Consider the following 57,671-nt stretch of genomic DNA (forward strand, 5'->3'; position numbering starts at 1 on the left):
CGACTTTGTCGATGGTGTCGTTAATCGTAGTGGTTGCGCCATTGCCCGCAACTTCCAGTTTTTCGAAGTTGCCGCCAGAAGCGTCAGTGATCTTGACGGTTTGGGTGCTCTTATCGATAAACACGTCATCGGTAGGCGCAGGCACGGTTACAGTGCCAACAGTGTCCCCAGCCTTGATGGTGATCGACGAACCGTTATCCAGCTTCAGGGTGACGTCAGTACCGGCCTTGTTGCTCAAGGTCGCGGTGTAGGTGATCTGGCCACCTTCGTTCACTGCGTTTGGCGCAGTCAACGTGACAGTCGTAGTGTTATCGGTACCCGGTGTGTCAGTTACAGTTGTAGTGACTTTATCGGTCCCTGGAACCAAATTCTCGAAGTGCTCGCCGCCAGTCACTCCTTGGATGGCGGTAGTGACGGTCTGGTCGCCTTTGTACACATCATCCGGTGCAAGAACCGACACGCTAGCGCTGGATTCATTCACACCAATGGTGATGGTTTGGCCGTTATCCAGAGTGACGGTGAGCGGGTTGGTGATGTTAGTCACCGGGGCGCCGTTTTTATCCACAAGGCTGGCGGTGTAGACGATGTTGCCGCCTTCGCCAACGGTAGTAGTCGCCGTCAGGACCACATCAACCTTGTCGATGGTGTCGTTGATTGTGGTGGTTGCGCCGCTACCCGCGACTTCTAACTTCTCGAAGTTGCCGCCAGTGGTTTCGGTGATCTGCACGGTTTGCGTGCTCTTATCGATAAACACGTCATCGGTAGGGGCAGGTACTGTCACGGTGCCAATGGTTTCGCCGGCTTTGATGGTGATCGACGAGCCGTTATCCAATTTCAGCGTTACATCAGTGCCCGCTTTATTGGAAAGCGTAGCGGTGTACGTGATCTGCCCACCCTCATTCGCCTCGGTCGGAGCCGTCAGCGTTACGGTGGTGGTGTTGTCGGTGCCTGGGTTATCGGTGACAGTGGTGTTCACTGGCGTAGTGCCAGGGACCAGGTTCTCGAAATGTTCGCCGCCCGTCACGCCTTTGATGGCAGTGGTGACAGTTTGGTCGCCCTTGTACACATCATCCGGCGCCAAGACGGAAACAGTGCCGCTGGACTGGTTCACACCAATGGTGATGGTTTGGCCGTTATCCAGAGTGACGGTGAGCGGGTTGGTGATGTTAGTCACCGGGGCGCCGTTTTTATCCACAAGGCTGGCGGTGTAGACGATGTTGCCGCCTTCGCCAACGGTAGTAGTCGCCGTCAGGACCACATCAACCTTGTCGATGGTGTCGTTGATTGTGGTGGTTGCGCCGCTACCCGCGACTTCTAACTTCTCGAAGTTGCCGCCAGTGGTTTCGGTGATCTGCACGGTTTGCGTGCTCTTATCGATAAACACGTCATCGGTAGGGGCAGGTACTGTCACGGTGCCAATGGTTTCGCCGGCTTTGATGGTGATCGACGAGCCGTTATCCAATTTCAGCGTTACATCAGTGCCCGCTTTATTGGAAAGCGTAGCGGTGTACGTGATCTGCCCACCCTCATTCGCCTCGGTCGGAGCCGTCAGCGTTACGGTGGTGGTGTTGTCGGTGCCTGGGTTATCGGTGACAGTGGTGTTCACTGGCGTAGTGCCAGGGACCAGATTCTCGAAGTGCTCGCCACCAGTCACGCCTTTGATAGCGGTGGTAACGGTTTGATCGCCCTTGTACACGTCATCAGGAGCAATAACCGAAACGCTACCGCTCGACTGATTCACACCGATGGTGATGGTTTGGCCGTTATCCAGAGTCACGGTGAGCGGGTTAGTAATGTTGGTTACTGGCGCGCCGTTTTTATCCACAAGGCTGGCGGTGTAAACGATAGTGCCGCCTTCACCCACGGTAGTCGTGGCGGTCAGGACCACATCGACCTTATCGATGGTGTCGTTGATGGTGGTGGTCGCACCGTTGCCTGCAACTTCTAACTTCTCGAAGTCGCCGCCCGTGGTCTCGGTGATCTGAACGGTCTGGGTGCTCTTATCGATGAACACGTCATCGGTAGGCGCAGGGACGGTTACGGTGCCGACGGTGTCGCCAGCTTTGATCGTGATCGAAGAACCGTTATCCAACTTCAGGGTGACGTCAGTACCGGCCTTGTTGCTCAAGGTCGCGGTGTAGGTGATCTGGCCACCTTCGTTTGCTTCGGACGGAGCCGTTAGTGTAACGGTAGTAGTGTTATCGGTGCCCGGAGTGTCCGTCACAGTCGTGGTGACTTTATCGGTGCCAGGCACCAGGTTCTCAAAGTGCTCGCCACCGGTCACACCCTTGATAGCGGTGGTGACGGTCTGGTCGCCCTTGTAGACGTCATCCGGCGCTACCGTGGTAACGGTGCCACTCGACTGATTCACACCGATGGTGATGGTCTGACCGTTATCCAGCGTAACGGTGAGCGGGTTGGTGATGTTAGTCACCGGTGTACCGTTTTTATCCACAAGGCTGGCGGTGTAAACGATAGTGCCGCCTTCGCCGACGGTGGTGGTGGCAGTCAGAACTACATCGACCTTATCGATGGTGTCGTTGAACGTGGTAGTCGCACCGTTGCCCGCAACTTCCAGTTTTTCGAAGTTGCCACCTGTGGTTTCGGTGATCTGAACGGTCTGCGTGCTCTTGTCGATGAACACGTCATCAGTCGGTGCAGGCACGGTCACGGTGCCGACAGTATCGCCAGCCTTGATGGTGATGCTTGAGCCGTTATCCAACTTCAACGTGACGTCAGTACCGGCCTTATTGCTCAAGGTCGCGGTATAGGTGATCTGGCCACCTTCATTTGCTTCAGAGGGGGCGGTCAGTGTCACAGTGGTGGTGTTATCGGTGCCCGGAGTGTCCGTTACAGTTGTAGTGGCTTTATCGGTACCTGGAACCAGATTTTCAAAGTGCTCGCCACCGGTCACGCCGCTGATAGCAGTAGTGACGGTCTGGTCGCCTTTGTAGACATCATCCGGGGCGACGTTGGTAACGGTGCCACTCGACTGATTCACACCAATGGTGATGGTCTGACCGTTATCCAGCGTAACGGTGAGCGGGTTGGTGATGTTAGTCACCGGTGTACCGTTTTTATCCACAAGGCTGGCGGTGTAAACGATAGTGCCGCCTTCGCCGACGGTGGTGGTGGCAGTCAGAACCACATCGACCTTATCGATAGTGTCGTTGATGGTGGTGGTCGCACCGTTGCCTGCAATTTCCAGCTTCTCGAAGTTGCCGCCAGTGGTCTCGGTGATCTTGACTGTCTGGGTGCTCTTGTCGATAAACACGTCATCAGTCGGCGCAGGCACGGTCACGGTGCCAACAGTGTCGCCTGCCTTGATCGTGATCGAAGAACCGTTATCCAGCTTCAACGTAACGTCGGTCCCCGCCTTGTTGGAAAGCGTAGCGGTGTACGTAATTTGCCCGCCCTCATTCGCCTCGGTCGGCGCAGTCAACGTCACGGTGGTGGTGTCGATCGAATCGGTGATCGTGGTGACTGCCGGTGTGGTACTCGGCACCAGGCTTTCAAAATTGCCGCCAGTCGCGCTGGTAATGGTGGTGCTGACCGTGCTGCCGTTGACATAGACATCGTTGGGCGCCGTGTCTACGACCACGCTGCCGACGGACTCGCCGGCCTTGATAGTGATCACCGAGCCATTGCTCAAGGTGACGTTCACCGGGGTTTGTGCCGGGTTGGTCAGCGTGGCGGTGTAGGTGATCTGACCGCCTTCGGTCACGGTCGAACCTGCGGTCAGGGTGACCGTGGTGGCATCGATCGAATCAGTAATGGTGGTGACTGCCGGCGTGGTGCTCGGTACCAGGTTTTCAAAGTTGCCGCCGGTTGCGCCGGTGATAGTGGTGCTGACGGTCGAACCGTTGTTGTAAACGTCGTTGGCCGGAGTATCGACCACAACGGTGCCTGTCGACTCGCCCGCCTTGATGGTGATCACCGAGCCATTGCTCAAGGTGACGTTCACCGGGGTTTGTGCCGGATTGGTGAGGGTGGCGGTGTAGGTGATCTGGCCGCCTTCGGTCACGTTGCCGTTGGCTGTGAGGGTAACGGTGGTGGTGTCGACCGAATCGGTAATGGTGGTGATCGCAGGCGTGGTGCTCGGTACCAGGTTTTCAAAGTTGCCGCCGGTTGCACCAGTGATGGTGGTGCTGACGGTCGAACCGTTGTTGTAAACGTCGTTGGCCAGAGTATCGACCACAACGGTGCCGGTCGACTCACCCGCCTTGATGGTGATCACCGAGCCATTGCTCAAGGTGACATTCACCGGGGTCTGCGCCGGGTTGGTCAGGGTGGCGGTGTAAGTGATCTGACCGCCTTCGGTCACGCTGCCGTCGGCTGTCAGGGTAACGGTGGTGGTGTCGACCGAATCGGTAATGGTGGTGACTGCCGGCGTAGTGCTCGGTACCAGGTTTTCAAAGTTGCCGCCGGTTGCACCGGTAATGGTGGTGCTGACGGTCGAACCGTTGTTATAGACGTCGTTAGCCGGAGTATCGACCACAACGGTACCTGTCGACTCGCCAGCCTTGATGGTGATCACCGAGCCATTGCTCAAGGTGACGTTCACCGGGGTTTGTGCCGGGTTGGTCAGCGTGGCGGTGTAGGTGATCTGGCCACCTTCGGTTACGGTCGAGCCAGCGGTCAGAGTGACCGTGGTGGTGTCGATGGTATCGGTGATCTGCGTCACGGCCGGGTTAGGGTCGATGGTCAATACCAGGTTGCCGCCGCCGGTGGTACCGGTAACGCCGACGCTGATCTGGCCCGGGTCGATGTACGGGCTGTCATTAGGGGCCAGAGGTACATTCACGGTGCCGGTCAACTGGCCCGACGGGATGGTAATCACCGCGCCATTGGTCAAAGTGACGGTCAGATCGCTGGTGGAAGGCCGGGTCACGGTGGCGGTGTAGGTCAGCACGCCGCCCGCTTCGGTGATGGTTGGCGTCGCGCTCAGGGTCAAGGTCGAAGGCTGCAGCACTTGGTTGCCCGAGTCCGCCGAGCCTGGTGCTCCGCTCAGGGCGTTGAGTGCTGAAGTGCCTTGGCCGATAGGGGCGGTGGGGAAGCCGATGGTCGGGTCTACACGGCCGGCGGTCGCATCCAGCACCACGAAGCTATGGCCGCCCCCGGCGGCACCGTTACCGGCAGCGTTTGCGCCAGCTGCGGTGGCTTCCAGGTCGGTGGTCGGGTCAGCGCCGGCGGCGATGGCTTGTTGCAACTCGGCCACCGATGGCGCGGCTTGCTCGCTGGCCGCCGCCAGGTCGGTGGTGGAGTCCGGCATATCGGCGCTCCACTGGGTGTCACGGCCCAGGTCCAGGATGCGACCGTCGGCCAGCTCCAGGCTCACGGCGCCCGACATACCGGTGTCGATCTGGTCGCCCGCGAACAAGCGATCACCTTCAATGAGGACGCGGCGAGCACCTTCCGGAGAAATTACGAAAACTTGACCAACAATGCTTTTGACGGTGGCAACAACACTGCTCATTAAAATTTTCTCCGGCGATCCGTTTCGACAAATCCATTTCGCAGCGCGCTATTAGCGCTGCCAATCTGGGGGCGTAGTCTATAAATGCATTGACGTCAAATATTTGGCTGGATTTTTTAGCTATCTAGTTTGTGCCAAACTATTGACCTTATGGTCGCCATCCTAAACAATCGCCCTAGTAATGTCACATTGATATTTATGCGGCGAACCGTCCTACATGTGTGAAGCAGTTCCGCTTTTCGAACTTTCCGACGTACGGTCATTACGGTAGCCATTATCCGACGCAGCGGTGCCAATCGCTGTGATTTAAGACAAGAAGTCTTGGGGAAATTTTAAATGCGTCTGCACCTGTTCAAGGCAATACCGTTCGCTCTCGCCGCCAGTTTCGTACAAGCCCAGACACTGCCCCAAGCCATGCAACAGGCATTGGACGTACACCCGGAAATTCAGGCGGGTGTTAACAGCCGCATCGCCGCCGATTACCAATTGCGCGCCGCACAAGGTGGCTACCTGCCGCGTGTCGACTTGAACGCCGGTTACGGCCGCCAAGGAACCGACAATGCCACCAGCCGTGCCAATAACCCTGGCGGCAATCACTGGGAGACGCTCAACCGCGGCGAATCCAGCCTGCGCCTGCAGCAAATGATTTTTGACGGTTTTGCTACCTCCAGCGAAGTCGGGCGTCAACAAGCCAACGTTAATTCCCGCGCTTACTCCTTGCTGGGGACTTCCGAGCGCACTGCGCTGACCGTTGCCCAGGTTTACCTGGAAGTATTGACCCGTCGTGAGTTCGTGCGCCTGGCCGAAGACAACCTGCGCAACCACGAGCGCATCTACGATCAGATCAAGTTGCGCACCCAGCGTGGCGTCGGCAACGGTGCCGACCAGGACCAGGCCGAAGCGCGCCTGGCTCAGGCCCGCAACAACTTGATCACCGAGCAGACAAACCTGGCCGACGCGCAGGTCAACTACCTCAGCGCCGTCGGCCAGATGCCCGACGAACTCGAGCGTCCGGCCCCGTTCATGGCCATGCTGCCAGCCGACCTGAACGAAGCGCGCCGTCAGATGCTCGACAACAGCCCGGTGCTGCGTTCGGCCGAGTCGGATATCTCTGCCGCCGAGAAGCAGTACGACGCTGCCAAATCCACATTCTATCCGCGCTTTGACGCTGAACTGGGCACCAACGCCGACAACAACGTCTCAGGTGATCCCAACCACAGCAATGGCTGGGAAGCCATGGTGCGCATGCGCTTCAACCTGTTCGCCGGTGGCAGCAACAAGGCCGACCTGCAATCGAAGTCCTACCAGGCCAACCAGGCGCTCGACATCCGCAACAACGCCTTGCGCCAACTCAATGAAGAGCTAGGCTTGGCTTGGAACGCCCTGAACAACGCCAACGCGCAATTGCCGGTCGCCCAGCAGTACGTGGATCACAGCACCCGCGTACGCACGTCCTACCAGCAACAGTTCAGCCTTGGTCAACGTACTCTGTTGGATTTGCTCGACAGCGAGAATGAATTGTTCACTGCTTCCCGCCGCCTGGAAGAAATCAAGAACATTCAGTTATTTACTCAGTACCGAATCAAGGCGACCATGGGCGAATTGCTCAAGAGCCAGGGAGTGGTTGCACCAATGGCCTCCGTCGTGCAGAACGACGTGAAACCTAAAGTCCAACTGCCTGGGATGAATTGAGCCACCCCAATAGCCCCATCTGTTAGTCGAGAGTGCGCCGCGTGGAACCTGAAGTCAGTCGAGTTCATCTCAGTCATGATCCACGCGCACTGCACGATGACCCGTTACTCGACGGGTTGTTGGCGCTCTGCGCCCTGCATCAGAAACCGGCCAGTGCGGCCATGCTCACCACCGGCCTGCCGCTGCCTTCGCAACGGTTGAGTGCCGAGTTGCTGTCGCGTGCCGCTGCGCGGGCCGGGCTGCAAGGCCGGCTGCTGCAACGCAAGCTGGATCAGATCCCGACCATTGCATTGCCGGCGCTGCTGTTGCTCAAGGACGGTCGCAGTACCGTGCTGGTCGGCTGGCAGGGCGAAGATCAAGCGCGGATCCTGCTCAGTGAAAGCGACGGCGGTGAAGTGCTGATCAAGCGCGAAGCATTGGCCGACGACTACATCGGCAAAGTCTTCTTTGCACAGCCGCAACACAAATTCGACGTCAACCACGGCAGCCTGATTCCACGGGCGCGCTCGTGGTTCCGTGACACCCTCATGCGTTCGCGCTGGCTCTACACCGACGCCATCGCCGCCAGCTTTCTGATCAACATCATCGCCATGGCCGCGCCGCTGTTCGTGATGAACGTGTACGACCGCGTCGTGCCGAACCAGGCCACCGCTACCCTGTGGGTGCTGGCCGTGGGCATCTGCGGTGCCTACCTGTTCGACCTGATCCTCAAAAGCCTGCGCAGCCTTTGCCTGGACCTGGCCGGTAAAAAAACCGACCTGATCATCTCGGCCACGTTGTTCGAGCGCATCGTCGGCATGTCCATGAAGTACCGCCCGGCGCGGGTCGGCAGCTTTGCGCAGAACATCCACGAGTTTCAAAGCCTGCGCGACTTCCTCGCGTCTTTGACCCTCACCAGCCTGATCGACCTGCCGTTTACGCTGCTGATCTTCCTGGTCATCGCCATCCTCGGCGGGCACCTGGTGTGGATTCCGGTGCTGGCATTCCCTCTGGCCCTAGGCATCGGCTACGCCTTGCAAAAGCCCCTGGTCGCGACCATGGAGCGCACCATGGCGCTGGCCGCCGAGCGCCAGTCGAGCCTGATCGAAACCCTCGCCGGGCTCGATGCGGTCAAGGTCAACAACGCCGAGAGCGAGCGTCAGTACGGCTGGGAACAGACCATCGGCACCCTGAGCCGGCTTGAGCTGCGGGTGAAGTTGCTGTCGGGCCTGTCGATGAACATGACCCTGCTGATCCAGCAACTGGCTGGCGTAATCATGATCGTGTTCGGCGTGTACCAGATCATCGACGGCAACCTCAGTATGGGCGGCCTGATTGCCTGCTACATGCTCAGTGGCCGTGCCTTGAGCCCGCTGGCCTCGTTGTCGGGCCTGCTCACGCGCTACCAGCAAGCCAAGGTCACCATGACCTCGGTGGACCAGATGATGGAGCTGCCCCAGGAGCGCAACTTCGAAGAGCGCCCCATGAGCCGTCGCACCCTGCAAGGCGCCATCGAGTGCCGGGGCCTGAACTTCACTTACCCGAACCAGCAGAACCCGGCGCTTAAAAACATCAACCTGGTGATCAAGCCAGGGGAAAAAATCGGCATCATCGGCCGCAGCGGCTCGGGCAAAAGCTCCCTGGCCAAGCTGATCGTTGGCCTTTACCAGCCCGACTCCGGCTCCTTGCTGGTGGATGGCGTGGACGTGCGCCAGATCGACGTGAGCGAGCTGCGTCACAACATCGGCTATGTGGCCCAGGATATTCAATTGCTGGCCGGCACCCTGCGCGACAACCTGGTCAGCGGTGCGCGCTACGTCGAGGATGAAATGGTCCTGCAAGCTGCCGAACTGGCCGGCGTGCACGAATTTGCCCGCCTGCATCCCCAAGGCTACGAACTGCAAGTCGGCGAGCGTGGGCAGAACCTGTCCGGCGGCCAGCGCCAGAACGTCGCCCTGGCCCGTGCGCTGCTGCTCAACCCGCCCATGCTGCTGTTGGACGAACCCACCAGCGCCATGGACAACACCGGTGAAGAACGCTTGAAGCAACGCCTGCAAGCCGTGGTGCAAAACAAGACCGTGGTGCTGGTCACGCACCGAGCCTCACTGCTCTCCCTGGTCGACCGCCTGCTGGTGGTCGACCGTGGGCAGATTCTCGCGGACGGCCCGAAAGCCGTGGTCATGGAAGCGTTGAAGAAGGGGCAGATCAGTGTTGCTTAACTCCATCAAGAGTGCGGTCGGCCGCTACTTCAAAGGCTCCGATTCGCTGCAGGGCCAGCCGCTGCCCGAGGTCAACAAGGCGCTGATCGAAGATGCGCCGCGGGTGATCCGCCTGACCATCTGGGCGATCATCGCGTTCTTTATATTCCTGGTGGTGTGGGCCGGTTTCTCCCAGATCGACGAAGTGACCCGTGGCGACGGCAAGGCGATTCCGTCGTCAAAATTGCAGAAAATCCAGAACCTGGAAGGCGGTATTGTCGCTGAGCTGTACGTCAAGGAAGGCCAGATCGTAGAAGCCGGCGCGCCGTTGATTCGTCTCGACGACACGCGGTTTGTCTCCAACGCCGGCGAAACCGAAGCCCTGCGCCTGGCCATGCAACTGCGCGTCGAGCGTTTGAGCGCGCAGGTGGATGACCGCCCGCTGAACATCCCCGACGACGTGCTCAAGGCCGCGCCGAGCCAGGCCGCCAACGAGCGCTCCTTGTATGAAAGCCGCCGCCAGCAGTTGAAAGACGAAGTCGGCGGCTTGCAGGAGCAACTCGTCCAGCGCCAACAGGAACTGCGCGAATTCACCTCCAAGCAGGGCCAATACCGCAGCCAGTTGTCCCTGCAACGCCAGGAAATCAACATGTCCGAGCCGTTGGTGGCCCAGGGTGCGGTGTCGCCGGTAGAAGTGCTGCGCCTCAAGCGCGCCGAAATGGAAACCCGTGGGCAGCTGGACGCCACCACCCTGGCGATCCCGCGTGCTGAATCGGCGATCAAGGAAGTGCAACGCAAGATCGATGAAACCCGCGGCAAATTCCGCAGCGAAGCCCTGACCCAACTCAACGAAGCCCGTACTGAACTGAACAAGGCAGAGTCCACCGGCCGCGCGCTGGAAGACCGGGTCAGCCGCACCCTGGTTACCTCGCCAGTGCGCGGGATCGTCAAGCAGTTGCTGGTCAACACCGTTGGCGGTGTGATCCAGCCGGGCAGCGACATGGTCGAAATCGTGCCGCTGGATGACACCCTGCTGGTAGAAGCCAAGATCCGCCCGCAAGACATCGCCTTCCTGCACCCAGGGCAGGAAGCGGTGGTCAAGTTCACCGCTTACGACTACACCATCTACGGTGGCCTGAAGGCCAAGCTCGAACGCATCGGTGCCGACACCATCACTGATGAAGACAAGAAGACCACCTACTACATGATCACTCTGCGCACCGACCGCAGCCACTTGGGCACCGATGAGAAGCCGCTGCTGATCATCCCCGGCATGGTCGCTTCGGTGGATATCATCACCGGCAAGAAAAGCATCCTCAGCTACCTGCTCAAGCCGATCATCAAGGCGCGGGCCGAGGCGTTGCACGAGCGTTGATCTTCAGCGCCTGTACCGACCTCATCGCAGGCAAGCCAGCTCCCACATTTGAATGGGTTCACAAATCAAAATGTGGGAGGGGGCTTGCCCCCGATGAGGCCGTCAGCATCACGCTACAGCTCAAACCAAACGCCATATCCATATGCGCTAACGGTATTTAAGCTTCCATCCTTATGCCTATAAATTCACTCCCCTGTCCGCCGGGAATGAATCCAATGTCTGCCACCACCGCCCCCCAAACCTTCGACATCCGCCCCTTCCCCGGCAGTGTAGGCGCCGAGATCATCGGCCTGGACTTGTCCCGCCCAGTCAACGACCAGGACTTCACCCGCATCCATCGCGCTCACCTGGACCACCATGTCATCGTGTTCCGCGACCAACGCATTACCCCCGCACAACAGATCGCCTTCAGCCGCCGTTTCGGTGTGCTGCAAATCCATGTGCTCAAACAATTCCTATTGGCCAACCACCCTGAAATCCTGATCGTCTCCAACATCATCGAGAACGGCCAATCCATCGGTCTGGGGGATGCGGGCAAGTTCTGGCATTCGGACCTGTCATACAAAGAACTGCCTAGCCTGGGCTCAATGCTGCATGCTCAGGAACTGCCCTCTGAAGGCGGCGACACCCTGTTCGCCGATATGCACAAAGCCTGGGAGCACCTGCCAGGCCACCTGCGCAACGCCGTCGAAGGCCGCAGCGCCGCGCATTCCTACACGGCGCGCTACAGCGAGACCAAATTCGAAGGCAACTGGCGCCCACCCCTTACCCCCGAACAGCTCGCCCAGGTTGCCGAAGTGGTGCACCCCGTTGTGCGCACCCACCCGGAAAACGGCCGTAAGGCGCTGTTCGTCAGCGAGGGCTTCACCACCCGTATCGTCGGCCTGCCCGATGACGAAAGCCGAGACCTGCTGGCCCAGCTCTACGCCCACAGCGTGCTGCCGGAAAACATCTACCGCCACCAGTGGCAGCCCCACGACCTTGTGTTCTGGGACAACCGCTCGCTGATCCACCTGGCCGCCGGTTGCCCAAGCCACCTGCGGCGCAAGTTGTACCGCACCACGATTCAGGGGGATGCGCCTTTCTAACCCGATGAAGCCTGCTAGGATTGCGTCCAGTTCACTCTCAACGGACCACGAGTGCTTGGCATGCAATTACCGGACATGAACCTGCTGGTCGCCCTCGACGCGTTGCTCGACGAGGGCAGTGTGGTGGGCGCCGCACGGCGGATGAATCTGAGCCCGGCCGCCATGAGCCGCACCCTCACGCGTATTCGTGAAGCGGTCGGTGACCCGATCCTGGTACGTGCCGGCCGTGGCCTGGTGCCGACGCCCAAGGCGCTTGAGCTGCAAGGCCAGGTGCGCAATGTGGTGGAGCAGGCTGCGTTGTTGTTCCGTTCGGCGGACCAAGTTGATTTGAGCACCTTGCGCCGTCGTTTCAGCGTGCGCGCCAATGACTTTTTCATCGGCGTGTATGGCGGGCGGCTGTTCGACACCATGGAGCGCGTGGCGCCGCTGTGTGAGCTGCGTTTCGTACCCGAAGGCGACACCGACGATGAAGCCCTGCGCGAAGGGCGGTTGGACTTGCGGGTGAGCAACACCATGCCTGCCAGCCCGGAAGTGAAGGTGCAGAACCTGTTCTCCACCACCTTTGTCGGCCTGGCGCGGCAAGACCACCCGTTGTTCGACGAAGAAATCACGGCGGCACGCTTTGCCAGCTATTCCCACATCAGCATCTCCCGGCGTGGCATCGCCCGTGGGCCCATTGATACTGCGTTGAATGCTCAAGGCCTGGAGCGCCGTGTGGCCATGATCGCCCCAGGCTTTCACGGTGCGATGTTCATGCTGCCCGATTCCGACCTGCTGTTGCCGGTACCCAAGGAAGCCCTCCTGAGCGCCAAGCGTCTGAACCTGCCACTGCGCGCATTTGCCCTGCCGATTCCACTGCAAACCCTGGTCCTGGCGCAATCCTGGCACCCGCGCTTCGACAAAGACCCGGCCCATAAATGGCTGCGTGAAACCATGCGCGAAAGCTGTCATGCCACCTGGCTTGAAGCCCAGCCGGTATAAAGCGAACGCAATCAATGTGGGAGCTGGCTTGCCTGCGATAGCGGCGCGTCAGACAACATATTTTCATCTGTCAGGCCGCTATCGCAGGCAAGCCAGCTCCCACAGGGTTCAGTGTTGATGTTCAAAGTTGCGTCTGACGCACTTATAACCTGCCAACAAGTAACTTTTTGTCATGAGAGTGCCCGATTAAACTGCTCAGGTATTTCTCATTCCGAGTTACCTGTTCATGACGTCCCTCGCTGCCCCCGCTATCCAGGCCGCAGCCAAACCTACGGCCCTGAGCCCACCCGTGTTCGGACCGCGCATCATCATCGGCCTGCTTGGCGTATTGCTGGCGGTGCTGGTCTCCGGTCTCAACGAGATGGTCACCAAGGTCGCCCTCGCCGATATCCGCGGTGCGCTGTACATCGGTTTTGACGAAGGCACCTGGCTGGTCGCTGCCTACACCGCCACTTCGGTCGCGGCCATGGCCTTCGCGCCGTGGTGTTCGGTGACGTTTTCCCTGCGTCGCTTCACCCTGTGCGCTATCGGTTTGTTCACCGTGCTGGGCATCCTCTGCCCGTTCGCGCCGAACTACGAAAGCCTGTTGCTGCTGCGTACCGTGCAAGGCCTGGCCGGTGGCGCACTGCCGCCGATGCTGATGACCGTGGCGCTGCGTTTCTTGCCGGCCAACGTCAAATTGTACGGGTTGGCCGGTTACGCACTGACCGCCACTTTCGGCCCCAGCCTGGGCACGCCGCTGGCGGCGTTATGGACCGAATACGTCGGCTGGCAGTGGGCGTTCTGGCAGATCGTCGCGCCGTGCGTGCTGGCCATGGCGGCCGTGGCCTACGGCTTGCCACAAGACCCGCTGCGCCTGGAGCGCTTCAAGCAATTCAACTGGCGTGGCCTGCTATTGGGCTTCCCGGCGATCTGCATGCTGGTGATCGGCTTGTTGCAGGGCAATCGCCTGGACTGGTTCGAATCGGGACTGATTACCTTCCTGCTGTGTGGCGGCACAGTGTTGCTGGTGCTGTTCATGCTCAACGAATGGTCACAACCGTTGCCCTTCTTCAACCTGCAGATGCTCGGCCTGCGCAACCTGGCCTTTGCCCTGATCGTGCTGGCCGGCGTGCTGATGGTGCTGACCTCGGTGATCATCATCCCGTCCAGTTTCCTCGCCCAGGTCCAGGGCTACCGGCCGCTGCAGACCGCACCGGTGATGCTGCTGATGGCGTTGCCGCAGTTGATCGCGCTGCCGCTGGTGGCGGCGCTGTGCAACCTGCGCTGGGTCGACTGCCGCTGGGTGCTGGGCATTGGCCTGAGTATGTTGGTGCTGTGCTGCCTCGGCAGTTCACACCTGACTTCGGCGTGGATTCGCGACGACTTTTATGGCTGGTACCTGCTGCAGATTTTCGGCCAGCCGATGGCCGTGTTGCCGCTGCTGATGCTGTCCACCGGCAGCATCCAGCCCATCGAAGGGCCGTTCGCCTCTGCCTGGTTCAACACCGTCAAGGGCCTGGCTGCTGTGATCGCCACTGCGGTGCTGGATACATTGACCACCCAGCGCGGGCATTTCCATTCAACCATGTTGGTGGACCGCCTGGGCAATTCGCCCCTTGCCGACGCTGACGCGTCGGGCCTCGCCCACCGCTTGCACGAGCAGACCGTGGTGCTGACCTCTTCGGATCTTTACGTCGTCATGGCCGGTGTCGCGGTGGCGTTGATCCTGCTGATTTTCTGGATGCCCACGCGGATCTATCCGCCTCGCGCTCCGGCCTGACCACAAGGACTTTCCATGAAACGCAAAGACAAAATTGCCGTCTCCGTTATTGCTGTATTTGCCGTCGGCGTGCTGGTTTACCTGGTCGCCCCGGGCGTACTGGGCAGCAAGCACCAGAGCACCAACGACGCCTTCGTCGCGGCGGATTTCACCCTGGTCGCCCCCCGCGTTGCCGGTTTCATCAAGGAAGTGCTGGTGGAAGACAACCAGCGTGTCAAAGCCGGGCAACTGCTGGCGTTGATCGACGACCGCGATTTTCGCGCCGCCGCCCAGGCCGCCGATGCCGACACCCTCGTCGCCCAGGCCCAGCTGAAAAACGCCAGCGCGACCCTGGAGCGCCAAAGCTCGGTGATCGCCCAGGCCCAGGCCACCGTGGCAGCAGATCGCGCCGAAGTGGCCTTTGCCGAACATGAACTGAACCGCTACAACCACCTCGCCGGCGTCGGTGCGGGCACCGTGCAGAACGCCCAGCAAGCCAAGACTCGCATCGACCAGGCTACCGCGCGCCTGGCCAAATCCACCGCCGTGCTGGCCGCCGAACGCAAGCAGGTGGAGATCCTCACCGCCCAGCGTGACGCCGCCGAAGGTGGACTCAAGCGCGCCCAGGCCGCGCTGGAAATGGCCAGTTATCAGCTGTCTTACACGCGCATTGTCGCACCGGTGGATGGCATGGTCGGTGAACGTGCGGTGCGGGTCGGCGCCTATGTGACACCGGGCAGCAAGATCCTTGCGGTGGTGCCACTGGCCGAAGCCTATGTGGTGGCAAATTTCCAGGAGACCCAACTGTCGCACATGCACGCGGGGCAAGCGGTGCAAGTCAGCGTCGACAGTCTTGACGGCGAACTGCTCAAAGGCCATCTGGAAAGCCTGGCGCCAGCCACGGGTGTGACCTTCGCCTCGGTCAAACCCGACAACGCCACCGGCAACTTCACCAAGGTGGTACAGCGTATTCCGGTGAAGATCGTGCTTGAGCCGAACCAGCCACTGACCGAGCGCCTGCGCGTCGGCATGTCGGTGGAAGCCAGCGTCGATACCCGGCCCGTCGAGCAGCAGCGTGAGGTGGCCCAGCAATGAGACACCTCGCCTGGCTCACCTTGAGCCTGATCAGCCTGAGTGCCTGCACGGTCGGCCCGGATTTCCAACGGCCCGATGCCCCGCGCGTCGGCCAGTGGAGCGAACCCCAGGGCCGCCAAGCCGCCAGCCGCGCCGTCAGCGACCCGTTGCAGGAACGCTGGTGGGACGTGTTCCACGATGAGCAGCTCTCGGCCCTTACGCGCCGCGCCCTCAGCGATAACCTCGACCTGAAGCTGGCCAGCAGCCGCCTGCAACAAAGCCGCGCCATCCGCCAGGTGACTACGGCCGAGCGCTACCCCAACGTCGATGCCGGCGGCGCCTACCAGCGCAAGCGCAACAGCGGCAAAGGCTTGAGCGACCCCTCCGGCGAGAATGGCCGCTCGGCCTTCAACCAATGGGACATGGGCTTCTCGGCCTCTTGGGAGCTGGATTTCTGGGGCCGGGTCAAGCGTGAAACCGAAGCAGCCGACGCCACGCTGGAAGTTGCCGAAAACGATCGTCGCGCCGTGTTGTTGTCGGTGCTGGCCGAGACCGCCCAGGACTATATCCAACTGCGCGGCGTGCAAAACACCCGCGCTGTCACCGAGCAAAACCTCGACGTTGCGCGCCACAGCCTCAAGCTCTCGCAGTTGCGGTTGGCCGACGGCGTGGCCACCGACCTGGATGTGGCCGAAGCCGCCGCCCAGGTCGCGGCTATCGAAGCGCGCCTGCCGGATCTACAGCAGCGCCAGGACCAGTTGATCAACGCCCTGAGCCTGCTGATGGGCGAGCCGCCTCAGGCCCTGCACGCGCAGTTGTCCAAAGACGCCCCTGTGCCGCAAACCCAGCGCCAGGTCGCGATCGGCCTGCCATCGGAACTCGCCGAGCGCCGCCCCGACATCCGCCAGGCCGAAGCGCGCCTGCACGCTGCCACTGCCAGCATCGGCGTGGCCAAGGGCGACTTTTACCCACGCATCACCCTGTCCGGCAGCCTCGGCTCCCAAGCCATGCAACTCTCGGATTTCGGCTCCTGGGGTTCCCGCGCCTTTGCCTTCGGCCCGCAATTGAGCCTGCCGCTGTTCAACGGCGGGCGCCTGCAAGGCATGGTGGATTTACGTGAAGCCCAGCAACAGGAAGCGGCCCTGGCCTACCAGCAAACCGTGCTGCGTGCCTGGCATGAAATCGACGACCAACTGACCCGCTACAACGCCAGCCAACTGCGCCGCGACAGCCTGGCTGAAGCCGTGCGCCAGAACCAGATCGCCCTCACTACCGCACAACACCAGTACGTCGAAGGCGTGGCGGATTTCGTCAATGTACTCACCGTGCAGAGCGCGTTGCTGGCAACGCAGGAGCAGTGGGTGGAAAGCTCCACCGGCGTGTCATTGGCTATGGTCGGGCTGTACAAAGCGTTGGGAGGAGGGTGGGAGTCGGTGTACCCGTTGCAGACCGCTGGGCGCTGAGCAACAAAGAGTTTTTGTCAGTCGCCAAATAAGATGTAATGATAATTGCTCTCAATAACACTTCTGAGCTTTTCATGGGCAGCGCGACTGACGGCCAGCAACAGCTTCACATCCTGTACCGCGACCATCACGGCTGGCTGCAAGGCTGGTTGCGCAAGCGCCTGGGCGACCGTGAACAGGCCGCCGATGTGGCGCAGGACACCTTCCTGCGCCTATTGGTGTCCGGGCGTTTTCCGGGTGACAAGGAAAGCCGCAGTTACCTGGCGCAGATCGCCCGCAACCTGGTGATCGATCAATGGCGGCGCCTGCGTATCGAGCGCGCCTACCTGGAAAGCATCGCGCACCTGCCCGAGCCCGAGTCGCCTTCCCTGGAAACCCGCGCCCTGATCCTCGAAACCTTGATGCAGATCGACGCCATGCTCGACCGCATGCCCGATAATGTACGCCGTGCGTTTTTACTTTCGCAGTTCGAAGGCTTGAGCTATGCGCAAATCGCCGAGCGCCTGGGCGTCACCGTCAGCTCGGTGCAAAAGTACATGACCCGTGCCATCGTCGCCTGCTACCAGGTGGTGTACGAAGAATGAAGCACGACGCGCCCATTGCCCCCGCGATTGTTGAGCAAGCCAGCGAGTGGTTGATGCTGCAATGGGGCGGTGAGCTCAAGGGCGAGCAGCGCCAGGCGTTTGCCCGGTGGCAGGCCGCTGACCCGGAGCATCGTCGCGCCTGGCAGCGCTTGCAGCAGCTGCAACACACCCTCGGCGGCGTACCTGCCGACAGCGCTCGCGCAGTATTGCGCGACACCCCGGATACCCAACGCCGTGCCGCGCTCAAACTGCTCGGCCTGTTGTTGGTGGCCGGTGGCAGCGGCTATCTGGTGCAACGCAGCGAGCCCTGGCAAGCGGCCTTCGCAGAGCTGCGTACCGCCACGGGCGAAATTCGCCATATGACCTTGAGCGACGGCACGCAACTGGACCTCAACAGTGACAGTGCCGTAGACCTGCGTTTCAGCGCTACCGAACGGCGTATTCGGCTGATCCGTGGCGAGGTCTTGCTGACCAGCGGCCACGACGCCTTGCGCCCGTTGATCGTCGAAACGCCAGCCGGCGATGTGCAGGCGTTGGGCACGCGCTTTGCGGTACGTGAACTGCCCGACGGCAGCCGTGTGGATTTGTACGAAGGTCGCCTGCGGGTCACGCCGTTGCAGGGCACGCCGGTGCATATGCAGGCGGGGGACAGCCTGTGGTTCAACGCCCGTCAAAGCACCGCGTTGCCGGCAGTGAGCGCCAATGCCAGCAGTTGGACCGAGCATCGTCTGGTTGCCGAGCGCCAGCCGTTGGGTGAGTTCGTGGCGCAACTGAGCCGGTATCGCCCTGGCCTGTTGCGCTGTGATCAGGCGGTGTCGAACCTGCTGTTGACCGGCGTGTTCCCGCTGAGCGACACCGACGCGATCCTGGCGGCCTTGGAGCGTTCATTGCCCGTGCACGTGCAGGCGGTGACCCGTTACTGGGTAACGATCAAGGCGCGGGTCTGAAAATACTTTGTACAGGGCTTGTCGGTTTTTGTGGCCCGTTCGGGATACCTCTTGAAAGCCAATCAAGAAGCGTTCTCACGGGGAGTCCTGCAATGTCGCACCACCCAATCCAACCTTTGGCCCGCGCGCTGCGTCGTGGCCTGTTTGCCGGCCTGCTGGCGGCGGCTCCTGTACTGCCGAGCATGGTTCAAGCCGAGGAAAGCACCGAAGCGCTGCGCAGCTATGACATTCCGGCGGGCAGCCTCGACCAGGCGTTGAACCGTTTCGCCAGTGCTTCTGGCATCCTGCTGTCGGTTGACGCTACGCTCACCGAAGGCAAGCGCAGCGCCGGCTTGAAAGGGCGTTATGGCGTAGGTTCGGGGTTGCAGCGCTTGCTGGCGGGCAGCGGTTTGGCGGCGGTGCAATCCCAGGGCGGTTGGTCGTTGCAGGCCCTCTCCGGCGACGGAGCCTTGCAGTTGGGCGCGACCCAGATCAGCGGCCGGCAGGAGCAGGAAAGCGCCTGGGGTCCGGTGGACGGTATTGTCGCCAAGCGCAGCGCCTCGGGCAGCAAGACTGACTCGGCGCTGGTGGAAATCCCCCAGACCATCAACGTGATCACCGCCGCCGAGATCAAGGCACGCGGCGCCCAGAGTGTCACCCAGGCGTTGCTCTACACCCCAGGCATGAGCGCCGGCGGTTTTGCCGACCGGGTCAAATTGTTCGATGAGCCGACGTCACGCGGCTTCTCGCCTACGCCGTTGTATCTTGACGGCTTGCACTTGCCCTACGGCGGCGGCAGCACAGGCGGTGCGTTGCAGATCGAGCCGTATTCCCTGGAACGCATCGAAGTGCTCAAAGGCCCGGCGTCCGTGCTTTACGGCCAGAACCAGCCGGGCGGCATCGTCAATATGGTCAGCAAGCGCCCCAGCGAAACCCCGATACACCAAGTGGTACTGGAAGCCGGTACCTACGAACACAAAAGCGCGGCCATCGACCTGAGCGGCCCGCTGGACGAGGAGGGCCAGTTTCTCTACCGCCTGACCGGCCTGGCGAATGACGCGCAAGACGAAATCAATTACGTCGAAAACAAGCGCCAGTTCATCGCCCCCAGCCTCACCTGGCGCCCCAACGACGACACCAGCCTGACCCTGTTCGCCCAATACCAGAAAGATAAAGGCGTGCCCGAAGCCCAAGGCCTGCCGGCGTCCGGCACGCTGTGGGACAACCCCAACGGCAAGATCAAGCGCGATGTGTTTATCGGCGAGCCGGGCGTCAACCAGTACAACCGCGAGCAATACGTGCTGGGCTACGAAGTTTCCCATCGCCTCAACGACATCTGGACCCTCAAGCAAAACGCCCGTTACGCCGAGGTCGACGACCGCTACACCGCGCCATTGCACGGCTACCGCTTCGTCGCCAACCCAAGCACCGGCGTGCAAGACCAGCGTTACCTGCAACGCTTCGGCGTGGACTGGTCGCAGACCAACAAAGTGTTCGGCGTGGACAGCATCGCCCAGGCTGAATTTGACACGGGCGCGCTGTCCCATACCTTCATCGTTGGCCTGGACTACTACCATTCCAACTCGCAGTTCCATGGCCTGTATGACCGCAACCCGCCGATCATTGACCTGTTCAAACCGGTGTACGGCCAGCCCTTGAACTTCGGCCAACCGTACCGCTGGGATCGCACCATCACCCAGACCGGCCTGTATCTGCAGGACCAGATCAAATTGGATAAATGGGTGCTGGTACTCGGTGGCCGCTACGACTGGGCGAATGTGGTGAACAAGGAGCCGATACAGGACACCCGCTTTGCCAGCAAAGACCAGGCGTTCACCGGTCGTGCGGGCCTGGTGTACCTGTTCGATAACGGCGTGTCGCCCTTCGTCAGCTATTCGGAATCCTTCCTTCCGCTGGCCGGCACCGATGCGAACCGAAAACCCTTCGAACCCTCCACCGGCAAACAGTACGAAGTCGGCGTGAAGTACCAGCCACCGGGCCAGAAGAGCTTCATCCAGGCTTCTGTGTACCAACTGGACCAGGAAAACGTGCTGACCACCAACCCGGTGGATACCACCTTCAGCACCCAAAGCGGCGCCCTGCGCTCGCGAGGTGTTGAACTGGAAGCCAAGGCCGTCTTGAGCGATGCCTGGGACGTGGTCGCCTCGGCTGCGCGCAATGACGTCAAATACACCAAGGACAACGATGGCCGCCAAGGTCGCCACCCGGCCGGCATCTCCCCACTCACCGCCTCGATGTGGGTCAACTACACCGTGCTCGGCGACACGCCCTTGGCGGGGCTGGGTGCAGGGCTTGGCGTGCGTTACGCCCGTCAAAGCCTGGGCGACTACTACGAAGGCGCCTTCAACGTGCCGTCCTACAGCGTCTACGATGCAAGCCTGAGCTACGACCTGGGCGCCTCGCCGCTCAAGCTCAAGGGCGTGAAACTGGCGATGAACGTGCAGAACCTCAGCAACAAGACCTACGTCTCGCAGTGCACCAGTGATCTGGATTGCTACTACGGGGAAGGGCGTACGGTGGTGTCGAGCCTGACGTACGATTGGTAACTTAGCGTTTAGGTGATATTGGCTGCGGCGCGCACCCTTCAAGGGTGCGCTCTGTTGCCGCCCTACACCAGGTCCGCTGCAAATCGTGTACACACATTGGAAAGCATGCGCACCTCGGCACCGCTACAGCCTGCCGCTTCGAAAAAGCCGGAGGCTTCTCGCACGACGGCATATATATCCGTGACGATGGACCTTGCTTCATCCGCCCCCAACCCAAAGCGTTCAGGCGTACTCAGCAAATTACTGACAGACGATACCCGGCCTTCATTGCCGATGATGAGCGCCTGCAAGCCTAGTTGGGTAGGGTGGGGCAACACGTCAAATACTGGCGCAAGGGAATAACCCGAGGCGCTGGTCAGCAGCAGCCCGGTTTGTTTCAGGTGGTCGTCGCTATTGCCGATGAGCACGTTGAAGGCCATACGCTTGTAAAGCTCGCGCATGTCAAAGGTGGCATCGTCGCAGACCTTCTTCAACACGTCGGCGATCCTGGAATAGGAAACGGCACCGTCAGCCGCATCAACCCGCATTCTTGGCTTCTCTGTGCTTACCAAAGAGTTGCAGCTGACATAGTGCTCGCGGCCAGCGCCTTCATGTCGGTCAAAACGCTCGACCATCAACACCGGTTTGCCGGCGACCTCTACCAACTTGTGCCCGGCTGCGGGTAGGCCTGCTGCATCCGCCATTTGAAGGCTGGCGAATTCCGCCCGTGGCTGATCGAACACATCGTCGCTACGGCCGAGTTTAGCAATCCATTCCTTGCCTTCATGGGTCACGGTGACCTTCGGCCTGGCGCCGCCCATGGAACTCCCAAACTCGAATAACCGTGCGATTTCCGCAGGCAGGTCGACGTCACCCTTCTCGACTCGATCAAGGCCCACCATGATTTTCTCAAGGTCTTCAAATTGCGGGGGGTGGTGCAGGGGTGGCAGCTGACTTCGTGACGCACTGAACAGCAGGCAACCCACTCCTGCTCCCCGCGAGGCAAGTAGCCATTCAACTTCGTTTTGTGGATGCTGTTTGTGGGTCGCCAGCAGAACACGCCGGCCCCAATTGTCGGGCGTTGCGTCGTCGAGCACTCCAAACATGCGCGTTGAGGAATACTGGTTAGGGGTCAGTGGCAAACTCAGCGGGTCAATCGCAAATGCGTCGGGCCGCGCGAGCCAACTGTTGGCGTAGCGAAAAACGAATCCATTCCCATGCATGGCCACCTCGCCAACAGGGACCGGGTCACCGACTAAGTGAGCTGAAAAAACAAAGGCATTACCAATCGGCTTCCAGGACATCGGGTTCTCCTTCAGTGCGAATTCGCTCAGGCTCACGGGCGAGGCTCATGGTAATGCCAACCTGGTCAAGTTCTGGTGACGCAATGCTCGCCATACCTTCTTCCAAGTCCATCGCGCTCAGCACATTCATCAGCACGCCGAGGGAGACGCCGGGCTCGCCCTGTCTCAGCCGCTGATACGTCTGCCGTGTAATGCCCGCGCGGCTGCATATGGTGGAAATTTTCAACCGACGACGAATGCGGGCTATTTCGATACCGTTGCCGATACCTCTCATCAGTTCATCGCTTCTCTCTGAGATGTACCCTTTGTGGGGGTAGGGCTTGGCTGTTTCTTGCATGATATATCACCCTTTAAAGCAGTAGAGGTAACTTATATCATCCAAGCCTCTAAGGCCACCTGCAAAAAATCGGCTCGATGCCCTAATGGCTTTTTGTAGGAGCGAGCTTGCTCGCGAAAAACTCACAGGCGCCGCGTTCAATCAGGAAACACGCGTTATCGTTGACGTTTTTCGCGAGCAAGCTCGCTCCTACAGGTGTTACCAAACTTCAAAGATTCTGCAAAAACACCACATACCCCCGAAACCACTCATTGCCCTGCAAATATCCCGGCTCTTGCCATTCCCCGCCCTGAATCAAGCCAATCTTGAACGGCACCCCCAGCCGATTCATCCGCGGCAAATACGCCGCGTAATCCGGGATGCTGTGACGCCCCTGATACGTCTGTACCACCACTTCATCCACCACGCCCTTGAGCTGGGCGATGGCGGCCGGGTCGGCGTTGCTGCTCCAGTCCATCAGGCCGGTGATGCTCAGGCGCAGGTCGGCGGGCAGGCGTTGGCGCAGGTCGCGCAGGAAGTCGGCGTATTCGTGCAGGTATTGGGTGCGGGCATCGAAATCGATCTGGATACCGATCACTGGGTTGCCGGCGTCTCGCCAGCGTTGCACCTGGCCCAGCACCTGGGTGTAGACCCGTTCCGGCCAGCGCAGGGTGTGGGCGCGGTACACCACCCAGACGTGGCCTTGAGTAATGCGCGGCACGCTCATGCCCTGGGCGATGAGTTGTACGCCGCGCTGGGGCGCGCGGCGGGTGGAGTTGATCTGGCCTTGCAGGATGTACAGGGTTTTTGCCTGCTTGATCACTGGCTGCGGCGTGACACCGCTCCACAGCCAGAAGGCGTCATAGTCCCCGGCGTTAACGGCGCCAAAAGCCGGGCTTGCCAGCAACAGCAAGCCTAGCCACAGCGGCTTCACCAGTAGTACTGCAGCGATTTGCCCCACTGGGTATCGGCAAAACCGGTTTTGAGTTGGCGGAACCAGGCTTTGCGCACCGCTGGCGCGACATCTTCGCCGCCGCAGCTGTTGTAGCCGGCCGGCGCGTAGCAGTTGATGGCGCGGAACAACGCGTAGGCCTTGTCGGTTTTCGGCGCCTTGGCGTTGGCGATCACCTGTTTGTAGCCGTCCAGGCGCGAGAAGGTTTCACCCTTGAAGTCCGAGGCGGTGCTGCCCAGGCTGCCGGCGGCGCGGGGTTGTTCCAGGGGCATGCCGTCCAGGCCGTTGCGCAGGATGAACTCGCCGAAGCAGTTCAAGGCGTGCGGGTTTTTGGCCTCGTTCTGCAAGGTCGTCGCGGTTTGCGCGATGCTTGGGCAGGCGTAGCCGGATTCGGCCTTGTCGCCGTTCCATTGGAACAGCTTCAAGGTCTGGCCGCTGGTATAGGTGTAGCCCAGGCTGGTGCCGAGCTTGTCGTCAGAGAGCGAGGCCTGCTTGAGGTCATCGGCGAAGGTGGCGTACTGGCCGCGCAGCAGGTCTTTGTAGAGCAGCACGAATTGCGCACTCTGGCGCTCGATCGGGTCGCTGGCGTTGGCGATCTGCTGACGCAGCAGATCGGGGCCGGCGACGTTGCGCAGCAGGATGTAGCGCACTTGCTTGGCGCTGATCGGCGAGTCGGCGGCGAACACCTTGGCCAATTGGCCGCTGCGCTCGTAATTCATGGCCAGGGCCAGTTCCAGCTGGTCGCGTTGCAGCGGCTGCTTGGCCAGCGGCAGCAGTTGCAGCCACAGGGCTTCGGCGGCCCTCCAGTCCTGCTTGGCTTCCAGGGCCAGGGCGCGCAGGGTCTGTTGGCTGAAGGCGAAGTAATCCAGGCTCGACGGCACATCCGCCGGCAGGTGCTTCAAGGCCGCGTCGGGTTGGTGTTCGACGTACAGGGCATAGCTCGCTTGCAGGAAGTCAAACAGCGCCGGCTCAGTGGCGAAGGTGCTCTTTTGCTTATCCAGGTCTTCACGGCTCAACAGCGGCGGAGTGTGTGCGCGCATCGCCATCAGGTCGCTGACCACTTGCAGCATGGGGCTGTTCGCGGCTTTGTTGCCGACCATCAGTAACTTGAGGTCGGCCTCTTCCACCAGTTCGTCCACGCTCACATTGCGCTGGGCGTCGGTGGCCTCGGTAAATTGCCAGGTGAAGTCTTCGGCAAGCTTGGCGTCGTCGTTCGCCAGCCAGTGCACACGGCGCAACAGGCCACGGGCGGACGCAACGTAATCGCCCTGTGGATAATGTTTCAGGTAACTGAGAAAACCTTCTTCGGCATCGCTCAAGGCCGACTTATCCACATGCTCGCGCTGCGGCATGCCGTATTCGTCGAAGGCTTCGGCCTGGGCCTGATTCAGCGACGTACGCGCAGTCATGTACAGCGCTGTTTCCTTCAGCCATGGCACATCGCTGGTGGCGGCGGCGGCGAACCCGCGCTCGGCGTAATCGAAGCGCCCGCTGTAGAAATCGCCGGCGGCCTGCAAATAGGTACGAAACAACTGGGCGTTGGCCGAGGGGGTCAGCTGTGCGTCCACCACCTGGCGGCTCCAGTCACAGGTGGTCAGTAATTGCAGGCGTGCTTTGACCAACACATCGCGCTCGGCGGGTGGCATCTGGGCCTTGATCACCTGGCTGATAAACGCCGTGGCGCTGTCATCGTCATTGCTGCGGCAACGGCTGCCTTCGCCATTCAGGAAGGCCTGGCCTGCGGTCTTGTACTCCTCGCGCTTGATACCCAGGGGCTGGAGCAGCGTGTCGAGTTCGGCTGTGCGTGAATCGTCAGCCTTGTTATCTGGCTCCTCAGCCGTGGCCGCAACCGGCACCAGGCGATACACCGGAAACGGCACCGGGCCGAAGCCTTGGGCCAAGTCGTCTTCGCCCAAGGCATTGGGGGCCAGGGGCGCGGCTTTTTTGTCGGCCAGCAACAGGCGCAGGTTCACCCGGCTGTCGTTACCAGGGCTGAGAAACGGTTGGTTGCTGCACGGCTCGTAGCCGTCACGCGATACCCGCCAGTCGGGGTAGCACGAGTCGTCAGAACTGGCCTGGGCCGGTAGGGAAAAACCGGCCAGCAGGGCCAGGGCCAGAGGTGACAGCAAACCGATACGCATAACGTTTCCTTGATCCTGAGTCCTTGGAGAAGGGGCAATAATAGCCTGATCCGACGAGTGCTTCGGTGAAGGCCTACACAAATTGCTGATTTGTCCGATTCCAGCGACGAGGCCAGGGCTTTTGGCCTAGAGTGGCGGTGTTTGCGCATGCGCAGTGTTTGTCCTGTAAGAGGGCAGTAGTAGCGGAGTCGATATGCGTCGGTCTGTGGTAGAGCAACACGAAAAAGTCGGGGCATTGCCTGCCTTCCATCGCTTGACCTGGGAAGGTGCCGGCTGGCTCAGCCGCCTGTGGTGGGTACCGATCCTGGCGCTCGCCATGGCCCTGCGGTTTTACCACCTCACCTCGGCGGCGATCTGGGGCGACGAAGGCTCAAGCCTGTTGCTCAGCGAATACGCCCTGGCCGACCTGTGGTTTCACGCAGCCCATGATGTGCACCCGCCGCTGTATTTCTTGCTGCTGCGCGGTTGGATCGAGGTGTTCGGCGATAGCATCGGCTCGATTCGCAGCCTGAGTGCGATCCCCGGTGTGGCCGTAGTGGGCCTGGGCATCTGGCTGACACGGCAACTGTCCACCCGCCGCGCGGCTGTGCTGGCGGGGATCCTGCTGGCTCTACTGCCCACGGCGGTGCGCTACAGCCAGGAAGTGCGCATGTATTCGCTGCTGGGCGTGTGGCTACTGGGCGCCACGCTGGCACTGGTGTACTGGGTGAGGCAGCCCGAGCGCGCGCGTTATTTGGCTGTATATGTGCTGTTAATGAGCGCCGGGTTCTATACCCACTACTTCACCGCGCTGTGCGTGCTGGTGCATTGGGCGTACCTGGGGTTGCAGGCGCCAGGTCAGCGCTTGATCACGCGGCCTGCCTGGTGGGCCGCCAACGTGGCGATAGTGTTGTTGTATCTGCCCTGGCTGCCCAACCTGCTGGATTTGGTGCAGCACGTCGAACAGCTCAAAGTCGGCGGCGACATTGGTTGGGAAGAGCCGGTCAACCTGCTGTCCCTGCCGTCGATGGTCTGGCAGTTTCTGTTGCAGGATGACGGTCTCGGCCTGTGGCCGCCGCTGTTCTGGCTGTTCCCCCTGCTGCTGGCCGTGGTGGTTGTACTGGCGGCCTGGCGCAACCCCGCGGCGCGCCTGCCTGCCCTGTTTTGCCTGCTGCCGCTGCTGCTGGTCTATGGCGTGTCTTTTATCTCGCCGGTGTTTATCGAGCGCTACCTCACGGTGTATGCGTTGGGCCTGCCGATAGTCCTGGCGCTTGCCATCGACCGTTTGCCGCCCCGTTTGTCCTGGCTGGGCGTGGCGTTGTTCGCACTGTTTGTTGGCGTAGAACTGTTGGGGCTAAAGAACAACTTCGAAGTGGATGAGCACGACCAGTTCAACGTGCCGGTGGAGTTCGTCAATCGCAACTATCAGGAAGGCGACCGCATCGTCCTGAGTGACATGATGTGGTACCTCAGCTACGTGTATTACGACCAGACCGACGCCCAACTGCAGCTCTACACGCCGCCCAAGCCCGACGGCACTGCCACTCGCCCGAACGCCTATGGTTTCGGCACACTGGTGGACCAGGACGGTGGCCGCATCTATCTGGACCGCCTCTCAGCACTGCCTGCTCAAACGCGACGGGTATGGTTGATCAGCAGCAACGAAGCCCCGGATGAATTCGCGCCACTGCCCAACGGCTGGCGCGAACTCAGTCGCCAGGACGGCGGTGGCGCCAGGGCCCGGTTGTTCGTGCTATGCAACGCACCGGCGCCGCAACCTGAAGGCTGCCGCTAGACTCACTTCAACCTACTGATGAGGAGCCTTTCATGGAATCGCCACTGCACAGCTTGCCGGCTTTGTTCAAACAGCTTGGCTTGCCGGATGACCCGGTCAGTATTGAGCAATTTGTCGCCTCTCATTCGCCGCTCAAGCCGGATTTGAAACTGGCGGAGGCGTTTTTTTGGAGCGACGCCCAGAAGGCATTTTTGCGTGAAGAGATTCTGGAGGATGCGGATTGGGCGGTGGTGGTGGATGAGTTGAATCTGATCTTGCGGGGTGGGCGAGGGGTGCAAAAAAAATAGCTGCCAGGCTCTAACTTGAAAAAATCTGGTAAGGGTTGAAAAAAATTTGGTTTTGACCGCGCAAATTATTTTTTTCTGAAAAAGCCCGGATACGAAAAAATATGGGAAACGTCCTATTTTTCATGGGGAAATGGACTATAGCCGCCGCAGACGGTTTTCCTTATCAAAGGGATATCTCCTATTGATGAGCGGGTGCGACATGCAAAAGCTAATTCCGCGCGGAAAACTACAGAGTTTTGATCCTTCGACTATTGAACTCATAAGTCCATTTTCTGCGACGTCAATTGTTGAATTTCATCTTCCGTTTACTTCTGGTTTGCTTGGGCTGTCTGAGCTTATTAAAGAGTGTGATGTAGGTTTAAATTCGTGTGTAAATTGGAAGGTGCGAAAAACGATACTTGACAAGATTAAAAGCGGAGAGTGGTTGCTTGTTTCAGAACGGACGGGGGCTTTGAATCACTTGCATGCACAGCGATGTATTCCAAGTGGGTTCTCTTCTGGCCGGTTTGAAAGCGAGGAGGAGGTAGGGCCGGGAAAATGGGCTTTTTTCAGCATTGACTATGACGCAGTGAAGAACACCGCGATTATAGCTGCCAATCGTTTAGGGTCTATGGGTGACCAAGGTCGAGTATTTGGTTCTGACGGCAAAGATTTAGCAAACACGACCAGAACACTTATCCAGCAATGGGTACCACTGAATGATTTCGAAGAGCACCGCATCGCCGACTCTGCCGTACGTCGATATGGCGAGCTTCGGCATACTCCGCACAGGTTTCTGGAGGGCGAGGACAAGTGGCAGATTGGCGGGAAATCATGGCACTGGCAGCCAGTCACACCAGATGAGGCGTATGAAAAAAAGGAGGGGGCAAAATGAGCCGTCGCAGAATTTGGCTGTTTTGGGGAGCGATGGATGCGATTTATCTCATTTGGTATGCGTCCAATAGTTTTTTAAACAATAGAATTCCGTATCTAAGTGATGTGATAAGCGCTTCAAATATTTTGCGAGCGCACGGTGATGTGCAAATAGTTATGTTTGTGGGCGCGTTGGTTTTACAGGCCTCAATTTTTGCATCCTGCGCCATGTTTTTTCTTCAGAAAAAATCAATCGTGTGGCTTGTCTTTTTTCAAACCCCCTTACGACTTGCGCTCGTTATCCCCTCCGTTTCGCTTCTGTTGATTGGCGCTCGAGTTTTGCCGCAATACAACGTGCTGGCAATGGCTGGATTGATCGGTGCGTCGGAGATTTTAAAAGTCTGGAGCGTTTGGCGATGGAGCAAAAAATGCTGACGCTGGCCTAATGTGGGAGCGGGCTTGCCCGCGAAGGCGGCGTGTCAGTCACTGAATATTCAACTGAACCACCGCTTTCGCAGCCAAGTCAGCTCTCACATTTTGTTTGTCGTATGGCGAATATCGCGATTTGCTGGTGCCCACCCTCAAATCCGCTTTACTCAAGCCACATCCCACCACTCATCTGCGAAATTGTTTCAAAACTTGACGGCGAAGCCTTCCTCCACCATATTGATAGTTAGCAAACTAACTGTATGCGAACTATCCAGTGCCTCAATCCCTCGAACAACTCCAGATGAGCCTCAGCAGCAGCATGGTGGTGGGCGCCCGTAATTGGCGCAAAATCTGCCAGACCACGCTGGTGAGCTATGGCATCTCCGAAGCCTGCGCCGTGCCGTTGTTGATGATCGGTCGCTTGGGCGACGGTGTGCATCAGGTCAAAGTAGCCCAGGCGTCCGGTATGGAAAGCCCATCACTGGTGCGCCTGCTCGACCGGCTGTGCGGTGACGGCTACGTCTGCCGCACCGAAGACATCCACGACCGCCGCGCCAAGGCCCTGAGCCTTACCGAGCGTGGCCGTGAGTTGGTGCAAGCGGTGGAAGCGCAACTGGTGCGCCTGCGCAAGGACGTGTTGGCGGATATCGCCGCCGACGATCTGCAAGCCGCACTGCGTGTATTGCGCGCCTTCGAAGCGGCCGAGGCTGTGTCGCCTTGAACGGATTTTTTACCGGCTTCCCGCCTGCCCGCGACTGGTTCTACGGGGTGCGTACCTTCGCAGCGTCGATGATCGCGCTGTACATCGCCATGCTTATGCAAATGCCGCGTCCGTACTGGGCGATGGCCACGGTGTATATCGTCTCCAGCCCGTTTGTCGGCCCTACCAGTTCCAAAGCCCTGTACCGCGCCATCGGCACCTTGATGGGCGCGGCGGCGGCGGTGCTGTTTGTGCCGATGTTCGTGCAGTCACCCTACATTCTGGTGGTGGTGATTGCGTTGTGGACCGGCACTTTGCTGTTTCTGTCCATGCACCTGCGCACCGCGAATAACTACGCCCTGATGCTGGCCGGCTACACCTTGCCGCTGATTGCTCTGCCGGTGGTGGATAACCCCTTGGCGGTCTGGGATGTGGCGGAGGCGCGTACCGAAGAAATTTTCCTCGGCATCGCGGTCGCGGCGGTGGTGGGCGCGATGTTCTGGCCCCGGCGCCTGATGCCGGTGTTCGATGGCTCGGTGGCCAAGTGGTTCAGCGACGCGCAGGTCTACAGCCAGCGCTTTCTCAGCCGCAAGGTCGACCCCGAAGAAGTCAGCAACCTGCGCGGCGGCATGGTCGCCACCTTCAACACCCTCGAATTGATGATCGGCCAACTGCCCCACGAAGGCGCGCGCCCGCAGACGGTGCGCAACACCAAGGAACTGCGCGGGCGCATGATTCACCTGCTGCCGGTGATCGACGCGTTGGATGATGCGGTGTACGCCATTGAGCACCGTGCGCCGGAGTTTCTCGATCAGCTCACGCCGCTGTTGGAAGAGGCCAATGCCTGGCTGCAAAGCACCACCGAACAAGCGCCCCTGGATCGCTGGCGCGTGCTGCGTGACAAGATCGACGCCGCGCAACCCCAAGGCGAAGCGCTGGATGACCGTCACACCTTGCTGTTCTCCAACGCCCTATACCGCCTGGGCGAATGGGTCGACCTGTGGCAAGACTGCCGCAGCCTGCAAGCCGCCATTCAGTGCGAAAGCCAGGACACCTGGCGCGCTGTCTACCGCCACTGGCGCCTGGGCCGGCTCACGCCATTCCTCGACCGTGGGCTGATGTTCTACTCGGCGTTTTCCACCGTCACCGCAATCATTGTCGCTTCGGTATTGTGGATTCTGCTGGGCTGGACCGACGGCGGCAGCGCCGTGATCCTTGCCGCCGTCGCCTGCAGCTTTTTCGCCTCGATGGACGACCCGGCGCCGCAGATCTATCGGTTCTTTTTCTGGACCGCCATGTCGGTGCTGTTCGCCAGCCTGTACCTGTTTCTGGTGCTGCCCAACCTGCATGACTTCCCCATGCTGGTGCTGGCCTTCGCCGTGCCGTTTATCTGCATCGGCACGCTTACGGTGCAGCCACGTTTCTACCTGGGCATGTTGCTGACGCTGGTCAATACGTCGTCCTTCATCAGCATCCAGGGCGCCTATGACGCCGACTTTCTCAACTTCGCCAACGTCAACCTGGCGGGGCCGGTGGGCCTGCTGTTCGCGTTCGTGTGGACCTTGATCGCCCGACCCTTCGGCGCTGAACTGGCGGCCAAGCGCCTCACCCGTTTCAGCTGGCGCGACATCGTCAGCCTCACCGAGCCTGCCACCCTGGCCGAGCACCGGCACATGGCCGCACAAATGCTCGACCGCCTGATGCAGCACCTGCCGCGCCTGGCCCTCACCGGCCAGGACACCGGCATCGCCCTGCGCGACCTGCGCGTGGCGCTGAACCTGCTCGACTTGTTGGCCTACTCGCCACGCATCCTCGGTGTGCCACGGGTGTTGCTCAACCAGGTGGTGGAAGGCGTGGGCGGTTACTTCAAGGCGTGCCTGAAGGCGGGTGAACGCTTGCCCGCGCCCAGCGGTCTGCTGATGACCCTGGACCGCACGCGTCGCGCCCTCAACGGCCAGGGCCTGCAAAACGAAGACGAGACCCGCCTGCACCTGCTGCACGCCTTGGCCGGCCTGCGCCTGGCGTTGTTGCCCGGTGTGGAATTCATTGGCGGCACGGAAATGGAAGCGCCGCTACCCGATGGAGCGCCTTTATGATCGGTGACCTGGATATCAGCGGGGTGTTCCTGCCCACGCTGCTGGTGCTGATGGGCATTACTTATGTGTTGTTTCTGGTGGTGCACGGGCTGTTGACGCGCATGCACTTCTATCGCCTGGTCTGGCACCGGGCATTGTTCAATGTGGGGCTCTACGCGCTGTTGCTGGGCGCGGTGGACTCACTCAGTCGATATCTGATGACATGAAAAAACCTTTTTTGACTATCGGCCGTGTTGTCCTGACGTTGTTGGTCGTGAGTTTCGCGGTCGTCGTTGTGTGGCGCATGGTCATGTACTACATGTTTGCGCCCTGGACCCGTGACGGCCACATCCGTGCCGACATCGTGCAGATTGCTCCGGACGTGTCCGGGCTGATCCAGCGCGTGGACGTGCGCGACAACCAGTTGGTGAGCAAGGGCCAGGTGCTCTTCGCCGTTGACCAGGACCGCTTCAAGCTGGCCCTGCGCCAAGCCCAGGCCGCCGTGGCCGACCGCCAGGAAACCCTGGCCCAGGCCCAGCGCGAATACAAGCGTAACCGTGGCCTGGGCAACCTGGTGCCCAGCGAGCAACTGGAAGAGAGCCAGTCCCGCGTCGCCCGCGCCCAGTCGGCCCTGGCCGAAGCCCAGGTGACAGTGGACTCCGCCCAACTCAACCTCGACCGCTCGGTGATCCGCAGCCCCGTGGACGGCTACGTCAACGACCGCGCACCGCGTACCCAGGAATTCGTCACCGCCGGGCGCCCGGTGCTGTCGGTGGTGGACAGCAATTCCTTCCACATCGACGGTTACTTCGAAGAGACCAAGCTCGACGGCATCCATGTCGGCATGGGCGTGGACATCCGTGTGATCGGCGACAATGCGCGCCTGCATGGCCACGTGCAAAGCATCGTCGCCGGTATCGAAGACCGCGACCGCAGCAGCGGCTCCAACCTGTTGCCCAACGTCAACCCGGCGTTCAGTTGGGTGCGCCTGGCCCAGCGGATCCCGGTGCGTATCGCCTTTGATGACGTGCCGGCGGACTTTCGCATGATCGCCGGGCGCACCGCGACGGTGTCGATCATCGACGACAAGGTCAAAGACGGGGACAAACCATGAAGCGGCTTCTGGCGACCGCTTCCCTGGGGTTGTTGCTGTCGGCCTGCCAAGTGGTGGGGCCCGATTACAAACTGCCGGAACAGGCCGCCGTCAACCGTGGCGACCTGCAAGGGCCGATCATGGGCGAGGGCAGCAACGTCGTCTCGGCACCGGTGCCGGCCGATTGGTGGAAGCTGTACAAAGACCCGCGCCTGGACGAACTGGTGCGCCAGGCCATGGCCTCCAACACCGACCTGCGCGTGGCCGCCGCCAACCTGCAGCGCTCGCGTTACCAGGTGCAGCAGGCTGAATCCGCTGGCGGCTGGAGTGCCGGCGTCAAGGCCGAGGCCCAGCGCTTGCAGGAGTCTGGCGAGGCCTTCTTGCTGCCGGACAAAGTCCCGGTCGGCAATATCGGTAGCGTCGGGATTACCACGTCTTATCAATTCGACCTGTTCGGCACCTTGCAGCGTGGCATCGAAAGCGCCCAGGCCAGCGCCGACGCGACCCAGGCCGCGGCGGATATCGCCCGCATCACCCTGGTGGCCGATGTGGTGCGCTCCTATACCCAGGTGTGCGCGGCCAACGAAGAACTGGCGATTGCCAACGAGTCCCTCGACCTGCAAGCCCAGAGCACCAAACTGACCCAGCGCCTGCGCGATGCCGGGCGGGGCGATGAGACTCAGGTGACTCGCTCGCAAACCCAATACAAATCCTTGCGCGCCGACATACCGCGCTATGAAGCCTCGCGTCAGGCGGCGCTGTTCCGGCTGTCGATGTTGCTGGCCAAACCGGTCGACCAACTGCCAGCCGGCACGGGCACCTGCGCTGAGCTGCCGCATATCGCTCAATTGCTGCCAGTAGGCGACGGCGCCACGCTGCTCAAGCGCCGCCCTGATGTGCGCCAGGCCGAACGCCAATTGGCCGCCGCCACGGCACGCATCGGCGTGGCGACCGGCGCGTTGTACCCGGATATCAGCATCGGCGCCACGGTCGGCACCGTCGGCTTGCTGGAAAACCTCGGCACGCCTGCTACCAACCGCTGGGGCTTTGGCCCAATGATCAGCTGGACTGTACCGACCAACGGCGCCCGCGCCCGCGTGCATGAAGCTGAAGCCGCGACCCAGGGCGCCTTGGCCCACTTCGACGGCGTGGTGCTCAACGCCATCCGCGAAACCCAGACCGGCCTGGCCCAATACACCGCCGTTTTGCAACGCCGCGACGCCCTGGCCGACGCCGAACAGTCGGCGCGAGAAGCCGCCGGCCAGACCCATCGCTTCTTCCAGGCCGGCCGCGAATCCTTCCTGGCCGACCTGCAAGCCACGCGCACCTACACCGATATGCGTGCGCAACTGGCGGCGGCCAACACCCAGGTTGCCATGAGCCAGATCGATCTGTTCCTGGCCCTGGGCGGCGGTTGGGAAAGCGGACGAACGCAAGGGGTAAAACCCGGCAAACCGTGAGGTGATTGCTATGCTTTGTCAGGTGAGGCGTCGTGACGCTTCACCCGACAAAGCTCGCGTTTGCTCATGGGGATTCCAAGAATGAAAAACCCTTATGCTCCCGCTTTCTGGTGCGTGCTCTTCGCACTGGTTTTGTTATCGGCCGCGTATTTTTACGGCGTCATGCTCGCCCATCAACTCGACAAGGCCATGGTGTTCCTCGACAGCGCCTGCCTGGTGATCGGCACCTTATCCATCGGCGTGGTGGCCTGGGCGTCGTATCAAAACCAGCGGGTGAAGAAAAAACTCCTCGAACAGGGCAAGACCCGCGTGGCGATCTGGGACACCAAGGTCGCCCTGCGCCGCGTCGAAACCGTGTTCGACCGCTATTTCTGGGGCAGTTACTGGCAGCCGGGGCGCACGTTCCAGGAAGTCATGGGCGACCTCACCGGCACGCCGCTGGAAAAAAGCCTCGAAGTCCTGAAAAAACAATGCGTGCTGCTGGATCGGCAGGTTGCTGACGGTAGGCACTGGCTGGATAACGCGCGGGAATTGTCCGACGTGGCCACGCAAATGGCCCGCGAGCGCTACCAGCTGGACTTTTGCGACCCCAAGGCCGACACCCCCGGCAATGCCGTGATACACCGCGAGTTCGAGGTGCTGGTGTACACCTGGACCGCGCGCTTGAAGAGTTTTGATCACCAACTGGATGAAGTCGAACAAGAGTACTCCTGAACTCCTGCTGAACTGATCCCTCTGAAAGGCTGGGCCGTTTACGCCCGCCAGTGCTAATCTTCCCCAGCCTTTGGCCTCTCGGGCCACGACTGTAGGAGCGAGCTTGCTCGCGAAAGACGCTGACGATAACGCGTGCATCCTGAATGAACGCGGTGCCCCTGCGGTCTTCGCGAGCAAGCTCGCTCCTACAGGAACCCCTACAGGGTTCAAGGAAGACAGCCCACTTCTCACAGGATTTGATCAGGTCACTTCATGAATAAGCCAGCCGTTGTTTTCTTGGGTTTTGTTGTCGCCGTCGGCGCCGTCAGTGCGGGCGGTGCCTGGTACACCGGTAAACAACTGGAGCCGGTCCTGCAAACCGCTATCCAGAGCGCCAATAAAGAACTGCAGACCTCCATGGCCGGCGTCGATGGCAGCGTGACCCTGGAGCTGGTGTCCCTGGACCGTGGCGTGTTCAGCAGCACCGCGCACTATCGCCTCAAGGGCCAAGGCAGCGTGTTCGGCGAAGACAACCCGAACCCTGAATTGCTGTTCGTCGACCATATCGAACACGGCCCGCTGCCGTTCTCGCGCCTGGTGACCCTCAAGTGGTTGCCGGTCATGGCCACCAGTCACTACGAACTGGAAAAGAACCCCACCACCGAAAAATGGTTCGCCGCCAGCAAAGACGTGTCGCCGCTCAAAGGCGTGGCGAATATCGGCTATAGCCGTTCGGTCAGCGGCAACATCGAATTGCTGCCTCTGGAATTCAAGGATGCCACCTCGTCGGTGAGCTTCTCCGGCGCCAACCTCAACTTCGACAGCAGCGCCGAAGGCCAGAAGGTCAAGGCCGAAGGCTTCATGAACAGCCTCAAAGTTGCCGCAGTGGACGCCGAAGGCGCACCGTTCGAAGCGGAACTGGCCGGCCTGACCGTGGCCAGCAACCTGGAAAAAACCACCTTCGGTTTCTACACCGGCCAGAACACCGTGGAGCTGACCGACACCAAGGTCACCTTCGGCCCGCAGAAAGCCGTGTTGACCCTCAAAGGTTTCGAGCAGAAAGACTCCAGCGAGACCAAGGACAACAACCTGGCTGGCCGCGTCGACTACAAGATCGACGAGATCGGCTACCAGGGCAAAGCAGTCGGTTCGGCCGCCATGGCCGTGAGCATGAAGAACGTCGACATCCCGGCGATGCTGGTGCTGACCAAGCTCTACCAGGACAAGATGCAACCGGTGCAAGCCGCCGCCGCTGCCGGTCAACCGGTGCCGGAGCTGCAAATGACCGAAGCCGAGCAAGCCCTGGCCGAAGCCAACGTCAACCAGGTGCTGGCCGCCAAGCCGCAACTGGCCGTGGAAAACCTGTCGCTCAAAACCACCCGTGGCGAAAGCAAGTTCAACCTGGTGGTGGACCTGACCAAGCCAACGTCCATGGAACTGCCACCGGTTGAGCTGGGCAAGCAAATGGTCTCGCTGCTGGATGCCAACCTCACCCTGTCCAAGCCGATGATCAGCGACGTGGCGGCCCTGCAAGCCCAGGTGGGCGGCGTGACCGACCCGCAAGCCATCGAGCAGCAATCGCAGATGGCGGCCGAGATGGTCAGCAGCATGGCGGTCGGCACTCAACTGGCGACCCTGGTGGGTACCGATGTGGTCTCCAAGCTGCACTACGCCAATAACGAAGTGACCTTCAACGGCCAGAAGATGACCGTTGAGCAGTTCCTCAGCTTTGTGATGTCCAAAGCCGGTGCGGTCAGCGGCGCCCAATAAACCTGAAATGCAGTAAAAAATGTGGGAGCGGGCTTGTGTGGGAGCTGGCTTGCCTGCGATAGCATCGCCTCGGTCTGGCTGAATAACCGAGGTGCCTGCATCGCGGGCAAGCCCGGCTCCCACCCGAATCCGGCTCCCACGTTTGTTTTTTGTGAGGGGCAAAAAATATTAATCGTACAATTCTGAACAATTGTTCGAAATTGTGCTTCCCCCTACTTCGCTAAGAGATAGTTCCTACAGGAAAGCTAGGTCGGGTCCCGAGACGCCGACACCCTGATGCGTTTCGCTCAGGACCATCTATCGTTAGGGCTTTCCGTGTGTAAGGAAGCTCACGATATGCTGCGAAACCACCCCTACAGTGCCTCAGGCCGGTTGCGTCTGCTTATCGGGGCCGCCCTGTGCAGCCAATTGCTGGTTCCAGGCCTTGCGTTTGCCGACCCAGCCTACGACGCCCTGATCATCCAGGCCCGCAACGGCCACTTCACGCCGGCGCTGACCCAACTGCGCCAACTCTCCGCCGAACGCCAGACCCCAGGCCAGGTCAGTGACCACCTGGTGATTGCCGGCTGGGCCGGGCAAGACGCCGAAGTGCTCAAGGTGTACGAAGCGCAGGGCAAGCATCGCAACCTCACCACCCAGGCACTCGCCACCGTGGCGCGCACTTATCGCAATCAAAAGCAATGGGCTCAGGCCGAAGCGGTCTATCGCCAGGCGTTGCTGCGTGAACCCAATAACATCGACCTGCAACTGGGCCAGGCCCTCACCCAGGCCGATGGCGGTAAAGCCAACGAAGCGGTGCAACGCCTGCGTACGCTGGTGGCGGCCCAACCCAATGACCCCAACCGCCGCATGGCCCTGGGCTATGCGCTGACACGTGCCGGTTTGAACTACGACGCGCTGTTCGAATTTGACCAAGCCTTTATCCGCGCCGGTGACAAGCCCGAAGTGGCCCGTGAATACATCGTCGCCCTGCAAAAGGCGCGGCTGCCGGAGCCGGCACTGCGCCTCTCAGCCAAGCGCCCGGGGCTGGTGGACGCCGTCACCCAGCGCCGCCTCGAAGGCGACCTTGCCGCCGAGCGTGTGCGTATGGCCGAGTTCGCCACGCGCAGCGAAAAGGAACGCTACGTCATCGCTGACCGTGCCCTGCAGGACTACGACAAACTGATCAGCCGCTGGGCCCCCGACGCCACAGCCAAGGACGATGTCATCCGCTGGCGCATCGACTGTCTGGGCGCGCTCAAGGCGCGAGCACGGCATGCCGAGGTGATCCGCGATTACCAAACCCTCACCAGCGAAGGGGTGCAACTGCCCACCTACGCCTTGCGTTGGGTCGCCGGCTCTTACCTGGAACAGCGCCAGCCGGAAAAGGCCGAGCCGTTGTATCGCCAGGTACTCACCGCCCCCGACACCGACGCCAGCTATCGGGTCGATGACAGCACGGCGCTGTTCTACGCCTTGTTGGAAAGCGACAAGGTCGACGAGGCTCGCCAGGTCGCCAACAACCTGGCCAAGGAGCAAAACCCCCGCGTTGAACTCAAGGGCTTGCCCATTGGCAACCCCAATGACAACTGGATGGACGCCCAACAATTATCCGCCCAGGCCGGTACCTATGGTGGTGACCTGCCCGGCAGCGAAGCCAGCCTGGAAGCCCTGGTGGCCAAAGCACCGGGCAACGTGGGCCTGCGCCTGGCGCAGGCCGACATGTACCGGGCCCGCGACTGGCCGCGCCGCGCCGAAGGCACGCTCAAGGAAACCGAAACCCAGGCCCCCCGCGACATCGGCCTGGAAGTCTCCCAAGCCTATACCGCCATGGACTTGCAAGAGTGGCGGCAGATGGACACGCTCACCGACGACGTGCTCGCCCGCAACCCGGACAACCGTCAGGTGCAGCGCCTGAGCCGCCTGCGCGATGTGCACGACATGGCCGAGCTGCGTGTCGAGGCCTACACCGGCAAAAGCTACGGTGGCGGCAATAACAACGACGCCGGCGCCGTCTCCGGCAGCCGAGACTGGGGCATCGAAAGCGTGATCTACACGCCGCCCATCGACGAAGACTGGCGCCTGTTCGCCGGCGCCGGCTATGCCACCGCCGACTTCCAGGAAGGCACTGGCCAACATCGCTGGCAGCGCGTGGGCGTGGAGCGTCGCACCCGCGACATGACTATCGAAGCCGAAGTGTCCAACCACTCCTATGGCGACGGCTCCAAGCAAGGCGCCAGCGTGTCGATTGCCCGCGACATCAACGACCACTGGCAATACGGCGGCAGCCTCGGCTATTTGCTCAACACCACGCCGTTGCGGGCCTTGAATGACGGCGTCACAGCCAACGGCGGCAGCGGTTTTATCCGCTGGCGCGCCAACGAAAGCCGCGAGTGGAAGCTGACCCTCAGCCCGTCCCATTTTAGCGATGGCAACGACCGCTTCGAAGCCTTGCTCACCGGCCGCGAGGGCCTCTACAGCTCGCCCCATGTGCAAGTGGACCTGGGCCTGGAAGTGGGTGCCAGCCGCAACAGCAAGGAAGACACCGTGTACTTCAACCCGAAGTCGGACTTCACGGTGTTGCCCATGATCAACGTCAATCACGTGCTCTATCACCGCTACGAAACCCAGTGGAGTCAGCAGTTCCAAATCGGCGCGGGTACCTACAGCCAGCGTGACTATTCCACCGGCGGTATCGGCCTGATTGGCTACGGCCAACGCTATCGCTGGAACGACGTACTGGAAATGGGCGCCAACCTCAGCCTGATCAGCCGACCTTATGACGGTGATCGCGAACGCGATCTGCGCCTGCTCGTCGACCTCACTTACCGTTTCTAAAAGAGCCTGACCATGACCGTCCTCAGCCGTTGCTTGTTGGTCCTGGGTGTAATGCTGGCCGCCGCCTGCGCCCAACAACCCGCGCCCTACACCCCACCCGCCGAACGGCCGATAGCGCCCAACGAAGCGCCGTGGCCGAAGAACCACTTTTTGGGCATTGCCTATCACGACGTGGAAGATCGCGACCCCGATCAAGCCGTGGTGGCGGTGCGCACAGAGCGATTGATCGAGCAGCTGGCCTGGCTGCGCGAAAACGGCTACCAGGCGGTCAGCGTCGACCAGATCCTGGCAGCCCGGCGCGGCGGCCCGGCATTGCCGCCCAAGGCGGTGATGCTCAGCTTCGATGACGGTTATTCCAGCTTCTACACCCTCGTGATGCCGATTCTGCGCGCCTACCACTGGCCTGCATTGCTGGCGCCGGTGGGGTCCTGGATCGACACGCCGTTGAATCAACCGGTGGATTTTGCCGGTACACCACGACCACGCGGAGAATTCCTGACGTGGCAGCAGATTCGCGAAGTGTCCCAGTCGGGCCTAGTGGAAATTGCCGCCCACACCGATGCCAACCACAAGGGCATCCTCGCCAACCCCCAGGGCAACCTGGAACCGGCCGCCACCACGCGAAGCTTTGACCCCAAGACCAACGGCTACGAAAGCGAAGCGCAGTTCCAGGCACGTATGCGGGCTGACGTCGCCGCGATTTCCAACAAAATCCGCACCGTCACCGGCAAGGCGCCGCGTGTATGGGTGTGGCCGTACGGGGCCGCCGATGGCACCTCGTTGGCGGTGGTCGGCGAGCACGGCTATGAAATGGCGCTGACCCTGGAGGATGGCCTCGACGACCTCGGCAACCTGATGAACAGCCCACGCTTTCTGGTGGCCTCCGACCCGGACGGCGAGCATTTTGCCAACAGCATGGTGGCCGTGCAGGCCAAGGCGCCGATGCGCGTGCTGCACGTAGACCTGGACAACGTGTACGACCCCGACCCGGCCCAACAGGCGCGCAACCTCGACGTGTTGGTTCAGCGCGTGGTGGACATGGGCGCCGGCACCGTCTTCCTGCAAGCCTTTGCCGACCCCAAGGGCGACGGCCTGGTGCATTCGCTGTACTTCCCCAACCGCCACCTGCCGATGCGGGCCGACCTGTTCAACCGGGTCGCCTGGCAGTTGCACACCCGTGCCCATGCCAGTGTGTACGCCTGGATGCCGGTGCTGAGTTTTGCCCTGGACCCCAAGTTGCCGCGTGTCACCCGCTGGGACCCGAAAACCGGCCAGGTCGGCCCCGACCCGGATCAATACAAACGCCTGTCGCCGTTTGATCCCAAGGTGCGGCAGATCATCGGTGAGATCTACCAAGACCTGGCGCGTGTAGGGCCGATTGACGGCATCCTTTACCACGATGACGCGGTCTTCAACGACTTCGAGGACGCCAGCCCCGCAGCGCTCAAGGCCTATGCGGCCCAAGGTTTGCCGGACAGCATCGCCGCCCTGCGGGCTGACCCTGCCGTGATGCAGCGCTGGACCCGCTTCAAAAGCCGCTACCTGATCGACTTTACCCATGAGCTCACCGCCAAGGTCCGCGCCATCCGTGGCCCGCAGGTGCTGACGGCGCGCAATATCTTCGCCGAGCCCATGCTCAACCCTGGCAGCGAAACCTGGTTCGCGCAGAACCTCGATGACTTCCTCCAGGCCTACGACTGGACCGCGCCGATGGCCATGCCGTTGATGGAAGGCCAGGAAGTGAAAACCTCCAACGCCTGGCTGGAAAAACTCATCGCCACGGTCAAGACGCGCCCTGGCGCCATGGAAAAAACCATCTTCGAATTGCAAGCCAAAGACTGGCGCACCCAAGCCGCGCCGGATATCAGCGCTGAGCAATTGGCAGAGTGGATGGGTGTACTCAAACGCCAGGGCGTCACCAGTTTCGGCTACTACCCGGACAACTTCCTGGAAAACTCCCCGGACTTGAAGACCATTCGTCCGGCCCTCTCCAACCAATGGAACCCTTGATCATGGTTGACAGAATCCTGGCTCTATTCGTGTTGGCACTGGTACTGGGCTTGCCCCTGGGCCTGATCTTCCTGGTGACCGGGCAGTTCCTGATGGACTTCGTGTTCTTCTACCCGTTGTTCATGTCGGCGCTGTGGATCGCCGGTGGCCTGTACTTCTGGCTGCACTGGGAACGCCACTGGCCCTGGGAAGAAGACACGCCGGCGCCGACCCTGGCCGGCGAGCCGCTGATCTCGATCATCATCCCTTGCTACAACGAGGGCGATAACGTCGCCGACACCATTGATGCGGCCCTCGGCCAGGTGTACCCGAACATCGAAGTGATCGCGGTCAACGATGGCTCCAGCGACAACACCGCCGCAGTACTCGACGCCCTGGCGTTGCAACACCCGCGCCTACGCGTGCTGCACCTGGCGCAGAACCAGGGCAAGGCCGTGGCCCTGCGCATGGGCGCCGTGGCTGCCCGCAGCGAATACCTGGTCTGCATCGACGGCGATGCCTTGCTCGACAAAAACGCGGCCGCCTACATGGTCGCGCCGATGCTCGACAACCCGCGCCTGGGTGCCGTCACCGGCAACCCACGCATTCGTACCCGCTCCACCCTGATCGGCCGGGTGCAGGTGGGCGAGTTCTCCTCGATCATCGGTTTGATCAAGCGTACCCAGCGGGTGTTTGGCCGGATCTTCACGGTCTCCGGTGTGGTGGTGGCGTTTCGCAAGAAGGCCCTGGACCGCATCGACTACTGGAGCACCGACATGATCACCGAGGACATCGATGTCAGTTGGAAGCTGCAACTCGATCACTGGGCGATCTTCTACGAGCCGCGCGCGCTGTGCTGGATCCTCATGCCCGAAACCGTCGGCGGCCTGTGGAAGCAACGCCTGCGTTGGGCCCAGGGCGGCGCCGAAGTGCTGTTCAAGAACATCCGTGGCATCTGGCAATGGCGCCACCGCTACCTGTGGCCGCTGTTGTTCGAATACTGCCTGTCCACCGGCTGGGCCTTCACCTTCCTGCTGTCGGTGATCTTCTGGGCCGTGGGTAAATTCGTCACGCTGCCGGCGGCGATCACCGTGAGCTCGTTGGTGCCGCCCGCGTTCACCGGCCTGGTGCTGGCGATGGTGTGCCTGCTGCAGTTTGCGGTGAGCATCCTGATCGACCGGCGCTACGAAAAAGACCTGTGGAAAACCCTGTTCTGGACCGTGTGGTACCCGATGGTGTTCTGGCTGGTGAGCCTGCTCACCACCCTGGTCAGCTTTCCCAAGGTGTTGTTCAACCAACACCAGAAACGCGCCCGCTGGGTCAGCCCGGACCGCGGTATCAAACCTGCACAAGAGGAGGCGTGACTATGAAACTGGTCAGAACTCGCCAAAACACACTGATGTGGATCGTCGATGTGCTGCTGACCCTGCTGGCCTGGGGTGGGTTGATTTGGTTGCTGGCGCGAGGCATCAGCGCCATGCTTGAAACCCACGGCGGCCCACGCATCGAGGCGCCGATCTTTGCTGCGCTCAACACCTTGCAGGTTTACCTGTGGATCGCGCTGTTCAATGCGGTGATCCTGATCAGTTGGGCGCGCTATCAGCAGCATCGCGGGCGCAAATTCGCCCAGCGCCGCGCCGAAGCCAATGCACTGAGCGACCAGCACCTGAGTGAAAGTTTCAACCTGGGCGATGGCGACCTCGAACAACTGCGCCGCCCTGGCGTGCTGGTGATCCACAACGACGAAGAAGGCGGCGTCGAAGAAGTGAAATCCCACGTCTCCCGCGACGTCGAACGCCCCGGCCTGACCCTGGTACCCGACAAAGACAAGGGCATTGGCTAGACTCCAGCTCAGTTCAGCGAACGCAATGCCCAAAGCAATGAAGATCCAATGTGGGAGCTGGCTTGCCTGCGAAAGCGATAGTGCAGTAACAGTTGCAGTGACTGACACACCGCCTTCGCGGGCAAGCCCGCTCCCACAGGTAGTATTTCCACCCATAGCGTGCAGTGGTTCACTCCTCTTGTTGGAATTCCGATAAATGGGATCCAATTCACAAAACCCCCGCGAACTTTTCCCCCTTCTCCGGTACTAACCTAACTCGACGAACACCTGATGGCTAAGTAATGGCAGTCGGAAAGTCATTCGTCGAATCGCCATCAAAACAGTTGCCGCTTGTCGGAATAATCACTGTAAGTGCCCGACTTAAACTCTTTTGATGAAAAATTATTATTAATAATCAACAGGTTAGAAAACTAATCAGTCGAACGGCCCCACTTCGCCCGTTTCTAGGCGAGCTGGAAGTTCGATGTTAGTTTCGCGGCCCTTGATTTTCGATGGATCGAACATGTCTTCGTTATTGCCATGGACCCGGTTATTGCTCTGCACCTTCCTGCTCACCTGCGTGGGCCTGAACAGTGCATCCGCCGCCCCCACGCCTGGCGATCAGGACTTGATCCGCGACCGGCAGAACCGCCTGCTCGAAGAGCAGCAGCGGCGCCTCCAGGAGCTTCAGGACCTGCCCGGCAAAGCGGACAAGCCTCAAGCCCCGGCAACCCCGGCTGACACCCGTTGCTTCCCCATCAAAACCATCGAACTCAAAGGCGCCGACAGCCTGCCGGCGCCCGACCGCGAGCGCCTGCTCAAGCCCTATATCGGCCAATGTCTGGGCGTGTCCCAGCTCAACGAGCTGCTCAAGGTCATCACCGACTACTACTTGGGCAAAGGCCGCGTCACCAGCCGTGCCTACCTGCCGCAGCAAGACCTCTCCACCGGCCATCTGCAAGTGCTGGTGGTGGAAGGCAAACTCGAAGCGTTGCGCAGCGCCGAAGGCAGCACGGTGACCGACCGCGAACTGGCCATGGCCTTTCCCGGCAAAGTCGGCGAAGCACTTAACCTGCGTGAAATCGAGCAACTGGTGGACCAGCTCAACCGCCTGCCGTCCAAACAAGCGCAGATGGAACTCACCCCCGGCAAGCAAATCGGCGGCAGCGACGTGGTGGTCAAGAACACCGCGCAAAAGCCCTGGCGCGCCAGCCTGTCGCGCAACAACGACGGGCAGAAAAGCACTGGCGAACAGCAATGGGGCGCTGGCCTTGAGTGGGACAGCCCGCTGGGCCTGGGTGACCAACTGATGCTGCGCGGCGGCCACGACGCCATCAGCGACCACCAGAAAACCTCGAAAAACACCATGCTCTACTACAACGTGCCCTGGGGCTGGTGGAACTTCAGCTACACCTACAGCGAAAGCGACTACCGCACCTACGGCGTGACCGACGGCTTCAAATACAAGCAGGACGGCGACAACCAGAACCACCAACTGCGCGCCGAGCGGGTGATCCACCGCGATGACGTCAGCAAGACCTCGGTCAACGTCGGCCTGGCGCACCTGCGCACCAACAACTACATCCTCGACGTGCGCACCGCGCCCAGCAGCAACCGCCTCAGCGAACTGCAACTGGGCGTCAACCACGGTCGGCGCATCGGCAGTGCCTTCGTCAACCTGGACCTGGGCATGCAAAGCGGCATCGGCCTGCTCGACGCCCAGGCCCAGGACGAGCGTGACCCAGCAGGCCGTCGCCAACCGAACTCGCGCTACCGCAAATACACCGCCACGGTCAGCTACCTGCAACCGTTCAGCCTGTGGGGCGAGTCGTTCAGCTTCAGCAGCCTGGCCACCGGGCAGCGCAGTGAAGACCCACTGTTTTCGCCGCAGCGCATGAGCCTCGGCGGCTCGGCCTCGGTGCGTGGCTTCAAGGACCAATTACTGACCGGCGACAGCGGCGGCTACTGGCGCAACGAAGTGCGCTGGGCGCGCCCGGTAACCCTCGACTGGATGCGCCCGGCCTTCGCCGAGTACGGCGCCAGCGTCGGCTACGACCAAGGCGTGATCCGCAACGACCGCTACAACGGCAACGTGCATGGCCGGGTGTCCAGTAACTCCCTGGAGCTGTTCGCCCGTGGCAAACACGTCAGCACCAGCGTGACCTTTGCCCATTCGTTAGAAAGACCCGGTGTGGTGACCGAGCGCGAAGCGCCGATCTACTTCCGCATGGATTTTTTCCTGTAATTCAACGCCCCGCTGCATGAGAGCCTGACAATGGATGTTCGCCAATTCGCCTTCCTGGCCCGCCAACCTTCTGCCGCCCTGAAGCGCCGGGACGCGTTCTTCGGCCTGCCCAAGCGCGGGCTGGCGTTGATCCTCGCCAACGCATTGTTCTGGCAGCCGCTGCTGGCCCAGGCTGAGGGCATCGTGGTCAGTGCGCCGGGCACCACCGTGGGCGCGGCGGGCAATGGCGTGCCGGTGGTCAACATCGCCACCCCCAATGGCGCGGGCTTGTCCCATAACCAGTTCAAGGACTACAACGTCGGCCCCAACGGCGTGATTCTCAACAATGGCAACGGCGCCATGGTCAACACCCAGCTGGGCGGGATCATCGTCGGCAACCCCAACCTCAAGGGCGGCGCGGCGAACGTCATCCTCAACGAAGTCAACGGCGGCAGCCCCAGCCAGTTGCGCGGCTATACCGAAGTGGCGGGGCAGTCGGCCAAGGTCATCGTGGCCAACCCGTACGGCGTGACGTGCAGCGGTTGCGGCTTTATCAACACCCCCAACGTCACCCTCACCACCGGCAAACCCGTACTCGACGCAAGCGGCCAGTTGCAGCGCTATGAAGTGGATGGCGGCGCCGTGACCATCGACGGCGAAGGCTTGAACGCCAGTAACGTCGAACGCTTCGACATCATCACCCGCTCGGCCAAGATCAACGCACAAATCAACGCCCGCGAACTCAACGTGATCGCCGGGCGCAACGACGTCGATGCGCAAAGCCTGAAAACCACCGCCCGTGCTGATGACGGCAGCGCCAAGCCCGAGCTGGCAATCGACTCCTCGGCCCTGGGCGGCATGTATGCCGGCGCGATCAAACTGGTGGGCACCGAAGCCGGCGTGGGCGTGAAGCTCGACGGCACCCTGGCCGCCAGTGGCGGTGATATTCAGCTCGACGCCAACGGGCGCCTGAGCATGGCGCAAACGGCGGCCACCGGTAACGTCAAAGTCACCGCGCAAAACGTCGACCTCACCGACAAGGTCTACGCCAACGGCAACGTGCAGGTCACCAGCGCCCAGGCCCTGGTCAACCGCAAGAGCATCGCCGCCGGCCAGCGCATCGAGATCAACGCGGCCAGCGTAAACAACCCCGGCATCATCGAAGCCGGCGTCGCCGCCGATAACAGCCGCAACACCACGGGCGACCTGGTGGTGAACGCGCAGACCGTCACCACCAGCGGCAACCTTTTGGCCAGCCGCGCCCTGGCGATCACTGCCGCACAAGCGCTGACCAACCAGGGCGCGATCATCCAGGCCAAGACCGTCGAGGTCAGCAGCGCCAAACTCACCAACCAGGGCGCCAGCGCTCGCCTGTTTGGCGAGCAGAGCCTGGCGATCAACTCGCCGGCCATCGTCAACCTCGGCGGCCTGATCCGCTTCGGCGAAGGCCAGGCTGCTACGCTCAACAGCGCGTCCCTGGACAACCGTCAGGGCCGTATCGAAATGGCCGGCGGCAGCCTGGTGCTCACCAGTGCCGACCTGAACAACAGCGGCGGGCAAGTCATCGCCAACGACCTGACCGTCAACGCCGGCAACCTGAACAACCAGAACGGCGTGCTGGTGGCCAAGACCGCGACCGTCACTGCCAGCAACCTTGACAACAGCCTCAAGGGTTTGATCCAGGCTGACGGTGGCGCGCTCAACCTCGCCGTTTCCAACACCTTCAACAACAACCAGGGTTTCGCCCAGGCCAGCACCGATCTGAACGTTACGGCCGGCACCCTCAGCAGCAACGCAGGCGGCGTACTGAGCGCCGACACCGGCAAGCTCACCCTCACCGCCGCACAACAACTCAACAACGCCCAGGGCCGCTTGCAGGCCGGGCAGGGCGATATCGAACTGCACGCCGCGAACCTGGATAACCAGAGCGGCACGATCGTCGGCAAGCAACTGCTGCTCGACGTGGCCGGCGGCGACATCGACAACCGTGCCGGGCGCGTGTTGGGTGACCACCTCGACGTGCGCGCCTCGGGCCTGGACAACCGCAACGCCGGCCTGCTGGCCGGTGGTGCCCAGGGCGTAAGCCTGCTGCTCAAAGGCCCGGGCCAGTTGCTCAACGCCCAGGGCCGCATCCAGAGCGAGGGCCTGCTGCAACTGCAAGGCGAGCGCTTCGACAACAGCGCCGGCATCCTGCTGGGCCAGACCGTCGACGTGACCGCGCAGACCTTCAACAACAGCAACAAAGGCGCGCTGGTCAGCGATGGCGGTGATGTGGTGTTCAAGGTCAGCGACCTGCTCACCAACGTCGGTGGCCAGATCGACGCGGGCGAACGCAGCGTGTTGGTCAAGCAGCTCACCACCCTCAACAACGACGGCGGCACCCTGCGCGGCAAGCGCCTGGACATCGCCGCCCAGCACCTGAACAACGACAACGGCCAACTGCTGGCCGGCGCCGAAGGCCTGAGCTACAGCGGCCAGGATGTGAGCAACCGCAAGGGCCTGATCCTCAGCGGCGGCGCCCTCACCGAACTGAACACCACCCGCCTGGATAATCAGGGCGGCACTGTGCAGGGCGACAGCCTGACCGTCACCGCCAACAACGTCGACAACGGCAGCGGCGGCCTGATGGCAAGCCTGGTCGGCAACCTGCAGCTCACTGTCGAAGCCCTGGCCAACCGTGGCGGCAAGCTGTTCGGCAAAGAACAAGTGACCGTCAGCGGCGCCAGCCTCGACAACAGCGCGGGCCAGATCAGCGGCAATCAGATCAACCTGACCTCACGCGACACGCTCACCAACCAGGGCGGTTTGGTTGAAGCCAACCAGGGCCTGACCCTCACTGGTGGCAACCTCGATAACAGCGCCAACGGCCAACTGCGTGCCCTGGGCGGCGCCAGCAGCCGCGTCAACCTCAGCGGTGCGTTGAACAACCAGAACGGCACCCTCGAATTCGGTAGCCAGGCCTTCAGCCTTGACGCGGCCAGCCTCAACAACCAGAACGGGATGCTGCAACACGCCGGCACCGGCCTGTTCCACCTCAACATCGCCAGCCTCGAAGGCAGCCAGGGCAATATCCAGGGCATGGGCAGCGCCGACTGGGCATTCGGCAAGGTCGACGGCCTGGGCCGCGTGCAACTCAACGATGTGCTCACCTACAAGAGCGACCAAGGGCTGGCCCTCCAGGCCGGCGACCGCATGGCCAGCGCCAAGGGCTTGATCCTCAACGTGGCCAGCCTGGACAACGGCGGCGAACTGCTCAGCGACGGTGACATCAGCATCACCACCGGCGATATCACCAACAGCGGCCGCGTCTCGGCCCTGCAAACACTCACCGTCGCCGCCAACAACCTCAGCCAGAACGGCGGCCGCCTGGCCGCAACCAATGCCCGCCTGACCCTGGGCGGCACCCTGGACAACCTCGGTTTCCTCACCGCCCGCCAGCAACTGGACATCGCCGCCGCGCAAATCAACAACCGTGGCACTCTCGGTGCCCAGGGCGCGGTGAACCTCACCGCAGTCAACGGCATCACCAATGCCGCCAACACGCTGCTGTTCAGCGGCGGCGACATGACCTTGCGCAGCAATGGCTTCAGCAACAGCTATGGCGATGTCTACAGCAAAGGCAACCTGAGCTTCGCCGCCCGCGATGGCGGGCGTGCCGTGCTGTTCAGCAACCGCTCCGGCACCGTGGAAAGCGAAGGCTCGATCGGCATCAATGCGGGCTTTATCGAAAACGCCAAAGATGAATTCGAACTCGGGCAAACACTGACCACCGGCAGCTTGAGTTGGATCTGTGGCCAGCACTGCGGCGAGAGCGACAACTGGGAACGTGGCGAGATCACCATCTACGAAACGTACCTCGAGGCGGCGACCAAGGACTCGGTAGCGGCGCGCCTGGTGGCGGGCAAAAACATGCTGCTGCAAGGCGACACGGTGCAGAACCGCTACAGCCTGATGGCCGCCAATGGCGACCTGAGCATCACTGCCGGTGACCTGCTCAACCAGGGCGCCGCCACGCGCACGGGCCAGCGCAAGCTTGTCATCGGCACGCCAGGTCACGTCTCCGACGATTTGTTTGAACGCATGCAATATGTTGATGTGCCCGCGTTCAATGCGGCCACGGCGGCTGGGAATTTCGACAAGGCGCGCTTCGAAGAACTCAAAAGCCGCTCACCCAATAGCCTGCCGTTCGCCTACGCCAGTGACGTCACCACCTGGACCAACAACAGCGGCCCCGGCTACGACGCCACCCTGCAAGCGGGCGGCACGGTCAACCTCAACGTCGCCCGCACCCTGCAAAACGGCACGCTGCACAACAACACCCTGGCCCAGTTGACCGGCACCCTCGGCGACGACCAGACCGGCATCCCCGTCGGCGGCATCAACATCAACCTGAGCAAACACGCCAACGACCCGAGCGCCCAGGCGCCCGGCAGTGTCTTGCCCGTCGTGGGCGTGGCCCCTGGTGGCGGCTTCGTGCCCGTGGATTACACCGGCACCGCGTTTGCCCCGGTCGACCCCACCACCTCGCCCACCTTCCAACTGCCCAAGGGCGAATACGGCCTGTTCGTCAAAAACGCCGACCCCACCAGCCACTACCTGATCGAGACCAACCCCGAGTTCACCTCGGTGTCGGGCTTCTTCAGCTCCGACTACATGCTCGGCAAACTCGGTTTCACTGCCGACAACGCCTGGCGCCGCCTCGGTGACGGCCAGTACGAAACCCGCCTGATCCGCGACGCCGTGCTCGCGCAAACCGGCCAACGCTTCCTCGCCGGCGGCCTGTACAGCGACGCCGACCAGTTCCGCTACCTGATGGACAACGGCCTTGCCAGCAAAGACGCGCTGCGCCTGAGCCTGGGCGTGGCGCTCACCGACCAGCAAGTCGGCGCCCTGACCCACGACATCGTGTGGATGGAGAACCGCGTCATCGACGGCCAGACCGTCCTCGTACCGGTGCTGTACCTGGCCCAGGCCGACTCGCGCAACGTGCGCGGCAACAGCCTCATCCAAGGCCGCGACCTCAACCTGGTCACCGGCGGCGACCTGATCAACGTCGGCACCCTGCGCGCCAGCAACAACCTCTCCGCCATCAGCAGCGGCAGCATCTACACCGGTGGCCTGGTCGAAGCCGGCAACAACCTCAACCTGCTGGCCCAGGACAGCATCCGCAACGCCATGGCCGGCGAAATCCGCGGCAAACAAGTTAGCCTCACGGCCCTCAAAGGCGACATCACCAACGAAACCACCGCCATCCAGGTGCGTGACGGCGCCGGCATGCGCACCCTCACCGACACCAGCGCCGGCACCATCGTCGCCCGCGAAAACCTCGCCATCGACGCCGGCCGCGACCTCACCAACCGAGGCGCACTGGTAGCGGGCAACGACGCTAACTTAACCGCCGGCCGCGACCTCAACCTCATCGCCGCCAGCGACACCAGCGTCAAACACGAAACCCGCGACGGCGGCGAGAAATCCAGCATCACCACCGACGTCAAAAACCTCGCCGCCAGTGTCACGGCGGGCGGCAACCTCAACATGCAGGCCGGGCAAGACGTCAACATCATCGGCAGCAATGCCACGGCGGGTAAGGACATCAACATCCAGACTGCTCGCGATTTCAACGTTGCGTCCGTTGGGGAGACGCATAAGGTTGAGGGCAGAGAAAAGGACGGGAAGAAACGCATCAAAACGTCGGACGAGCAGGTAACGCAGGAGGCTAGTGTATTGACGGCAGGCAGGGACTTCACCAGTCAGGCCGGGCGTGACACGACACTGGTGGCGAGCAAAATCAGCGCGGGAAATGAGGCGTACCTGTACAGCGACCGTCGGCTGGGTCTGTTGGCTGGGCAAAATAGCGCCTACACCCTCTATGACATGAAAAAGAACAGTGGTTGGGGCAATAAACAGACCCGTCGTGATGAGGTGACGCAGGTTACGCACGTTGGTACTCAAATCACAGCCGGTGGCGACATAGGCTTGATAAGCGGCAGCGACCAGTTATACCAGCGCGCCAATATAAGCAGCGGCAAGGATGTCAACATCCTGAGTGGTGGATCGGTGACATTCGAGGCGGTAAAAGACCTGCACCAAGAAAGTCACACCAAAAGCAAGAACGATTTGGCCTGGACGAGTTCTTCCGGGCGAGGAAGCACTGATGAAACTCTCCGCCAGACTCAGGTTGTTGCACAGGGCAAGTTCGCGATCCAAGCTGTCAATGGCCTGAAGGTGGACCTCAACCATATCGATCAAAAAACTGTTGCTCAAACCATTGATGTAATGGTCCAAGCGGACCCGCAGTTGGCTTGGTTGAAGGACGCCGAGAAGCGTGGTGATGTTGATTGGCGTCAGGTTCAGGAGGTCCACGATTCCTTCAAGTACAGCCACTCGGGCCTCGGGCAGGGCGCGATGCTGGCTATCATTATCGTCGTGACGGCACTGACGGCAGGCGCAGCAAGCGGTCCACTAGGCGCAGCGGCGGGCGCCAGTGCGGGCTCCGGTACAGCCATGGCGGCGGCTGGTAGTTCGGCGATGGTGACGGCGGGCACAGCGACGGGCGTGGCCGCAGCAGGTTGGGGCAACGTCATGGTCACAACCGCGCTTTCTTCAATGGCCGGCACTGCAGCTGCCAGCACAATCAATAACAAGGGCAACCTTGGGAAGGTATTGGAAGATGTAACCAGTGCTGATGCATTGAAAGGCTATGCAACGGGAGCGGCAATTGCAGGTTTTGGTGCGGCATTTACCAATGGCTGGGGACGTGAGTTGACTTCCGACGGTAACTACAAAACGGTGAGCTACGCTGAGCGAGTCAAGGCCTATACAGCGAATACTACGTTGAAAGGTGTGCTGAGCGGTTCAGATAAAAAGTCGTGGCTGACGATTGCGGGTACCGGAGCGATGACGGAGGTCTATGAGTTCTCTGCTGGTCGCGGGCCTGATGTCCGGCCAGGAGTCGATAGGGACACAGGGCCAGCATATGAGGCTGGAGCCGACGGTTTCGTTCCGAGGCAGTACACAGACGATGTGATGCGAGAAGGGAAGAATATTGGTTTAAATAAAGCCATTGAGTGTGAAAGCTTCTATGCGGTATGCCATGGGACCCCCATCAGCAATATGCTCAATCAAATACCTGGGTTTAATGCGTTTGCCACGCTGCATGATGGATGGATGATTGACCTTGAAGCTTATAAAGCCGCGCCAATGTCATTGTTTGAAAATTTGGGCAGTATGCCTCCAGCTTTAATGACTAATTACGGTGCTTTATATGACAAGTATCGGCCACAAATAGAATCGGAGAGAAAGCGTGAGCAAAATTAGCGTAATAATGGTAGTTGTATTTCTGATTGCGGGTTGCGCGCCGTCACGGTCTGCGTGGGTATCCAGTAAAGATGGGTGGGTAGGTACCACGTTTGAATCTCACGTATACAGCATTTGCTCGCGCACGCCCCATACATGTACTGAGCCATTTTGGTCCCCCGCTAACAAAGAAAAAACGTTCGATAGGTTAGTAAAAGAAAGCAGCGGGACGCGCTACTACATAACCTGGATTAGGGATTGCCGCTATTCGGTGCTTGTGTCTCCGGAAAGTAGGATAGTGTCATGGAAGTATGAAACTAATAATTTAGAAAGTTGCTATTTGTTTTAGGGTGATATACATAAAGAAAAAGGCGAATTTATTTAGGCTGGAGTTGGAAGGCGTATTAAATAAATCTGTCTCCTTTTGTTATAGCTCTGGTAAAACTGCGGGGGCGGACATGTCCATGACGGTCGCAGGAAAAGATGTATGCGGTTTCTGCAAAGGTGACATTGCTGCTGCCGCAGAAAAAGCTGAGTTGAAATCGCTCACCGTGAAAGCTATAGATGATAAAACGGGACTTCCGAAAAACTATTACTGGGAGACAGGCATGAAGTCCATTAAGGAGAAAAACAGATGATAATTGGAGGGTATACACTTAATCCTGAACACGGTAGATTGCAAATCCCTCTTGTTCGCCAACCGTCCCTGGAAGATGTGAAGTCCATTATAAGCAAGTATAGAAAATTTGACGGTGTCGCTTCGTTGTCTATTTCACCGACGCCTGAATATGGACCGTATGAAATCAATCTTTACGCTGATTCTGGAAATTATCTTTTGATGCTAAATCAATACCTTAAAGATGGTGAGTACGTCGTGCATACTCTTAATAATACGTCGATGGGGGCAAGTTCAGTTGAGATTTTGGGCGACTATTACCCGGCGAGTTTCATAACTAGAGATATAGGTGTCGTTACTTCTTGTTTTCAAGAGTTTTTGAATTTTGGTGATGTGAGTTCGTTTGTCTTGAGTGCATAGAAATAATAAGAATGTAATAAAAGAGTAAAGGGGGACAGATTTATTTTAATTCGAGATGGCGGTAAAGCCCTATTAAATAAATCTGTCCCCTTTATTCTTTAGAAGAATTTTTCAGGTTATGTTGTTGTTCCAAAGGATGCTCTGAAATGAAATTAAGCATTAAGTTTCCCGAGAATTTGTTAACCCACAGCCTGCTCGAGCAAAGGCTGATTCCTTGCATTTGCAAAATTGCAACGGAGTTTGAAATTGAATTTTTGGACCCTTTGCCAGAAGCTGCAGGAACCGTTCTGGAGTGGGATCGTGCAGAACTTGAAAAAAGAGCGATAGGTGGGGTAGGTGGGCAATACTCTCACTATGCACACGGTCGGGTGACGTTAAAAAAAGTTGATATTGATATCTACCAAATATTGGATCTTGAAATGTTTTATAGGCTTTTTGGATGGTGCAGCATCTTGGAAGATGGCAACTATGCGCCGCCGGGGCAGTTTTGGGATGATGAATAAGTTGAAAAGGAAAGGGGGCAGATTTATTTAAATTAAAATTTGAAGGTGCACTAAATATATCGCCCTCCTTTTGTTAATAGATATACTTAATGAGCCAAATATCAAAAATATTTCTGTAAGGGTGGCACGGTGATTACCACATATAAACTCGAATTTCGACATAGGCCTAGTGTTTCAGAGTCTATCGAAGAGAGGCATAAAGATTTTTTGAGAGCTATAGGCGATTTGGGCGTTCCGTGGAATTTGAACGATGCCTTTGAAGTCCCCCCTATTGGAAGCGAGTTGGTGACCTCGGTGTCATTGGATAAGCTACTTCCAGTCGGCGTTAAAGGTCGAATTTCATATGCTCTGCGAGATCAGAAGTATCTCCAGGATGATGCGCAGTTTGATGATACGCTATTTATTGAATTCACAGCCTCCAAAGTCGACTATTCATATTTGTTGAAGATTGTTTTTCCTGTTTATATAAAGGCGTTTGGCTCCTATCGCTCAGCTTTACATGATTGGAATGTTACGAGGAGCGATTGGCCTTTAGTGTTGGAAGCTTGTGATGCTACAAAAAAAGACGTTAACGGTAGGGATGGCGTTTTCCGTATAAATGCGGCGAATTATTTCGATAAGGAATTGTGTTTTCGCGCCTTCGGAAAAGGGCCGCTTGAACTTGTTGATTTGTTGAATGGTTATGTAGAAGAAGTGTGTGAGTTTGAAGAGGGGGTTTTGATTGTAATTAGTTATACTCCGCTTTCTGCCGACGAACTACTCAGTGCGGGTGAGCGACTAAAGAGCTTAGTGGTTTGATTTTTTTGTCTGGTCAAATTGGTTGATATATTACAGTTTTGATTGGGCTTGGTTGAGTTGGTGTAAAGGTTCTGTTTTGGTGGTTCTTTAACAAAATGGTTTCTTGTAAGTCGGTCGGGCAGTTATGAGTTAACTGCCCAGATTCTGCTTTAGATCTTCGCGTTTAATTTTCGTCCAGTAATATCCAGCAGATCACACCCGTCCCTCAGCGGGATAGCCAGAAATAGCGCAAGAACATGCAACATAATCGCACAATTGCTGATCTTCTCCCTAAATGCCAGTTATTAAATAGAACTGTCCCCTTTTCATTCGCGATGGTGAGAAGGTCGGAATTAAGGTGGTGAACTAATGGCTAGGTTTAGAGAAATTATATATTTGTCTTATTCGCAATTTTGCGTGTTTTTGAGTTCGCTTGATCAGCCGTACAATGATTGGAGTGTTCGTAGTTATGCGCAAGGATTTGCGTGGAGGTTAGGGAGTGTCTCTTTTAGAGCTTTGGTTGACGAAGGGTACCATATAATTAGCCTTTTCATTAACGAACAAGTGCCCGCTATAAGCGCAGACGTGGTTCGGGCCTTTAAAGTTCCCTTCTCGGTAATAGATAGAAATATTGAGGTTGGTAGTATTTCGAGTACGGTTCCTCTAGAACTGCCTGAAGGAGATTATTCTCTTCAAGTCGAATTTATAAGACCCTCCTCAAGTGGAGTGTATGAAATAAATGTCCATTTGAATTTAGGGGACTGCGATTTTGAGGTGTTGAGAGCAGACGCCGAAATTGACGCGCAAGGTGAGTTTGATATCGGTGCGGTTCCTGCGGGATAAAATTTCGGAGAAATGGGGGCGGATTTATTTTAATTCGAGATAGCGGTAATAAAGCCTATTAAATAAATCTGTCCCCTTTTGTCTTGTGCCGCAGATCGTAAATTTGTTACAGATTTGATTAACGATATTGGGAATAACGCCACAAAGGTTATCCCTGGGACCTTCGCGGGGCAGGGAGCTAATGGTGCGCGAGGCAATGTCTATTTTAGAATTAAAGGCAATGATGTCGTGGTGACCAAGCCGAATGGTACGTTTGTGACGATTTTGAAAGATGGCGTCAACCAAAATCCATCAGTAAAAAGTGCGCTGGAAGGGAAGGTTAGATGATGAAAGATTCTTCGTTGAAGGCGTGGCTTATACTTGTCATTGGCAAAAGGCTTTTGTCGGTGGACGCACTGATTCATAAGTTAGGCTCGGTGGCGCATGGCTTTCCACAAGAGATTCGTTTCCATTTTGAAGGAAGCACTCCTGGCCGTTTATTTTGCGATAGCGATGGGGCTTCGATAGGACTATCCGTGGAGCCATTAACCGAATGCGATATGCAAGAGTATGGCGCGCAAGTAATTGCGTCGATGTCCGACGATGCTTGCTTTAGTAATGTTATAAACAAAACGCTGTCTTCAGCTATTCTGGTGAAATCCTCAGTGGAGGATAGGGTTGTGGGTGTTGGTTTTTCATTTGATTGTGAAGAACGTCTTTTTATTTTGAATTTGGGAGATGAGATTTTTGTTTACAGGTCTATCCCCTCGGATGTTGTTGAAAGTGAATTTCTTGTTTTTATAGCCGTGGAGGGGGAGGACTGAAAGGTCTGGCTAATAAATATGAAAAATTTAATAATTTATTATTTTGGTTTGTTTGTGTTAAGTGGCTGTGTAACCAAAGATCTGAGCGTTGAAAACCGCCAGCAAATCAAAACTGTCAGTGTGTTGCTTGCCTCATTCCCGGAGCAGCAGTTCAAGTACACCAGCATGGATCAAGCCTGGGGGGCCGGCTTAGGTGCCGGTGCCGGGGCGGCTGTGGGAATGGCATCGGATTCGTCCAAAGTCGCTACCAGTGCTATGGCTGGCGTGGGTGTGGTAGCGGGCGCGAAAGTGGCTGATGGTGGAGCTTCAAGTCCACGGCAGGCAATTTTGTTGAACTTGCAGCGTAACGAAATAGATCCAGGGCAGTTGTTCAAACAACTGTTGGAGGCACGGATCAGTGCTGGGCATTTATTCAAAGTTGAACCGGAGGGCGGCCGGGCCGATGCGCATATAGAATTCGTCGTGTCCGAATGGGGCTTTGCCTTGAAAAACTACAGTGCAGAGCTTTATCCAACAGTGGGCATTGTAGCGACCATGAAGCTCGGCGACGCAGTAGTTTGGAGGAATTTCGAAACTGTCACAGCGTTCAGTG

Annotated in this window: 41 protein-coding genes (1 of these 41 running past the window's edge); 36 read left to right on the top strand and 5 right to left on the bottom strand. The window is 59.7% G+C overall.

What is annotated here, in order from left to right; genetic code table 11:
• Positions 1–5,476 (bottom strand): retention module-containing protein (locus QK296_RS02610; RefSeq protein ID WP_282390556.1); only part of this gene is annotated, 5,476 nt, incomplete at its 3' end.
• Positions 5,477–5,812: 336 nt separating this feature from the next.
• On the opposite strand from QK296_RS02610, the gene QK296_RS02615 reads away from it, so the two are divergent.
• The 11 genes from QK296_RS02615 to QK296_RS02665 all read left to right on the top strand — a co-directional run bounded on the left by QK296_RS02615 (position 5,813) and on the right by QK296_RS02665 (position 21,144).
• On the top strand, positions 5,813–7,168 hold the full coding sequence (locus QK296_RS02615; protein ID WP_034135884.1) for a TolC family outer membrane protein: 1,356 nt from the start codon (positions 5,813–5,815) through the stop codon (positions 7,166–7,168).
• Between the two features lie 41 nt (positions 7,169–7,209).
• Complete coding sequence (locus QK296_RS02620) at positions 7,210–9,366, top strand: type I secretion system permease/ATPase (RefSeq protein WP_003187441.1); 2,157 nt, start codon at positions 7,210–7,212, stop codon at positions 9,364–9,366.
• Entirely contained in the window at positions 9,356–10,720 is a 1,365-nt protein-coding gene (locus tag QK296_RS02625; protein ID WP_003187442.1) for an HlyD family type I secretion periplasmic adaptor subunit, read from the top strand. Before QK296_RS02620 ends, QK296_RS02625 begins: the two co-directional genes overlap by 11 nt.
• A 215-nt stretch (positions 10,721–10,935) precedes the next feature.
• A complete protein-coding gene (locus tag QK296_RS02630; protein ID WP_057709489.1) occupies positions 10,936–11,808 on the top strand; it encodes a TauD/TfdA family dioxygenase in 873 nt (290 codons plus the stop codon).
• Between the two features lie 60 nt (positions 11,809–11,868).
• Entirely contained in the window at positions 11,869–12,789 is a 921-nt protein-coding gene (locus QK296_RS02635; protein WP_003187445.1) for a LysR family transcriptional regulator, read from the top strand.
• Positions 12,790–13,015: 226 nt separating this feature from the next.
• Complete coding sequence (locus QK296_RS02640) at positions 13,016–14,551, top strand: MFS transporter (protein ID WP_057709490.1); 1,536 nt, start codon at positions 13,016–13,018, stop codon at positions 14,549–14,551.
• A gap of 15 nt (positions 14,552–14,566) precedes the next feature.
• On the top strand, positions 14,567–15,625 hold the full coding sequence (locus QK296_RS02645; protein ID WP_057709491.1) for an HlyD family secretion protein: 1,059 nt from the start codon (positions 14,567–14,569) through the stop codon (positions 15,623–15,625).
• A complete protein-coding gene (locus QK296_RS02650) occupies positions 15,622–17,067 on the top strand; it encodes an efflux transporter outer membrane subunit (RefSeq protein WP_003187449.1) in 1,446 nt (481 codons plus the stop codon). The genes QK296_RS02645 and QK296_RS02650 overlap by 4 nt, the downstream gene beginning before the upstream one ends.
• A gap of 74 nt (positions 17,068–17,141) precedes the next feature.
• Positions 17,142–17,651 (top strand): sigma-70 family RNA polymerase sigma factor, encoded by a 510-nt coding sequence (locus QK296_RS02655; protein WP_057709492.1) that lies wholly within the window; start codon positions 17,142–17,144, stop codon positions 17,649–17,651.
• Positions 17,648–18,598 carry a FecR domain-containing protein gene (locus tag QK296_RS02660; protein ID WP_003187452.1) on the top strand — a complete coding sequence of 317 codons (951 nt, stop codon included), beginning with the start codon at positions 17,648–17,650 and terminating at the stop codon, positions 18,596–18,598. Before QK296_RS02655 ends, QK296_RS02660 begins: the two co-directional genes overlap by 4 nt.
• Before the next feature lie 92 nt (positions 18,599–18,690).
• Positions 18,691–21,144, top strand: a complete 2,454-nt coding sequence (locus QK296_RS02665; RefSeq protein ID WP_057709493.1) for a TonB-dependent siderophore receptor — start codon at positions 18,691–18,693, stop codon at positions 21,142–21,144.
• A 62-nt stretch (positions 21,145–21,206) separates the two neighbouring features.
• On the opposite strand, the gene QK296_RS02670 is transcribed toward QK296_RS02665, so the two are convergent.
• The 4 genes from QK296_RS02670 to QK296_RS02685 all read right to left on the bottom strand — a co-directional run bounded on the left by QK296_RS02670 (position 21,207) and on the right by QK296_RS02685 (position 25,836).
• Positions 21,207–22,463: a type II toxin-antitoxin system HipA family toxin gene (locus QK296_RS02670; RefSeq protein WP_236202818.1), complete on the bottom strand. Its 1,257-nt coding sequence runs from the start codon at positions 22,461–22,463 to the stop codon at positions 21,207–21,209.
• On the bottom strand, positions 22,405–22,764 hold the full coding sequence (locus tag QK296_RS02675) for a helix-turn-helix transcriptional regulator (RefSeq protein WP_003187457.1): 360 nt from the start codon (positions 22,762–22,764) through the stop codon (positions 22,405–22,407). The genes QK296_RS02670 and QK296_RS02675 overlap by 59 nt, the downstream gene beginning before the upstream one ends.
• 208 nt (positions 22,765–22,972) lie before the next feature.
• Positions 22,973–23,677: a DUF3142 domain-containing protein gene (locus QK296_RS02680; RefSeq protein WP_003187458.1), complete on the bottom strand. Its 705-nt coding sequence runs from the start codon at positions 23,675–23,677 to the stop codon at positions 22,973–22,975.
• Positions 23,674–25,836, bottom strand: a complete 2,163-nt coding sequence (locus QK296_RS02685) for a hypothetical protein (RefSeq protein WP_003187459.1) — start codon at positions 25,834–25,836, stop codon at positions 23,674–23,676. The genes QK296_RS02680 and QK296_RS02685 overlap by 4 nt, the downstream gene beginning before the upstream one ends.
• Positions 25,837–26,029: 193 nt before the next feature.
• Here QK296_RS02685 and QK296_RS02690 point away from each other — a divergent pair, with 193 nt between their 5' ends.
• The 25 genes from QK296_RS02690 to QK296_RS02810 all read left to right on the top strand — a co-directional run.
• Entirely contained in the window at positions 26,030–27,610 is a 1,581-nt protein-coding gene (locus tag QK296_RS02690; RefSeq protein WP_057709494.1) for a glycosyltransferase family 39 protein, read from the top strand.
• Positions 27,611–27,642: 32 nt separating this feature from the next.
• Complete coding sequence (locus tag QK296_RS02695) at positions 27,643–27,897, top strand: DUF2789 domain-containing protein (RefSeq protein WP_057709495.1); 255 nt, start codon at positions 27,643–27,645, stop codon at positions 27,895–27,897.
• 199 nt (positions 27,898–28,096) lie between these two features.
• Entirely contained in the window at positions 28,097–28,771 is a 675-nt protein-coding gene (locus tag QK296_RS02700; protein WP_057709496.1) for a hypothetical protein, read from the top strand.
• Positions 28,768–29,184, top strand: a complete 417-nt coding sequence (locus QK296_RS02705; protein WP_282390557.1) for a hypothetical protein — start codon at positions 28,768–28,770, stop codon at positions 29,182–29,184. The genes QK296_RS02700 and QK296_RS02705 overlap by 4 nt, the downstream gene beginning before the upstream one ends.
• Positions 29,185–29,479: 295 nt before the next feature.
• On the top strand, positions 29,480–29,899 hold the full coding sequence (locus QK296_RS02710) for a MarR family transcriptional regulator (protein ID WP_161905193.1): 420 nt from the start codon (positions 29,480–29,482) through the stop codon (positions 29,897–29,899).
• Positions 29,896–31,974, top strand: coding sequence for an FUSC family protein (locus tag QK296_RS02715; RefSeq protein WP_034134574.1), 2,079 nt, complete (start codon positions 29,896–29,898; stop codon positions 31,972–31,974). The genes QK296_RS02710 and QK296_RS02715 overlap by 4 nt, the downstream gene beginning before the upstream one ends.
• Positions 31,971–32,180, top strand: a complete 210-nt coding sequence (locus QK296_RS02720; RefSeq protein ID WP_003187469.1) for a DUF1656 domain-containing protein — start codon at positions 31,971–31,973, stop codon at positions 32,178–32,180. The genes QK296_RS02715 and QK296_RS02720 overlap by 4 nt, the downstream gene beginning before the upstream one ends.
• Positions 32,177–33,067: an efflux RND transporter periplasmic adaptor subunit gene (locus QK296_RS02725; protein ID WP_003187470.1), complete on the top strand. Its 891-nt coding sequence runs from the start codon at positions 32,177–32,179 to the stop codon at positions 33,065–33,067. The genes QK296_RS02720 and QK296_RS02725 overlap by 4 nt, the downstream gene beginning before the upstream one ends.
• Positions 33,064–34,506, top strand: a complete 1,443-nt coding sequence (locus QK296_RS02730) for an efflux transporter outer membrane subunit (protein ID WP_003187472.1) — start codon at positions 33,064–33,066, stop codon at positions 34,504–34,506. The genes QK296_RS02725 and QK296_RS02730 overlap by 4 nt, the downstream gene beginning before the upstream one ends.
• An 81-nt stretch (positions 34,507–34,587) precedes the next feature.
• The gene (locus tag QK296_RS02735) at positions 34,588–35,220 is read left to right on the top strand and encodes a hypothetical protein (protein WP_019819550.1); all 633 of its coding nucleotides are present in this window, start codon (positions 34,588–34,590) and stop codon (positions 35,218–35,220) included.
• Between the two features lie 252 nt (positions 35,221–35,472).
• Complete coding sequence (locus QK296_RS02740) at positions 35,473–36,969, top strand: YdgA family protein (RefSeq protein WP_003187474.1); 1,497 nt, start codon at positions 35,473–35,475, stop codon at positions 36,967–36,969.
• A gap of 336 nt (positions 36,970–37,305) precedes the next feature.
• Positions 37,306–39,786 (top strand): poly-beta-1,6 N-acetyl-D-glucosamine export porin PgaA, encoded by a 2,481-nt coding sequence (gene pgaA / locus QK296_RS02745; protein WP_282390558.1) that lies wholly within the window; start codon positions 37,306–37,308, stop codon positions 39,784–39,786.
• A gap of 12 nt (positions 39,787–39,798) precedes the next feature.
• Positions 39,799–41,796, top strand: coding sequence for a poly-beta-1,6-N-acetyl-D-glucosamine N-deacetylase PgaB (gene pgaB, locus QK296_RS02750; RefSeq protein WP_282390559.1), 1,998 nt, complete (start codon positions 39,799–39,801; stop codon positions 41,794–41,796).
• A 2-nt stretch (positions 41,797–41,798) separates the two neighbouring features.
• A complete protein-coding gene (gene pgaC / locus QK296_RS02755; protein WP_014716391.1) occupies positions 41,799–43,139 on the top strand; it encodes a poly-beta-1,6-N-acetyl-D-glucosamine synthase in 1,341 nt (446 codons plus the stop codon).
• A gap of 2 nt (positions 43,140–43,141) precedes the next feature.
• Entirely contained in the window at positions 43,142–43,618 is a 477-nt protein-coding gene (pgaD, locus tag QK296_RS02760; protein ID WP_003187480.1) for a poly-beta-1,6-N-acetyl-D-glucosamine biosynthesis protein PgaD, read from the top strand.
• Between the two features lie 502 nt (positions 43,619–44,120).
• Entirely contained in the window at positions 44,121–45,842 is a 1,722-nt protein-coding gene (locus tag QK296_RS02765) for a ShlB/FhaC/HecB family hemolysin secretion/activation protein (protein ID WP_281910866.1), read from the top strand.
• A 30-nt stretch (positions 45,843–45,872) separates the two neighbouring features.
• On the top strand, positions 45,873–53,138 hold the full coding sequence (locus QK296_RS02770) for a filamentous hemagglutinin N-terminal domain-containing protein (RefSeq protein WP_282390560.1): 7,266 nt from the start codon (positions 45,873–45,875) through the stop codon (positions 53,136–53,138).
• Between the two features lie 437 nt (positions 53,139–53,575).
• Complete coding sequence (locus QK296_RS02775) at positions 53,576–53,755, top strand: hypothetical protein (protein WP_169856395.1); 180 nt, start codon at positions 53,576–53,578, stop codon at positions 53,753–53,755.
• Positions 53,752–54,153, top strand: coding sequence for a hypothetical protein (locus QK296_RS02780; protein WP_169856396.1), 402 nt, complete (start codon positions 53,752–53,754; stop codon positions 54,151–54,153). Before QK296_RS02775 ends, QK296_RS02780 begins: the two co-directional genes overlap by 4 nt.
• Before the next feature lie 146 nt (positions 54,154–54,299).
• A complete protein-coding gene (locus tag QK296_RS02785; RefSeq protein WP_073845478.1) occupies positions 54,300–54,656 on the top strand; it encodes a hypothetical protein in 357 nt (118 codons plus the stop codon).
• A gap of 129 nt (positions 54,657–54,785) precedes the next feature.
• Entirely contained in the window at positions 54,786–55,454 is a 669-nt protein-coding gene (locus QK296_RS02790) for a hypothetical protein (RefSeq protein ID WP_233453529.1), read from the top strand.
• A gap of 348 nt (positions 55,455–55,802) precedes the next feature.
• Positions 55,803–56,276, top strand: a complete 474-nt coding sequence (gene comJ / locus QK296_RS02795; RefSeq protein WP_192002149.1) for a competence protein ComJ — start codon at positions 55,803–55,805, stop codon at positions 56,274–56,276.
• Positions 56,277–56,390: 114 nt separating this feature from the next.
• Positions 56,391–56,603 carry a hypothetical protein gene (locus tag QK296_RS02800; RefSeq protein ID WP_146135666.1) on the top strand — a complete coding sequence of 71 codons (213 nt, stop codon included), beginning with the start codon at positions 56,391–56,393 and terminating at the stop codon, positions 56,601–56,603.
• Positions 56,600–57,079: a hypothetical protein gene (locus QK296_RS02805; RefSeq protein ID WP_169856400.1), complete on the top strand. Its 480-nt coding sequence runs from the start codon at positions 56,600–56,602 to the stop codon at positions 57,077–57,079. The genes QK296_RS02800 and QK296_RS02805 overlap by 4 nt, the downstream gene beginning before the upstream one ends.
• An 18-nt stretch (positions 57,080–57,097) precedes the next feature.
• Positions 57,098–57,671: the 5' portion of a hypothetical protein gene (locus QK296_RS02810; RefSeq protein ID WP_169856402.1), read on the top strand. 122 nt of this gene lie beyond the right edge of the window; the window shows 574 of its 696 coding nt (coding positions 1–574); it begins with the start codon at positions 57,098–57,100; its stop codon lies off the right edge, out of view.

The organism is Pseudomonas sp. AL10 (assembly GCF_029960685.1).
GTDB classification, from domain to species: domain Bacteria; phylum Pseudomonadota; class Gammaproteobacteria; order Pseudomonadales; family Pseudomonadaceae; genus Aquipseudomonas; species Aquipseudomonas lactis.

Excerpts from the sequence above, each read along its gene's own strand:
- QK296_RS02685 (WP_003187459.1), bottom strand. The coding sequence starts at position 25,836 with ATGCGTATCGGTTTGCTGTCACCTCTGGCCCTGGCCCTGCTGGCCGGT.
- QK296_RS02660 (WP_003187452.1), top strand. The coding sequence starts at position 17,648 with ATGAAGCACGACGCGCCCATTGCCCCCGCGATTGTTGAGCAAGCCAGC.
- QK296_RS02775 (WP_169856395.1), top strand. The coding sequence starts at position 53,576 with ATGTCCATGACGGTCGCAGGAAAAGATGTATGCGGTTTCTGCAAAGGT.
- QK296_RS02665 (WP_057709493.1), top strand. The coding sequence starts at position 18,691 with ATGTCGCACCACCCAATCCAACCTTTGGCCCGCGCGCTGCGTCGTGGC.
- pgaA (WP_282390558.1), top strand. The coding sequence starts at position 37,306 with ATGCTGCGAAACCACCCCTACAGTGCCTCAGGCCGGTTGCGTCTGCTT.
- QK296_RS02770 (WP_282390560.1), top strand. The coding sequence starts at position 45,873 with ATGGATGTTCGCCAATTCGCCTTCCTGGCCCGCCAACCTTCTGCCGCC.
- QK296_RS02805 (WP_169856400.1), top strand. The coding sequence starts at position 56,600 with ATGATGAAAGATTCTTCGTTGAAGGCGTGGCTTATACTTGTCATTGGC.
- QK296_RS02765 (WP_281910866.1), top strand. The coding sequence starts at position 44,121 with ATGTCTTCGTTATTGCCATGGACCCGGTTATTGCTCTGCACCTTCCTG.
- QK296_RS02780 (WP_169856396.1), top strand. The coding sequence starts at position 53,752 with ATGATAATTGGAGGGTATACACTTAATCCTGAACACGGTAGATTGCAA.
- pgaD (WP_003187480.1), top strand. The coding sequence starts at position 43,142 with ATGAAACTGGTCAGAACTCGCCAAAACACACTGATGTGGATCGTCGAT.
- QK296_RS02675 (WP_003187457.1), bottom strand. The coding sequence starts at position 22,764 with ATGCAAGAAACAGCCAAGCCCTACCCCCACAAAGGGTACATCTCAGAG.
- QK296_RS02785 (WP_073845478.1), top strand. The coding sequence starts at position 54,300 with ATGAAATTAAGCATTAAGTTTCCCGAGAATTTGTTAACCCACAGCCTG.
- QK296_RS02650 (WP_003187449.1), top strand. The coding sequence starts at position 15,622 with ATGAGACACCTCGCCTGGCTCACCTTGAGCCTGATCAGCCTGAGTGCC.
- QK296_RS02725 (WP_003187470.1), top strand. The coding sequence starts at position 32,177 with ATGAAAAAACCTTTTTTGACTATCGGCCGTGTTGTCCTGACGTTGTTG.
- QK296_RS02640 (WP_057709490.1), top strand. The coding sequence starts at position 13,016 with ATGACGTCCCTCGCTGCCCCCGCTATCCAGGCCGCAGCCAAACCTACG.
- QK296_RS02630 (WP_057709489.1), top strand. The coding sequence starts at position 10,936 with ATGTCTGCCACCACCGCCCCCCAAACCTTCGACATCCGCCCCTTCCCC.
- QK296_RS02735 (WP_019819550.1), top strand. The coding sequence starts at position 34,588 with ATGAAAAACCCTTATGCTCCCGCTTTCTGGTGCGTGCTCTTCGCACTG.
- QK296_RS02705 (WP_282390557.1), top strand. The coding sequence starts at position 28,768 with ATGAGCCGTCGCAGAATTTGGCTGTTTTGGGGAGCGATGGATGCGATT.
- QK296_RS02695 (WP_057709495.1), top strand. The coding sequence starts at position 27,643 with ATGGAATCGCCACTGCACAGCTTGCCGGCTTTGTTCAAACAGCTTGGC.
- QK296_RS02700 (WP_057709496.1), top strand. The coding sequence starts at position 28,097 with ATGCAAAAGCTAATTCCGCGCGGAAAACTACAGAGTTTTGATCCTTCG.
- comJ (WP_192002149.1), top strand. The coding sequence starts at position 55,803 with ATGGCTAGGTTTAGAGAAATTATATATTTGTCTTATTCGCAATTTTGC.
- QK296_RS02635 (WP_003187445.1), top strand. The coding sequence starts at position 11,869 with ATGCAATTACCGGACATGAACCTGCTGGTCGCCCTCGACGCGTTGCTC.
- pgaC (WP_014716391.1), top strand. The coding sequence starts at position 41,799 with ATGGTTGACAGAATCCTGGCTCTATTCGTGTTGGCACTGGTACTGGGC.
- QK296_RS02740 (WP_003187474.1), top strand. The coding sequence starts at position 35,473 with ATGAATAAGCCAGCCGTTGTTTTCTTGGGTTTTGTTGTCGCCGTCGGC.
- pgaB (WP_282390559.1), top strand. The coding sequence starts at position 39,799 with ATGACCGTCCTCAGCCGTTGCTTGTTGGTCCTGGGTGTAATGCTGGCC.
- QK296_RS02720 (WP_003187469.1), top strand. The coding sequence starts at position 31,971 with ATGATCGGTGACCTGGATATCAGCGGGGTGTTCCTGCCCACGCTGCTG.
- QK296_RS02730 (WP_003187472.1), top strand. The coding sequence starts at position 33,064 with ATGAAGCGGCTTCTGGCGACCGCTTCCCTGGGGTTGTTGCTGTCGGCC.
- QK296_RS02645 (WP_057709491.1), top strand. The coding sequence starts at position 14,567 with ATGAAACGCAAAGACAAAATTGCCGTCTCCGTTATTGCTGTATTTGCC.
- QK296_RS02655 (WP_057709492.1), top strand. The coding sequence starts at position 17,142 with ATGGGCAGCGCGACTGACGGCCAGCAACAGCTTCACATCCTGTACCGC.
- QK296_RS02710 (WP_161905193.1), top strand. The coding sequence starts at position 29,480 with ATGAGCCTCAGCAGCAGCATGGTGGTGGGCGCCCGTAATTGGCGCAAA.
- QK296_RS02615 (WP_034135884.1), top strand. The coding sequence starts at position 5,813 with ATGCGTCTGCACCTGTTCAAGGCAATACCGTTCGCTCTCGCCGCCAGT.
- QK296_RS02690 (WP_057709494.1), top strand. The coding sequence starts at position 26,030 with ATGCGTCGGTCTGTGGTAGAGCAACACGAAAAAGTCGGGGCATTGCCT.